Genomic DNA, 57,671 nt, shown 5'->3' on the forward strand with positions numbered 1-57,671 from the left:
GGCATGGCGCTTTTCCCGCGCAAATTTGACGGGCGATACGCGATGATCGGAAGGCAGGATAACGAAAACCTCTATCTTCTCTATTCTGACGATCTTCATGTGTGGAATGGGGGCGAGCCTATCCTGCGGCCGAGATACCCTTGGGAATTCGTGCAGATGGGAAATTGCGGCGTGCCCATCGAGCTGGATGAGGGATGGCTGCTGCTCACACATGGCGTGGGACCAGTGCGTCGATACGCCATCGGAGCGGCGCTGCTCGACAAAAATGACCCTTCCAGAGTGATCGCTCGCTCGCGCGAGCCGCTGGTGCGGCCTGAACCATCAGAACGCGAAGGATATGTTCCCAATGTGGTCTATACATGCGGTGGTATGCGGCACGGCAATCTGATCGTTCTGCCCTACGCCGTCTGTGATACGTTTTCCAGTTTCTCGACTATCCCTATCGCCGAGCTTCTGCTTACGCTTGATGGGTAGGTCGCGAGGTGGATCGGAGTATCGTCGCCTTACCGACATGGTAGGCAGCAATGTTGGCGGATGCCCGCGTGCGCCAGGGATATTTGGCGAGGCGGCGGCATGACGTCGCTGATCCGGATTGATTTTGCATTACGGTGGACTGTGCCGGTCTATGTTCGTGACCGGATGGAAGTTTTAGTGCCCGTAATAGGACCCTCCGCAGCGCTACGGTTCTTGCTTTCCGATTTCCTCATATGCCATGGGGAAAAATATCGGCCCGCGCTGACCGCATGTCGTCTTGCTGTCCGCAACAGGGCAGCTCCCTCTCATGCCCGATTGTGTTTCGTGGATGCATACGTAGAATACATGGAAATGAGAGCTAAACGGTAAGCGCGAAAACCAACCCAATACGCTCGCAGTGGCGACTCTCGATGGGCGGCGCCATAAGTGATAGTCATACGGTTGTCGGCAGCGTGCTTTTCGATCCTCCCGATGACTGGCGTGTGAAGCCCAATCTCCCCGATCCACGAATCGTCTGAAGCTAATGCCATCGAGATGCGTTCGGAGCGATGCTTGCTCGCTAAGCGGTCAATATTTCGAGCCATTGACGCGCCCGGATGTATGCATATAGCTGTTTGCAGGTGATTGCCTGCTCGACAACAAGGTTCCCCTTCACAATCGTTTCGTCAAAAGTCGCTTCTGATTCATTCAGACGGTCCAGGATGGACCTTCAGTTGTTGTTCACCTGCAAGCAAAGCGACCAGCGCTATTTCTTCAGAGGAACTGCCATCGCGATTTAGGAATTCCCGCATGCTGATCATCGTCTGATGCCCACCCGCTCGCTCAGTCTGTTTATGAAGCACAAAGGCTTCCGCCATTCCCGTTGCGTTGATTAGAAACCACCTATCGCCATTTACGCTTGTTGCAAATTGCCTAATTGGATGGGGACTGCAATCGATGATGCGTGTAGTTTGGTCGAATGAGAGAGCCCTGTGATTTTGCTCGCTGTTGTCATTGGCGTGACGGCGTGATGAGATGGGCACGATAATCTCCTGATGAGCATAGGCCGCGTGTTACCTGCTGTCACAAGCTAGAGACTCAGCCGCATATGCTGCGACGAAATGAGGGCGTGCCATTTCCGGATGCACCTCTCCGATGAGCGCGCCGAAGCAAAGAGATCTGGCACGCCAATACAATGGGCCGGATTGGCGCTTGAAATGCGAATTCATGAAACGCAAGGCGTCGCCGGGCCCAAGAATCCGTGCAGCATCCGCATGTGACACTACAACCGGTGAGGTCCAACGAGCTGAAAAGTGCGCTTGCGTAACTGATGGCATGGCTTTCCGACCTTTTCACAGAGACGTCACGTTTAGGCTGACGTCAGTCTCGTGGGCCGGATGACTATCCCTGAACCGCATTGGACTTGGCCGCATAACTTACGCAGTAGCCTTCGGCAACCCCGGCGCGGTTCAGTGCTGTGTTGGCCCTGAGCTCAATCCGGGAGCTTTGTTAAGGATGCAGGCGAGTTTTTCAGCGGTCTCTTGCTCGAGGCCAATCATTGCCAAGTCCAATATAAGAGCCGCTGCCTGGGTGAGGCTATCGAGAACCGACCATGAGTTGTCCGCATTTCTGGTCGCACTGAAACGCTGTTGGTGCCTCTCACCCACGCTGATCTTTCGCTTTCCATTTCCGATTTTGCCCGCTCCCAATCTTAAACTCCAGAGCGCTCAAATAGTGCCTACGAGCTAATCAATGCGATCAGTGTAGCGATCTTGTTCGAGAAACTGATTTGGCCAGCGGTAGGCCGAACGTGAGATGTCCCACAAGTCTTGAGGATATTTCCAGATCGCACGGGATACATCGGTGTAAAGCTTTTGCCAGATCTGCTGGAGAACGCATACCTGACTGGAACAATCTGATAATGAGAAGGGCGGAGACGTTTCGTCTTCCAGTTTCTAACGCTGCATCGTCCAAGACACGGCGCAGCATCTCTAGGTCGCTTTTTGTCAAATCTACAGTTGGGGTATCGGAAGACATCACGTCCTCCTTCAATTGGGGCCAAGCCTCGACTTGAGCAGCAGCGCCCTTGCAAAAGGCTGCCGAGAATTAAAGCATGCACGCTTAGTGAGGGGTGGTCAACACATCTCTCTTGAATGCCAAGCCAAGCTGTGCCTCCAGGCATCATGCCACAATGACCCTTACCCGAGAGTTGGATCATGAAACGCCATCAGCTTGAGGCAAACCTTAGTCCGCTCAGAAAGCGGTAGAGCTAATACGTCCACCGCACAAACGTGATCAACCTGTACCTGGCTACTATTCGCCAAGATGCACGTTTGCGTAGTGCGTGCCCTTGCAATATCATAAATTGTATCCATATAAGCTTTATCGACCATTGCTTGTGATTTTGGTCCGGAGCATCGCTCCCGTCGGATTTCCTCTCAAATAATCGACCTTAACCCGCAAGGCATCGCGGGAACCCCAACGATTGCTTTGAAAGGAAATCGTCATGAATACTGGTACCGTTAAATGGTTCAACTCCACCAAAGGCTTCGGATTTATTCAGCCTGACAATGGTAGCGCGGATGTCTTCGTGCATGCGTCTGCCGTTGAACGCGCCGGAATGCATTCGCTCTCGGACGGCCAGAAAATTTCGTACGAGGTTGTCGCGGACCTTAAGTCCGGCAAAAGCTCGGCCGAAAACCTTCAGGCAGCTTAAACTTCCCATTTGCTCCGCTGACCACGGATGTACTGGCAGCAGAGCTGAGAGACGTTGAAAGGTCGGGTTAGCGCCCGGCCTTTATGTTTTCGACCGAAGGCTTCTCCTTGGTGGCTATCACTAGAGGGCCGAATTGGTCGACCATCCTTTGAAGGAGGACATTCATGGCAGCCACAAAAGATGCATTCTTTAAACCCGAAAAGATCTCCGCTCAGGATAGGGCCAAAACCACAACGGATGTCGCACGGCAAATTACGGAAATGGAGACAGCGGCCCGCGTCAGCAAAACAGCCCGGCTGCGTCAGTTACGAGAAGCGCAGCCGATTGAGCCAAAAGCGATTCGCCCGGTTCGGGGCCGAAAGACAGCACCAGCGATTTGGTTGTGAGCGCGCTCAGCCGGTGCGTTCACGCTGGTCGGCTCATTCTAAGCCCATCAATGTTTGAATATGAGGAGGGGATATGTCTTCTGCCCAAGAAAAGATCTGGCGAAACTGTTTTAGTACAGCTCCAGCAGTCGTCAGTGTGATCAGCTTTACCTTCATCCTGTTCATGATTGCGGAGGGCTGGCTGTGGTGAACATGAGCGACCTGAAGCAGTCTCTTCTTCACAGGCTTCTCAAGCGAGCAGGCTATGCCACGCTCGACCTGAAGCCAGAAGCAGGTTCAAATCGCTTGGTGGAGGTTGCTCTTATTGCGCAAATCCGGTCCGGTATGATTGCACCGGACGAATATCCCCAGCCCGCAGCGACGAGGACGGCGCTCAACCAAAACAACGACGTCGAATTCTACACGAGTTCGAACGGGGATCGTTGGTTCCTTTGCGGGCATGAAAGGACGGATCAGGGTTTCGTCTTGCACCGTAGCAATCCTGCCTCAGGTGGACATGAAATGCGGACGTCAATTGGCTCCTTCCTTGCCATGGCACCGAAAGGGCCTGAACATGAAGCCCTCCTAGCCCTTTTTAAGGGTAGCTGAGTGCGTCAAGTTTGCGCCTATGAGTGTGGAAATGTCTGCTACCACTTGGCAGCAAATCAAGAGAATAGGCCTCCACCTCAAGCTTTCGAACGATAAATAGATAAATCAGCGCTTATTGGGCGACGAACGCAAATATCTGGAATCGTTCAGCTTTGATTTGCGGGGCGAAGGTTCAAATCCGTTCAAGACCTTAAGTAGAGATCAAAGAGGCCTTGCAGAAAAATGCACGGTTTCACAAATGACGACTATTGAGGGTGCGGCGTAAGTGACCCGCTCGGAATTGGTACCCAGCCAAGCCACACAGGTTTGGCTGGGTATTTCTTCTCAACCGAGGAATTCGATCAGGTCGCGGTTCAGCCGCTCAGGGGCCGTCGCGAACAGACCATGCGGCTCGCCGTCATACTCGATCAGCTTGGATCCAGAAATTCCATTCGCCGCGGCGCGGCCGGCCGGATCGATCGGCACAGTCTTGTCCGACGTGCCGTGGATGACAAGCGTCGGGATCGTGAATGCCTGAAGGTCAGGCCGGAAGTCGGTCCGGCCAAAAGCGTCGATGCAGTCGATCGTCGCCTTCGGGCTCGCCATCACGCCAAGCACGAACGACCAGTCCAGCACGCCCTGGCTGACGGGCTTGCTGACGAGACCGACGCCATAGAAGGTCTTGGCAAAACTCTGGAGGAAGGCGAAACGGTCTTCCCGCGCCTGAGACTTCATATCCGCAAAGACGCTGTAATCGACACCATCGGGATTGCTGTGATCCTTGAGCAGATATGGCACGACAGACGAGATCAACACCGCCTTTGAGACGCGCGACGCGCCGTGTCGCGAGAGGTATCGTGCAATCTCACCACCGCCCATCGAAAAGCCGACAAGATGCGCCTTTTCAACCTTGAGGCCTTCGAGCACCGACGCAAGGTCGTCAGCAAAGACGTCATAGGTGTAGCCGTCGGCGGGATGGCCCGACTGGCCGAACCCGCGGCGATCATAGGTGATCACCCTGTAGCCGGCTTCGAGAAGCGCGACTGTCTGATATTCGAACATGTCGCCAGTCAGGGGCCAGCCGTGGATTAGCACGACCGGATGGCCCTGACCCATATCCTTGACGTGGAGCTGAGTGCCGTCTTTTGCTTCGATAAATGCCATGATGGGTTTCCTTCCTCGTGAAGGAAGGTAACCAGATGCGACCGGCTTGGTTCCTTGGTGCCGAAGCAAGTTCCCGCAATCTGACGAACCATTCCGCTCCTGCATCGTTCTGACTAAGCGCGACGACATCCTTCGTCGCCCTGCAGCCGGAAATCAGGAAGGAACCGTTCATGGCACATTGCGATGCCGTCGGGACGGGGCATCCACTCCATCAGCTCCCAGTGGGAATCAACACTCAGCGACGATATGCAGGTCCTGACAAAGCCATTTCAAATGGACTTGATGGCAGAAAAGGTTCGTCAGATGCTTGGTTGAAAAGGACCCTAGTGGCGTTCTTTGATCGGCAATTACTTCCTCAGTCCTGCTTGTGCGGGGCGCGTATACGATAGGGACCTGATCGTTCGGTCATCAATGAGGACTTCCATGTCAGAACGATCTCTCCTCGCTCGATCAGGGCATCAACTGCATCGTGGACCATCGGCATGTATCTGCGCCAGTCGTGGGGAGTGTTGTTGTCCTTTGCGAGGCTGCGTGCGACTTCGCTCGGGCACGTCGTGCCCGTGGGTCGACTCGCGGCAAAGCTTAAGATCGTTGACACTGCTTGCTCGCTCATGGCTCTTTTTCAGTCTCAGGGTGCGGCCAACGGCCATCCGGCATCGTATCGATGTGAGTCATGCTACCTATGGCGACGAATGCGTCCGGCGTTACCTGCGGAGGAAATACACAGCTAGGCAAGTCTGAGATATTTGCAGACGAATTCGAACGGCCGTTCTTCCAGAGCTTTTGTCAACCGGATCGAGTATCCATAATGCTTTGCTTGTGCGCTGACGTCGATCGCCTTTTCCACCTCGAAGACGTTGTCCTTGTGAGGCAATTGCCAGTGACGCACTTCCGATAGTGCCTTCTTGGTGGCAGCTCGCGCGTCGGAAGCGATGAGAAGGACTTTCTTGTGAATCTCGCCGAACTCCTTGGCGTCATATCCTCCGAAATTGAGGAAGAACAACTTTTCCTCAGTCTCTGAGGGTGAGGCTGTCACCAGATCAATGTCAAATCCATCCGCTTGGGTGAGCTCGCCCCAGCAATCGAGGTGGAGACTTTTTGGATCGCCCCACCATTGCTGCCGCAAGTCGTCGTAGCAGTCTTCCGCGCTCTCTCCAATCGAAAACCGGATGTCATGCAACTCGATATTCGATCCACCGCAATCACCGCCGATATAGAACATGAAAAGTTTCATACGCTTGCCTTCTATTCCTGCGTCCAAGGCGTAAATGGCTTTTTCGTGCGTGTCGTCAATGAAAGACCAGCCAAGGCTGGAACAGGCTGTCGAAGTAATCGTTTGATAGCTGCGCAGTGCGTCCCGCGCTGCTGGAGTCCCAAATGCGTAAACGCGTCGCCATCGTCGGGTCCGGCCCGACGGCTCTGTATGCCCTGCAAGATCTTACAAAGTCCAAGTCATCTTTAGCAATCGTGATTTTCGAAGATTCGGCTATAGCCGGCAAGGGGACGCCCTATCAGCGCGGGATCAACGATCCTGCGATGCTGTCGAACATTCCGAGCATCGAAATTCCTGATCTTCCTGAGACCCTCGTTGCCTGGCTTGCCGAACAATCCGAAGAATATCTGTCGGAATTCGAGATCGAACGCATCGGCATATCTGATCGTGCCTTCTACCCACGTGTCGTTATCGGCGACTATTTCCGGGCGCAGTTCGAGAGGATCGTGGCTAAGGGTGAGCAGGCGAACCATACGATCTGTGTTTGCGAGCGCTCTCAGGTCGCGGACATCGCACCCAGTGGCAATCGCTTTGTCGTGAAGTACGGAGAAGAAGCGAGCCTCGAACTCTTCGACTATGTGATCGTAGCAACGGGGCACAGTTTCCCGTCCGCACCCGAAACGTCGCCGGGCTACTTTGCCGCCCCATGGCCCGCCACCGCGCTGCAGTCGATCCCGAGTGGTAAGATCGGTGTGCTCGGAACTTCGCTGAGTGCGATCGACGCGGTAATGACGGTTGCAACCATGTTTGGCCGGTTCGATCGAAACGCGGATGGTTGTCTCAACTACCAGGTTCAGGATGGTCACGAAGGGTTTGAGGTGTCGATGATGTCGCGCAAAGGGCTACTTCCCGAAGCCGACTTCTTCTTTCCCATCCCTTACGAAGATCCGTTGATCTGCACGACGCAAGCGGTGGCTGCCCGTATGGCGCTTGGCAGTAGCGGTCTGCTCGACGATGTGTTCGACCTTCTCCGTCAGGAACTGTTGGTAGCCGATCCGGAATATGCTCAGTTCATCGGGCTTAATGAGCTGACGGTCGACACGTTTGCAGCAGCCTATTACGGCGTGAGAGACAGCTTTGACCCTTTTGAATGGGCTGCGTCGAACCTCGACGAAGCCAAACGAAACTATGCAGCCAAGCGCACGGTGGCATGGCGGTATGCAATCCTGATCATCCACGAGATTATTGAGACCGCTGTCAGCTATTTTACCGCGGAGGACCTTGAGCGATTCAACCGATCGTTCAAGAGCATTTTTGCCGATGATTATGCCACCGTACCCCATCTATCGATCGAGCGCCTGATTGCGCTCCGTAAGGCCAATAGGCTTAATATTATAAAGCTCGGCGACCGATCGGAGATTTCATCGGACAATGTCGAACGCGGTGCTATCGTCACGTTCGAGGACGGCACGCTGCAGTTCGATACCTTTATCGACGCCACGGGACAGAAAACCCTATCGGCGGATGATTTGCCATTCCCGTCACTTCACGACGCTGGACTGATATCGCAAGCGCGAACTGTTACTCCGCGTGGAAACCTAAGGCGTACCGGTGGTATCGATGTCGACGAACAATGTCGGCCGCTTATTGCCGGGATCAAGCCGGTGCGGCGTCTGCATATCCCCGCCGTGTCTTATCTTCTCCACAAGCGGCCCTTTGTCCAAGGCATCACCAGTGCCGCCGAGCTTGGACAGATCGTCGCTCGATCTGTAATCGCTGACCTGATGCGGCCAGCTCGTAGCCGTCGTGCCGCGACAGCTACCAAATCACCGAAGGCCGGCGCTATCGAACTCGTGTGAACGCCATGCGTGACGGTTCAGCGCGGCTTCGAACCGGGCTACAGTCATAAAAGGGGCTAACCCGAACTGTCGAGCCAAATCCGATACTAACAGCAGCCTTTCACAGGTCGGGTAAGGTAATTGACCAATGCTGGAGCGAGAATCCGAGCACGCGGTCTAACCGCCAATGTATGACCCATCCGTCTTGACAGCGTTTTCGATTGCCTCAGGATCACCGACGAACGTAGCGTCCTTGAATCTAATCGCTTTGAAAGGGACCCAAGACTTGCCATTAGGATGTCCTGGGCGAGGGGAATTCTGTTCGGGAACGATCAGGTAAGGCGGATGCGATCCGGCGTGGTCAGTCGAAAACAAGTAAGCGTCCGTCATGTGACCTCGTGATACTGACTATAGGGCTGCGTGGGTTTTCACCTGAATCCGGACAGGCACTGCTTTCGACGCTGGCGTCTTCGACAACTCATCGTGATGGTCGATCGCAACCAGTACATTAGCTTCAGGATAGTACGCTCCAATCGTTCCTTGCGGAAGATTATGTTTGGTTACCGTGAGACCGGGAAGCTCACGCGTGATCCCGTCTTCGAAATCGCTCACAAGGGTAATGACCTGCCCCTCGTGCAGCCCCGCCGACTGGATATCATCGGCGCACATCAGCACCACGTCTCGGGTTCCTTCGATCCCGCGAAACCGATCTGAATACCCATAAACCGTCGTGTTGAACTGATCGTTCGACCGCATGGTCACGAGGCGGTGGCGCCCCTCGGCATCGCTGAACGCCAAGGCGTTAAGCTGCTTGGGTGTCGTGAAGACTGCTTTTTTCTCTTCGGTCTTCCAGACGCGCTCGTGTGCCGCATTGCCCCGGTAAAATCCGCCCGGCTTAAACATACGATCGTTATAGTGCTCGAATTGATCCGGGTAGGTCGCCTCGATGAGGTCACGGACGAGACCATAGTCACCCGTCCACTCATCCCATTTCAGCGTTGGGCTCGGGGCAACGGTCGCTCTCGCAATGCCGGTCACGATTGCAAGCTCGCTTCGAAGGTGTTTGGAGGCTGGCGTACGTTTGCCGACGGATCCCGAGATGTGAGAAAAGCTGTCTTCGGTGGTGACGGACTGCGCGCCCGTGGCTTGCTCGTCGCGCTCTAAGCGTGAAAGGCACGGAAGGATGTAGGACTTCGTGCCTGGAAAGAGGTGGCTTCGGTTCAGCTTCGTCGAAACGACGACGGTCAAATCCTGCTGGGCCCAGGCGTTTTCCATCGCCTTTTGATCGGGAACGGCGCGGACCAGGTTGCCGCCAAGCGATATAGTTACCTTGATCTTTCCCGCCATCATGCCCTTCACGGCATCAACGATCGTCACACCATCTTCGGTTGGCGGGTCAAAATCAAAGAGAGACTTCAGCTTGTCCATGGGGATAAGCTTGGCCTTCTCCGCAATACCGACAGTTCGTTGGCCTTGAACGTTCGAGTGGCCACGCACCGGACAGCATCCTGCACCCTCGCGCCCGATGTTGCCGCGCAGAAGAAGGAGGTTGACGACCATGGCAACGTTCAGAGCGCCCTGTGAATGCTGCGTCAGCCCCATCCCGTAGACACCGATCACGCGCTCCGCGTGAGCGTAAATCTCACCGGCACGCCTGATCGCGTCCTCAGTCAGGCCGCTTTCCGCCTCGATTGTGCTCCATTCTGTCGATCGGATAAGATCGATGAAGCTGTCAAAACCGACCGTGTGCTCATCGATGAAAGGGACGTCGAGAAAGCGCGGCGCTCCGCTCACCAGGGCGGCATCGTCCGCCTCGACGAGGACCTTACAGAGACCGAGAATGGCAGCGATGTCACCGCCAGCGCGAACCTGAAGATACTCATCGCTGATCTGGGTCTCGCGTCCCGTCAGCATATCGACAGGGCTCTGCGGGTTGACGAAGGAAACCAGGCCTTGCTCCATTACAGGATTAAACGTGACAATTTTTGCCCCGCGCTTTTTCGCCTCCTGGAGCGGGTGAAGGAAGCGCGGGCTGTTCGATCCTGGATTCTGGCCGAAGAAGAAAAAAGCGTCAGCTTTTTCCAGGTCATCCCAAACGATAGTTCCGACTGGAGAGCCAATCACCTTCTGCAGCCCAACCGATGTCGTCTCGTGGCACATGTTCGAGCTTTGTGGAAGATTGTTGTTGCCGTACGTTCGAGCCAGCAAAGCATAGAGGTAGGATGCTTCCAAGCCCGCATGACCAGACGAATAGAAAACAACGCTCTCGCGCGGGAGGGACTGTAACGTTTTGCCGATATCTTCGAAGGCGTCTTCCCAAGCGACTTCAACATACCGATCGGTTGCGCTATCGTAACGCAAGGGGTGTGTCAGTCGGCCAGTCTGTTCGAGGTTGTAGTCTTTCCAATCGCGAAGCGCGGTCACAGTATGATCGGTCCAGAACTCTGGGGTGCAGCGTGCGCTCGTCAGGTCCGAGATTGTCGCTTTCGCGCCGTTCTCGCAAAACTCAAATGGGTGATAATTTACCGCTTTGGGCCAGGCGCAGGAGACGCACATGACGCCTCCCGGCTTGTTCTGTCGGGCCAGTTCCTCAAGAACCATTGGGGACGGCCGCTCATCACCAATGATACGTGCGATCGATTTGACTGATCCCCAGCCGCCAGAAGGGCCGCCGGACTCAGGATTGTGCATCATCTCAGTCATGGAAGATTTCCGATCAAAAAGGACGAAGGCGCTCCGTTTACCGGAACGCCATGGGGAAGAAGCTCAGGAAGGGTTAGTGAGATGGCTCGTGGAACGGGCAGCCATTGAAGCGGGCTCGGAACTCTGCCGAATGTCGGTAGGGATCTCTACGCGCCCGATTGATGTTGCCGAGCGGCCGGTGCGCATCTAGACCGGTCCACACGCTGAACCGCATCTCTTCATCGACCTTTTGGACGTTCACGTCGCTCCAGCTATCCTGTGGCATCGCAGTGACCTTCGCTACAGTAACGAAAGGAGCGTCTTCCTCTTTCCACTCGACCGTCGGATCCTCGATGGGCTGGTCTTCCAAATTTCGACAGAGCTGGACCTGGAATTCCCAGACCCCGTTGGTTTCCTGCATTTCCGCCTGAACAGTTTCGCGAATGGCGTTTTCACGAACGGTTGCGTCAATGAGGGTGTCCGTCCGCTGTGTCAGGTCCGGTGAGATCGGCTTCAATTTGAACTTGGCTACGTAATCACCGTAGCGGAACGGTGTGACGCTGAAATATGTCTCGCCAAGTGGGTCAGAATTCGGCGCGCCACCGAGGGATTGAATGGTCGGGCTAGCAACACCGACCGCTTCAAGGCCCTTGTTCACCGTCTGGAGCACGCTCGACAGCACAGTCTTGGTGCCTTCCATCCGGTCTGTCGTCTTTGCGAGAAGCTTCAGACTGGATAAAAATTTCTTGGCATTCGGGGCTTGAAAGACAGGGCCGTTGACCATGATGAAATCTTGTGTCGAGCCTTCGGCGTCAGGAAGCCGCGGCCCTTCGACATCAAGCACCTTCATGGCAAGGCCTCGAGGCAAGGAGATTGCGTCGGGAAGAATATCGCCGGCATTCGTCGAGAGGCGGAGAAAAACCTTGTGAGCTCCGGGCGTCGCGAACATACCCTGGGCCAGCTCAGGCGGCAGGCCGGCTGCGACTGTCATCGCCGCTTCGATGATGCCATGCGCCTTCGCATGCACTGAGCGGACGGCATGACCATAATCTTCCGCCGTCTTCTGCATAATGACGTCGAACTGTTCATTCAGACCAGCAATCGTCTCTTTCTCGTCATCTCTGATGCTCTCCAGATCAGATGAATAGCGGATTGGCTGTGATATCGACATGAGGCGCTCCCCGAAAGATCGGGAAACGCTGCACTTCAAGCGAAGGTTCCGCTAGCAAAAGTGCTGATATATAGTCATAAAACAACGGGTTATGCGCTGCGTGTCTGCCCGCGATGTTTTCCTTCTTCGAACTCCTCGACGATCTTGTCGCAGAATGCCGGAAGGTCGTCAGGGGTTCTGCTAGTGACAAGGCCCTGATCGCAGACCACCTCCTCGTCGACCCATGTGCCGCCTGCGTTTTCGATGTCTTTGCGGACCGTCGGAAACGAGGTCACGGTCCGTCCTTGAAGAACGTCGGCTTCCACCAACAGCCATGGTCCGTGACAGATGACACCTACCGGTTTGCCCTGTTGGAAGAACGAATGTACGAGAGCGACCACGTCCTTATCGGCCCGGAGCTTGTCAGCACCGACACAACCGCCGGGAATGACAAGCCCATCGAATTCCGCAGCGGAAACTTCAGCAACCGCCTTGTCCACCACAAAACTGCCACCTGCATCGAGATCGTTATTGTTCGTCTTGGCCTCGCCCTTCTCGATACCGATTACGGTTACCGACGCACCAGCCGCCTCAACGGCGTCCTTCGGCTGCTTGAATTCGGGCTCTTCGGTACCGCGTGGTGCGATAAGGATCGCAATTTTTCTGCCGTTCAACGTCATTGAAGTTTCCTTTCGCGTTCACTGGAGGCGGCCAACGAAGAAGCAGCGATGATGTTCCGGATCGTCGGCTCATGGATTGTCCTGCAGCGCGGAACAGCCGCTCGATCTGTGAGTTATTGGCCAATGAACCAGATCATTACGAAAATCGACACAATCGCGGCTGAAGCGAAGCTTGCCTCAGGGCTTGTTTATGTTCCAGGTCTGGAGACCGGGATCACGCGTACGGTGGGGGCCAACGGCTTCTTGTATTACCGTCCAGACGGGCGGCGGATAAAAGAAGCCGATGAGATAAAACGTCTGAACGCCTTGGCGATCCCACCGGCATACACCGATGTGGTGATATCAACTAATCCTTTCTCGCATCTGCAAGCAATCGGCAAAGATGCGCGGGGCCGGAGGCAATATCGTTACCATCCTGACTGGCACGCAGAACGCGGCAAGGCGAAATTTGAACGGCTCGTCGATTTTGCGGACCGCTTGCCTGACTTGCGTGAAAGGGTCGAGCAGGACCTCCGTTCTCGCGGTCTTGGCATGGATAAGGCGCTGGCCACCGTAGTGTGGATGCTCGATAACCTCTACATCCGCGTCGGCAACGCGACCTATGCAGAGGCGAACAAGTCCTACGGTCTGACGACCTTGCGCAGCCGGCACGTGAAGGTCGAGGGCGGCAGCTTGAAGTTCCGCTTCAAAGGCAAGTCCGGCAAGGAATGGAACTTGGCGCACAGCGATCGGCGTATCGCCAACGTCGTTCGAAAACTGCAGGAACTTCCAGGTCAGCATCTCTTCCAATACGTTTGCGATGACGGTGGCCGCCGCGCGATTTCCTCCCATGACGTCAACGATTACATTCGCGAAGTGACCGGAGACGATTTCAGTTCGAAGCAGTTCCGAACCTGGGGCGCCACTTGTATGGCGGTCGAGGCACTGGCAGCGCTCGAGGCGGCCGCCACGAAACGAGAACTGAACCGTCAGTTGAACGAAGCGATCGACACGGTGGCTGCAAAGCTCGTCAACACACGTGCTGTGTGCCGCTCATCCTACATCCATCCAGCAGTGTTTGAGGATTTCCAGTCGGGGATGCTGCGAGACGTCCTGAAGCTCAAGAGCAAAAGCGAGCGGCTGCAGCAGTGGCTGGACGAGGAAGAAATTCGCGTGCTGAGATGGCTGAAGCGCCGAACCGCGGCGGCTGCATGACATCTACATCATATCATCCTCCCGAGCCTACGGTTCGAGAGACCGATAACCAGCTTTGCTAGATGACAGAAAACGGATGAGCACGATGAAGACATTTGGAATTGCCTATTTCTCGACGCTCGTCCTGTTCTTGGCTATCGATGCCATCTGGCTGGGCGTAGTTGCCCGCAAGTTCTACCAACAGCAACTCGGCGATCTGATGCTGCCGTCGCCAAATCTTGCCGTGGCCGCAGTGTTCTACCTGTTCTTCGCTGCAGCGATAGTTGTTCTGGCAGTCCGGCCCGGGCTTGAAGTGGGGTCGCTATGGACAGCGGCCGGCTATGGCGCCTTGCTTGGGCTCGCCGCCTACGGGACCTACGATATCACCAATCTGTCAACCCTGAAGAACTGGCCCGTAACCCTCAGCGTCGTCGATATGATCTGGGGCACTGTGCTGACAGGGCTCGCTAGCGCAGGTGGATATGCTGTAACTCGCTACTACGGATAGTCGCTTTTTCAAACGATTTGACACATTCAAAAGACTGGAGAATGACTTGCGCGTATCCGAGTATTCAAGTGTTACGATCCCGGTCTTGCCGTCTCCGGTACAGATTAACCCGTCACTCGTCGCAGCCAAGCTTGTTGAGATCATGCAGGTGAACCAGCAACCGCATGTCTTCATTGCTTCGACGGATGGGACAGCGGAACAAATCGCCAAAGCCGCCAGATGTCTCGGACCCGGTATCGATGTTCTTCTGCTTCCACCCTGGGACTGCCTTCCTTTCGGTCGGGTTGCACCTTCGAAACAGGCAATGGGAAGACGCATGGACGCGCTTCGTGTATGGCTGCAACCCTCATCGAAGCCCAGGCTACTTATCACATCATTAGGCGCGGCCCTGCAGCCGGTTCCACCCCTTTCCATTGTTCAGGACAGCGAGATTACTTTCAAGGTTGGACAGCCTTTCGATTGCGACGCGTTCAGGCACTTCGTTATTAGAACGGGCTATCTGGAAGAGGCGCTGGCTGACGAACCTGGGGAACTCGTCTTCCGTGACGACATCGTTGACGTTTTTCCCGCTGGCAGCTCGTTGCCGATGCGGATCGTGCTTGATGACAATGGCCGGATCGAGGAGCTGCGGTTCTACGATCCCGCGACTCAGCGGACGACCGAAACAGTCGATCAAATGACCTTCGGGCCAGCGTCCGAATTGATCCACGATGAAATTGCAGTCGCGGCCGACGGGCGTGCCATATCTGTCGAACGCCAGATGCTGCAGACATACGGCAGCGTGCAAACGCTTTTCGATGTCATTGCAGACAGCTCTGTCTGCTTACAGCAAGGTTGGGAAGGCAAGCTCGGCGAACTCGTTGCGATCATTCAAGACGCGACAGAGGCGCATGGGCAGTTGGGCGCGCTCCGCGAGTCACACGCTTTCTATCTTAGTGAAGAGCGGTTTCTTGAAGAGATCGCTCAGTTTGATCGCTGCGCCATCGATTATTCGGACGCACTTCCCTTGCATGAAATCGAAGGCCGCAATCGCCGGAAAGCCTTGGCCGAATTTACCCATCAGCAAATGCTGAAGGGCAAAACGATTGTCCTGGCTGGTTGCGGCGACGCCATGGACGGTCTGTTGCGGGCCGTGGCGCAAGTGTCAGAGGTAACGGCGGCGAATGGCTGGATGGCATGTCTCTCGGCTCCGTCCGGATCTTTGCTGACCCTCAAATGCGGATTGGATCGTGGCTTCGCGGTCGGCGACATCCACGTTGTGACTCCGACCGACGTCTTCGGCGAAAATATTGAAGAGGTCGATACGTCGAACTTCCTGAGGGAGCCGCAAATTCGACTCGGCGACGTCGTCGTTCACGAAGACCACGGCGTCGGGATCTTGAAGGCGCTCGAAACGGTACAGGTAGAGGGCATCGGTCAAGACGCGGCGCGGCTGGAATATCGAGACGGCGCGTCCATCCTCGTGCCGATGTCGGAGTTCGGTAAACTCTGGCGCTACGGATCGTCGCCCGATGCGGTATCACTGGATCGCCTTCATACAGAAGCGTGGTCAAAACGTCGCGCGGCGATCAACAAGGACATTGGAAAAGCTGCGCGCCATCTTCGGCGGCTCGCCAAGGTTCGGGGCGAAACCATTGCAGAGGAATTCGCTCCACCTCAGAAAGCCTTCGCAGAATTCGTGCGCCGGTTCCGTTACTCTGAGACAGCTCATCAGTCATCGGCGATCCGAGCAGTTCTCCAGGATTTGAGTTCTGGGACGCCAATGAACCGCCTCGTCTGCGGTGATGTCGGTTTTGGTAAAACTGAAATCGCGTTGAGGGCCGCGGCTGCGGTGGCCTTCTGTGGCGCGCAGGTAGTGGTGATAGCCCCGACGACCGTGCTGGCCCGTCAGCATTATCTCACGTTCCAGCGTCGATTTGCCAACATGGTCGTCAGAGTCGAGATGCTGTCGAGGGTCGTGGATCGAAAGGCGGCAGCCGAGGTTAAAGCCGGCTTGGCCTCTGGAGAGGTCGGCGTCGTCATCGCCACGCAGGCCGTTCTTGCCAAAGATGTCCGTTTCGCTCGCCTTGGCCTTTTGGTTATTGATGAGGAGCATAAGTTCGGAGCGCGTGACAAACAGGCAATGCGATCGCTTTCGCCTTCGCTACATGTCCTGGCCATGTCCGCTACTCCGATCCCGCGGACACTGCAATCGGCAATGATCGGTATCCAGGACGTGAGCCTCCTCGCAACGTCTCCTTCCAAGCGGCGCCCCGTCAGAACGACGCTCGGTCCGTACGATGGACCTTCCATGCGCGTTGCGTTGCTCCGCGAGTTTCGGCGCGGCGGACAGAGCTTCGTCGTCGTGCCGCAGATCGACGACATCGATGGCGTTCATCAAACTTTAAAAGACCTGGTACCCGAACTGTCGGTTCGCGTCGCACACGGCAAAATGAAAGCTGCCGATATGGACGAGGTCATGGTCGGCTTCGCCGATGGCGATGGGGACGTTCTTCTGTCCACCAATATTATCGAAAGTGGCCTCGATGTGCCGCGAGCCAATACGATCGTCATCTGGCGGGCCGATCGATTTGGCATCGCGCAGCTGCATCAATTGCGTGGCAGAGTGGGACGTGGCCGGACACAAGGTTCTGCCATGCTTCTCGCAGAAGACGTTATCGCGCAAGAGACCCGTTCCCGCCTGTCGACCATGGAGGCCAACGACCGCTTAGGCGCAGGCTTTGCTCTTAGCATGCAGGACCTCGAGATGCGGGGTGCCGGGGACATCGCCGGTGACGATCAGGCCGGTCACATGAGGCTCCTCGGCATCAGTTTTTATCAAAAGCTTCTGGAGCGCGCGGTGCTTTCAGGCGGCAAAGAGGTCTCTCGCGAACAGCAGGATGTCGCGGTAAATCTCGGCGTCACCCACACGATACCCGAGGACTACGTGTCGGACGGCACGGTGCGACTTAACCTCTATACACGATTGCTCCGGGCTGGCGATTTCAAAGCCTTGGACGATCTTCAGGACGAGTTCGACGACCGTTTCGGAGAACTCCCCGACGAGGTTTCGATACTTATCCGGCTTGCCCGACTTCGTATTGCTGCCGACCGATTTGGTGTTTGCAGGATCGATGCTGGACCGCGCGGCCTGGCGCTGAGTTTTGCGTCGAAGCCGAGCCGCAAACAGTTTGAGGCAATGTCGCAGGTCTGCCAAGGCGAATACCGCGACGAGCGGCTGGTTTTCAAACTTTCAACGGACGACGGGCTTGAGAGGTTGTCATTCCTTGAAAAGCTTTTGCGCCCCACCGTACCAACCTGACGCTTAAATTCGAGACGCACGAACCGCTTCGCTTAATGCCGTATGCTTCAAGAAACGGAGGAGAAATCATGTCAGACTCGAGTACCACCACCATCACTGCCCTGTTCCGGACGCGTGAAGAGGCCGACCTGGCGATCGAGCATCTGGTGCAGAAGAACGGCGTGCCTCGACCCGATATTTTCGTTCAGCCGACCGCGCACGAAAATTCAGGTGGCACAGCGCCATCTGGCGGCGATCGTTATCATGAGGACGGTCCGCGAGAAGACGGAAAGTTGACGGGGGAAATCGAAGTTTCAGTGGATGTGGCGGAGGGTGAAATAGCCGCGGTACAACGCACGCTAGGCGACACAGGCGCCATTCATGTGTCCGGGCGTCCGTTGACATGACCGACGACGCTCTAGGAGAGAAAAAAAGGATACTGATCACAGGTGGCAGCATAGCAGGTTGCTCGCTGGCGTGGTGGCTGTCTCGGAGAGATTTCGATGTTACCGTTTTGGAGAGACACGCGACTTTAGGGGATGGTGGCCAGAATATAGACGTGCGCGGCGCCGCACGCGAGGTCGTTCGAAAGATGGGCCTGGAAGAGGGAGTCAGCGCTTCCGGAACCGGAGAGGCGGGCATTCGATTTGTCGATGAACGCAACGAGACGCTCGCGGAATTCGGCGTGGAAGACACGGGCTCTGAAGGGCCGACAGCAGAGCTCGAAATCCTTCGCGGCGATCTGGCGCGACTGTTGTTCGACGCTTGTAGGGAGCGTGTCAAATTTCGATTTGGAGATAAGATCACATCCATCGATGATGGCGAGGGGAGTGCCGCCGTGTCGTTTGAAAGCGGCGGCACGGAGACGTTCGACCTGGTGATCGTGGCGGAAGGCGCGGGCTCTTCGACGCGCGAACTCGTGTTTCCGGGCGAAAATGAACCGCGAACGCTCGATGTCACCATGGGATATTTTACAATCCCGAAGGGGCCGAGCGATACCGACTTCTACCGGATCTACACGGCCGGTGAAGGCCGCAGCATTTGGCTTCGACCAGATAATAAAGGCACGACACGGGCGATCCTGACAGCTCAAAAAGCTCCGTCAGGTGAAGACGAGCTCAGTGTGGGCGAACAGAAGAACTTCCTGCGCGAGCGGTTCGCGGGCGCTGGTTGGGAGACACCACGTGTGCTCGCTGGCTTCGAACAAGCAGACGACTTCTATTTCGATGTTTTGAGGCAAGTGAAAATGCCCCGGTGGTCGAAGGGAACGGTTGTTCTCGCTGGCGACGCCGCATGGTGTGCAACTCCGATCTCTGGAATGGGAACGACACTCGCCATTGTCGGTGCCTACGTCCTCGCCGGCGAACTTGTCAACGGGGGCGACGTGAGCGAGGCGCTGGACCGCTATGAGGAAATCATGGGGCCGTTCGTGGAGAAGGCTCAGGATGTTCCGAAGTCGGCACCCAAATTCCTGCAGCCGCAATCTCGTTTTGGCGTGGCGTTGCAACATATCGTTCTGCGGGTAGCCGATCTGGCTTTGGTCAAAAAGAGTTTGTCGAAAGTTATGGGATCGCAAGCCGATGATTTTGAGCTACCCAACTATGAGCTCTGAACTTTGATGCGTTTGAATGAAGCGGCTACCAATCAATCGCTTCGCCATCGTATGAGAAGAACCCGCCCGACTGTGGCGGGCCGAGCTTTGCTAAAACCTCCAGGAGCCGCGCCGCCGCGTGATCCGGTTCGACAGTGTGATGATCCTTTGAAAACGGTCGTGACAATTGCGTTGCGACCGTTCCCGGGTGGAGGGCCACCACGATCGCGTCTGGATGCGTCCAGCCGATTTCAAGAGCTGCGGTCTTAATGATTTGGTTTTGCGCCGCCTTGGCGGCGCGGTAGGAAATCCATCCGCCCAGGCGATTGTCGCCGATCGAGCCAACGCGCGCCGACAGGGAGGCGAATACGCTTCGTGACTTTCGAGGCAGCAGCGGATGAAAGTGTTTCAGCAGAAGCGCCGGCCCGATGGCGTTGACGCGGAACTGCGACATCATCGCGTCCGCGCTGATGGCCTTGATCGTCTTCTCAGGTGAAGGGCTGTCGATCATCAGCGCTCCCGTCGCGTTGATGATCAGATTGAACGCGCCATATCTGTCACCCAGATCGCGGGCTGCCTGTGTGATCGACGCCTCATCACCAAGGTCGAAGCCGTCTTCGCTCCGAGAAAGTGTTGCGACGGCATCGGAACCAAGGTCGACGCGCAGACGCGCCGCCAGTGCTTGGCCAATGCCGCCAGACGATCCGATCACAAGAGCTTTCACTGTCCTCTCCTAATTTAAGAGGAAGATCGCGGCGTTCAGTGACGTCGCATAGACGAGCCAGAGCGCATAGGGCGCGAAACACCATCGTGCAAATCTGTCCTGGACCTTGATCATGAAAGCGACAACGATTGCCAAGAGGCAGACGATCACGGCGAGGCCGAGTTCGATCTGGTGAAACCCGAAGAACACAGGCGTCCATGTCCAGTTTGAAAGCATCTGTGCCATCCACAGCCGGAAGGCTATCGAATTGAACCCTTCAACGGTTGTGACCCGCCAGCCTGCAATAGCGATCAAGATGTAAACCAGTGTCCAGGCCGGCGCGAACAGCCAATTCGGGGGCGTAAACCATGGCTTCGTCAGCGACTGATACCATTCGCCCGGCCGGATTATGAGGCCGATGGTGAAGCCAACAGCCACTACCAGCACAAGAAAGAGGAACAGGGCGGTATAGCTCCCGCGCGATACACTCATTTCAAATCTCACTCCTATTTGATGACCCGAACCAGATTTGTCATAGTTTCCGGCATTCGTCGTGGGTCATAACCGTGACGCTTTTCCCTAACTAAGGTTAGCCAAGAAGTTCTCGGCCTGCTTCTGTATCTCGTGGCGTGTTTCTTCACTCATTCTTGCCCAGGTGGCATAGGGCTTGGCGAGCCGGCGATTCGATTTCAGCTTTGTCTGATTGCGCGCCAGGAAATCCCAGTACAAGGCGTTGAAGGGACAGGCATTCTCGCCGATGCGCAGTTTCGGATCATACCGGCACGAAGTGCAGTAGTCTGACATGCGGTTGATGTAATTGCCGCTCGCGGCATACGGCTTGGTACCGAGAAAGCCACCATCGGCGAACTGGCTCATGCCAATGACGTTTGGAAGCTCGACCCATTCATAAGCGTCGGCATAGACCTCGAGATACCATCGGTGCACCGCCTTAGGATCGATGCCGGCAAGCAGCGCAAAGTTGCCGGTGATCATTAGCCGCTGGATGTGGTGTGCGTATGCGTTGTCTATCGTTTCGGTGATGACGGTCGCCAGACAGTTCATTCCAGTTTTGCCCGACCAGTAGAACGACGGAAGCGGCCGCGTGTTTTCGAAAAAGTTGCTATCGACGTAGTCGGGCCCAGCGAGCCAATAAATCCCCCGCATATACTCTCGCCAGCCGATGATCTGGCGAACGAAGCCTTCGACTGCATTGAGCGGTGCATTGCCGTCGAGATAGGCGCGCTCAGCGGCACGACAGACCGTGAGCGCATCGAGAAGTCCGATGTTTATGTAAAATGACAGGAGAGAATGGTTGAGGTAGGGATCGTCCTGCAACATCGCGTCCTGCGTCGCACCGAAGTTGGGTAGAAACTCGGCTATAAATTCTTGCAAGACCCGGTCAGCGTCGGGTCGGCGGACTGCAAAGCTGAAGTGTTCGAGCGTTCCAAAATTATCTGGAAACAGGCGGGCGATAGTTTCGATCACCTCAGTGGTAGTATCGTCCGGCGTGAACCTCACGTGCGTCGGGCGAAACAGGTCCGGTTTGGCAGGTTGGCGGTTCTCAACGTCGAAATTCCATCGTCCGCCGACTGGCTCTTCTCCGTTCATCAGCAAACCAGTCATGCGGCGCACGTTGCGATAGAAATACTCCATCGTCAGCGCCTTTCGCCCCTCTGCCCACGATTCGAATTCGTCGTGAGACATCAGGAACCGTCGATCCGGTCGGATTTCAACATGGATATCGAAACAGGCAGCCCATTTCTCCATCTCCAAGCGGACGCGCCACTCACCGGCCTCCGTAACGCAGATCGCCGAGGGTGTGAGATCGTCGACAGCTCGTTTCACCTCAGCTCTGAAGGAGCCAGTGTTGTCGTGATCGTCAATGCGTGTGTAACGAACACGATAGCCGTCAGTGCGTAGCTCATCGGCGAAGTGACGCATGGCCGAGAAGATGAAGGCAATTTTTTTCTTATGATGCCCGACGTACGTTGCCTCGGCCATCACCTCGCACATGAGAATAGTGTCGCGTTCCTTATCGATATCCCGCATCGACGAAATATCCAGAGCTAGCTGGTCGCCAAGAATAAGAATGAGCCTCGACATCGCCACCTTAAAATATGTTGTAAGCTTCAGCGCTGATCCAAGAAAATTCGCTCTGGTATCATCTGGTGCGTCCAGATTCGGCCTCCCCTGCGCAGGGGAGGCCTGCTCTTGAACCAGACCACGCTAGGTCTCGATCGTTCGTTCCGACTAAGCAAGCAGCCTGATCTTTGCCTCTCGATCCCAGAACCGCTTTGCCGCGGCTGCGAGGAAATCGTCGCCAAGACCCGCCACGCCATCGTCGGGTTCTACCCCAGCCTTCTGTAGCAGCGGCTGTGCTTCGTCTGTATGGCCGATCGCCTTCAAGTGGCCAAAGGCGTCCATGACCCACTGAATTGCGGCCGCCTCGCGCAACAGCATCTCGGTGCCTTCCTTGGACAGAACAATCGCAACGGCGTCGAAGAGCTGTGAGGGAGACCCGGCGAGCTGACCGTCGGCCTTGACTGTCTTCCCATCCGAAAGCGTCGCCTTCCCGACTTTCGGCGCGACGACGAAGGGCGTGGCGCCCGACTTGATGATCGCGTCTTTGAGCTTTGCCAGCGCTTTTGCGTCAGTCCCATCAGCAATCAATATGCCGATCTTACGCCCTTCGATCGTCTCGACCATATTCTTCTGGATCGACAGAGCCGGCGATGGCTCAAGATCAATTGGGTCCTTTGCGGCTGGGTTGGCTTTCGGCAAATCGATACCGAGGCCATCGGCGACGCGCGTCGCCAAGTCCTTGTCGACATTCATGAGGTTGGCGATCACCCGCGGCGGCACATGGTCGAACTCGACCTTGGAAAGCTCAAACACGAACGATGACGCGATATGCGCCTGCTCCGATTCGGTCTGAGACTTCCAGAACAGTCTTGCTTGGCTGTAGTGGTCGGCGAATAGCTCGGCGCGGACACGCAGCTTGTCACCCTGTTCGTGTTCCCCGGACGCGCGCTCGAACGAGCGGAAGCCAGTCGCGGGACATTCGCGTGGGCCACCCTCTTCGCCGGCCATCGACAAACTATTCGGCTCGTAATTGGCGCGACCTTTGGGGACCGTCATCTGCATCATGCCGTCGCGCTGGAAATTGTGCATCGGACACTTCGGCGCATTGATCGGCAGCTGATGGAAATTCGCCGTCCCGAGGCGAGACTTCTGGGTGTCGAGATAGGAGAACAACCGTCCCTGCAACAGCGGATCGTTGGTAAAGTCGATACCCGGGACGATATTGGCGGGACAGTAGGCGACTTGTTCGGTCTCGGCGAAGAAGTTGTCAGGGTTGCGGTCGAGAACGAGTCGGCCGACGATCTTCAGCGGCAGCACTTCCTCCGGAATGATTTTCGTAGCGTCGAGCACATCATACGGAAGCTTGCTGGCAAACTCGTCGTCGAACAGCTGAACGCCAAGCTCCCATTCCGGGAAGTTGCCGCTAGCGATGGCTTCCCATAGATCCCGACGATGATAATCATTGTCGGCCGCCTGCAACTTCAGCGCCTCATCCCAGACGGTCGACTGTACACCGAGCTTCGGCTTCCAGTGGAACTTGACGAAGGTCGACTTGCCGTCCTTGTTGACGAAGCGGAAGGTGTGGATGCCAAAACCCTGCATCATCCTGAGCGAACGGGGAATGGCACGGTCCGACATCGCCCACATCAACATATGGGTGGTCTCCGGCAATAGCGACGCGAAATCCCAGAAGGTGCCATGGGCACTCCCCGCCTGCGGATAGGCCCGGTCAGCTTCCATCTTCACCGAGTGGATCAGATCCGGAAACTTGATAGCGTCTTGGATAAAGAACACGGGGATGTTATTGCCGACAAGGTCCCAATTGCCCTGCTGCGTGTAGAATTTGACGGCAAAACCCCGCACGTCGCGCGGGGTGTCGACGGACCCTGCGCCACCAGCGACAGTCGAGAAGCGCACGAACACCGGCACCTTGTCGCCGGGACGCTGGAAGAGATCCGCAGACGTCACGTCGCTCAGCGATTCCGTCAGTTCGAAATAACCATGTGCCGCCGATCCCCGCGCGTGAACGATACGTTCAGGGATACGCTCATGATCGAAATGGAAAATCTTTTCCCGGAGCACGAAGTCCTCGAGCAGGGTCGGACCGCGGCTGCCGGATTTCAGGCTGTTCTGGTTGTCGGAAACCGGAATGCCCTGGTTTGTGGTCAGGTAGGTCTCCGCAGATTGCGGGCCTGTGGACGGTACCCGCTGGTGGGTCTCACCACCTTGTCCGCGTTCTGTTTCAAATTCCTTCGTATCAGCCATCGCAGTGGTCCCTATTTCGAAAATATCTTCACAGGAGATATGCTCGCCTTTCCTTCTGGCAAGCATGACGATGGTTGCTCGACTTCGTTTGTTCAGAGATTTTGGCAGGCGGTCTGACATGGCCGCTCACCGACGCAAGGGTGCCTATTGATCGTCAATTGAGTTTGCATGTGCTCCATGGCAAGAAGGCCGCCTTGGTTCTTGATGGAATATCCCTTGATCGATATGCGTGAAGTCTCTCTGTTTCGGCGTTGTCTCAGCCTCGTTATGCTGACCGCCCTGTGTGCGGAACTCGGTGCTTGCGCTGGACGACCCGACGCGGCAGTGCTCGACCCCGTGCCGTTGAGCGGATCGAGCGACCGTCAGCTTACTGTCTTGACTGCCACAAACCGTTCGCCTGATGCGCGCGGCTATTCTTCGAAACGCAATGCTACGCTGTCATTTGAAGAATTCACGGTTGCGATACCGCCTTCGCACCGTCCATCCAACATCGAATGGCCGGTCGGGAAACCCGATGCTGACAAAGACATGGTCGTTGTAAAAAGACATGCTCTCGACGAGAAGCAGTTTGTCGCCATGGCGCAAGCCCCTAATAGAGAAGAAGCAGTCGGCATTTTTGTGCACGGATATAATTATACATTTCAGGAGGCGCTATATCGGCTTGCTCAAGTCGCCGCTGACTCAAAAACGGACGGCACGCCGATATTGTTTTCCTGGCCGTCCCAGGGTGCTCTCGCAGGTTATCTTGCCGATCGTGACGCCGCGTTGGCTTCTAGGGATCGTCTCGTCTGGTTGGTGAGAACCGCAGCTGCCAAAACCGACGTCAAGCGCGTGATTTTGTTTGGTCACAGCGTCGGCGGCTTTTTGATCATGGAAACGTTGCGTCAGTTGAAGCTCGAAGGCAAAGACGATGTGCTTGGCAAAATAGTCGTGGTCCTTGCGGCACCCGACATTGACGACGATCTTTTCAAATCCCAGCTTGAAGTCGTTGGCCGTATGCGTACTCCGATAACATTATTCGTGTCGAAGGATGACAAGGCACTCGCTGTCTCCAGCTTCCTGAGTGGGGAGAGGCCGCGCGCCGGCTCGCTTAACGTGGACAGTCCCTCTGTTCGCGACGCTGCCTTGCGATATGGCCTTCGAATTGTTGACATCTCGTCTGTTAAGGCCGCTGACGGCGTCGGTCATGATCGATATGCAAATCTCGCACAACTAGGGCCACAACTCGCGAAGCTGAATGGAGGGGCAGCTTCGGCACCAGAGGCCGGTTCGTTTGTTTTCGACGTGGCTGCTTCAGTTGTATCGAGCCCATTCAGATTGGCAGGAGCCGTAGTCGGACAGCGGTGAGAGGCGTGTGTCTCGAACTGTTGCGAGATCGATACGCCCATCAGTTGTCTCAGCTCTCCTCGCGACCTGTCGAGCACGTGGGAAGACGTGGCGCGAATCTGCTCTATTTTCCCAGCTTGCTCTCGAGCCACGTAATCGCCTTAAGGGTCGGACGCTGTAGCCATCTGCTGTCCTGCGCAAGAATGATCAGACCGAGCGGGACCATCCAGAAGCCAAGGATCGGCAAAAAACCGACGAAGCCGCAAATGACCAACATGATGCCGGCAATCAGGCGGAGCCATTGCAGCTCCGGTCTTCTCATCCACCTAATAAAGCGTCCGAGGGGTCTTGGTATCTTGTCGGCATATTTCTCGACAATCGCATCGAGCTGCTGGGCATCTGTCTTGCCGGTTTCTTCACTATCATTCTTTGACGCGTCGAATGTTTCCGGGGCATGTCGATCGCCCGGCTTGTCACCATTCGGTTGGTGGTCGGATCCGCTTGCCCGCCGACCTTTGTTTACGGCGTCCGCTATCGCAATGAGGAGAGGCAGCTTCGAAAGTTCTTCAACCGTTACCGAAAGTTTCGGTTGCCAGTTCGGGTAGCTGTCGCTCGTACCGGGCACGTTGGTCGGTTGCTTTTCATCTGTCAGATCCGCCAAACGGACAGCGACCAGCATGCTCGGCGTCCCGGCCACAAAACGATGTGCCCGGATAGTCATGTCGTGGAGCATGGGTGCTGCAGGGGTTCCGGTCGGACCGCCAGCCCCTGGATTATCGATCGCCCGGAGCAGTTGCTGCCGTTCCTTCTCGCGGGCCGCCTCGTGCTGTCGCGTCAGGTCCGGCGAGACGATGCCGTGCTCGGCCCGAAGGGCGATATCCGCACCTCGCCACCATCCAGCCAAGGTCTGATGATCATGCGTCGATATACAAGCCAGCGCGAGGGCAGGATAATCGGCTGCAGCTCTGAAACCGTCGTCATCACGCTCATAGGAGAAAATACGATAGGAGAGAATCCTTGCTGCCGTCAGATCGTCTTGAAGTCCATCGGGAAGCAATCCGAGATCCTCGCCAATGACAAGGCAGCGGTGTCGCGCGGACGATTCTGCCAGAATCCTGATTAAGTCTTCCTGGGGATAGCTGACATAGGCGCCATCGGATGGCGTACCGTCGATCGGGACAAGGAACAGCCGACGCAGGGCGGCCGCGTGGTCGATCCGGATTGCCCCGGCGTACTGCATGGCGGTTGTTACCATCCGCTCGAACGGTGGGTTTCCACCGGACGCGATCCGCGAAGGCTGAAATCCTGCGAGGTGCCAGTCTTGCCCATCCGGCGCGAACGGATCGGGCGGGCTGCCAATGGTTGCGTCCGTGAGGTAAATCGCACGTTCGCTCCATGTCGCCGAACCGTCGATCGCCTCTCCGACAGCAAGGTCGAGGTAAAGGCCGATCCGCAATCCTGATGCCCTGGCGTAGCTGGCGGCTTCCTGAAGCTGTCGATGGGTGACCCACTGGAGCCAGAGATGAAATCGAACGTCTTCATCCCGCTCCGTAGCAAACGAAAGAACAGCTGCTGAGCTGGGATCCCTAAATTCCTCCGGCCATGCGTGCCAACCGGCCGAGAATCCTCTTTCCACCATATGTGCCGACAACGCTTCGAAAATGGCGTGACGTCGAAGTGGCTCGCTGCCTGCAAGGACGAAGGTTTGAAATTCGGAAAGATCGTCTACGTTACCTTGAAACCCCGAGCGGCCCCATATCGAACGCAGGGCTGCAAGCTTGGCGGCTGCGACGCCGCGATAGGCGACCAGATCGGTATCACGCAGAGCAGCAACCATCTGCTGCTGATTGTTATCTGGCGCGAAGCCCGGCACTCTCTCGACCGCGATGTAAAGCGGGTTGAGGAACAGCCGACTGGACGGCTCATAGGGACTGCAACGGCCAGCATCGGCAAGGAATGGAGCGTGGAGCGGATTTAACCCGATAAAATCGCCTCCAAGCGATGCTACCAGATCAATCATGACCCTGAGATCTTCGAAATCGCCGATCCCCCAGTTTCGCTCCGAACGCAGCTCGTACAGCTGGAGACTGACGCCCCACACCCGCTCTGTTGACAGGAATTCCGGGACAAAGCACGCAGTCGGGGTCCATAAGGGTGGCGTATCCGGTTCGGGTCTTGGTTCCACACTGCCGGAAATGTCCACATTCAAGGCACTCAGGAGTTTGGTCTTAGTCTCGTGCGAGACCTCAACGGTCGTCCCGTCCGCCGCTGGACGCTTCGGGTCAATACCATACATGTCGGCCAGTCGATCGACACCATTCTCATCGCGACCGGTCGAGGACGGTTCATGTGTGCTGTTTGTCCGCGTCATGGCGATTGTCCAATGAGTTCGGCACCCTAACGGTCGTGCGGGACTTTCGTTTCCGGGCAGCGGTTTCGGCGGACTATGCCCGCACGCTGCCCGTCAAGTGGCATCGGCGTTTCAAAGGGCGCCGTTCTGGACCCAGACACTGACACTGCCGCCGTTTGTCAGGAACGTCGCCTTGCCGTCGTCACTGACCACGATCTCGGCCTGGTGGTGGCCAAGCACATCGACGTAAGTTTTGCCGGCGTGATCCGTTCCGAGCTCTGCGAGCTTCTCCCCGCCTTCGCCATTCGACATGACGACGACGCAGCCGGGCGCGTCTCCGGTTCCATGACGGATGAAGCCGATGCAATGTGGGTCATCGAACAGGTCCGTTTGCGGGCCGTTGGCGAACCGCTTTCTGGCGTCGATGAGTGCCGGCAGGCATCCGATAGCCGGCATCTCGACGGCGCGATGTTCGCCGTCCTTATCGTCCGTGTAGCTTGCGCCGTAAAGGTCCGGATAGAAGACACACGGCACGCCCTGTTCGCGTAACAGGATCAGCGCGTAAGCCAGCGGCTTGAACCAGGGATCGACGGCCGCCTCGAGTGATTGAAGCGGCTGGGTGTCGTGATTGTCGACGATGGTCACCGCATGAAAGGGGTGCACGGAGACGAGCGATCCGTCGAAGATCGTCCGCATATCGAAATCGCCGCCCGCCTTCGATGCCTCATGGAAACGGTGGTGCAGCGCCACGTCGAACACGGTCAACTGGTGGTCGACGAGATCGAGGTATCTTTTGAGCGTTCCCATGTCCGGGTGCCAGTATTCGGCAACAACGAACAAGTCCTCTTTGACAGTCTGGCGCATATGGCCGACCCAGTCGCGGAAGAACCAGGCCGGGATGTGCTTTGCCGCGTCAAGGCGGAAGCCGTCGACGCGCACCTGCTCGGACAGCCAGCGGCCCCAATATTTCAATTCTTCGTAGACAGCCTTGTTGCGAAACTCGACATCGGCGCCCATTAGATAGTCGAAATTGCCGAGCTCGTCATCGACCTCGTCGTTCCATTCGCCTTCGCCATATTCGTTGACCAACCGGAAGACGCCGGCCTCATCCGGGTTTTCGATGACGTCGACACCGCTAAAACACTTCTGGTCCCAGACAAATTTGGAATGCGCGCCAGCGCGGCCCGGAAAGGTGAAGCGGGTATAAGCCAGCGCCTCGAACGCTTCGTCCTCGATCTGGGTGCGATCGGCCGGATTAACCCTGCGAACGTGGACGCTTTCCTTATCGTCGGCGCCCATCTTATGATTGAACACGACGTCGTGGATCACGCCGATACTGTTCTCGTTCAGTAACCGGCAGGCATACTCAAGGGTAGCTTTATCGCCATACTTGGTCGCGACAGTGCCCTTCTGCTCGAATTCGCCGAGATCAAAGAGATCGTAAGTGTCGTAGCCGACCGAAAACCCGCCAGCAGAACCTTTGTAAGCCGGGGGCATCCAGACATCCGTGATGCCGATGCCCGCCAAGGCTTCCGCCTTCTCCGCTACTTCCTTCCAGAGCCCGCCTCCATCTTGCGTATACCAATGGAAGAACTGCAGGAGCGTGCGTTGTGTCATGGCGAACCTCGTTGATGTGGCGGCGATTAACGGACTGAAAGGTGATTGGTTTCGTGGCGCCATCCACTAGATGTTTTTATTTGCTGCGCGTTCGTTCCTTTCCTCATGTCGTGCGTTTGACAGCTGATGTCTTTCAGCTGGAGATTAGAATCAGTCTGCCTCCTTAGGACATCAGCCAAACCCAGCTCACTTTGAACCAAGTTAGGAACGCCCGGTGCATCGCTCTGGCCGTCTGCTCCCGTAGATGAGGAAAGTCCACAATGAACGCGCATATTATCAACCTACTTGCGGAGCCAACGGATCTTGCGCTTCCGCTCAGTCAGCTCGGCGAGGGAGCGTATTTCGATCTGGCGAGCCACCGTCTCTTCTGGGTCGATATCGAGGGTAAAACGATCCAGGTTCTCAATTTAGTTTCAAAAGCGCATTCAGGCTGGACGCTGACGAAGAAAGTCACATTCGCCGTGCCGAATGACGGCAGGATGCTGGTCTGCCTCGAAGACGGTGTTTACGACTATGACCCCCAGACGGGGGAGGAGACAGCGATTGCAACGCTCAGCTTGCCCCGCGATCACCGCCTAAACGATGGCAAGGTTTCGCCAGAGGGCCGACTGTGGGTTGGCACGATCGATACGTCCGACCACCCGTCAGAGACTGCCGGGCTGTATAAACTCGACGACAACAACCTGGAACTGGTCGAGAGGGGCTACGAGAACGCAAACGGTAAGGCCTGGAGCGCTGACGGGACAATCATGTACCATGCCGACACTGCGCGCTCGACGATTTGGCAATATGACTACGAGCCTCAATCGGGGAAACTGTCAGGTAAGCGCGAGTTCGTAGTAGTCGATAATCGCAACCCTGACGGTCTCTGCGCTGACGACCATGGGCGTGTGTATGCCGCTATCTACGGAGGCGCACGCATTGACGTGTTCGAGCCGGATGGTAGGCGGATCGCTGTGGTTGCTGTACCGGTACCGAACCCTACAAGCTGCACATTTGCGACAGGCGAGCCGAACATGCTCTACATCACCACTGCATATGACGGGATGGACGATGATGAACGCGCAATATATCCGCTAGCCGGCGCAATGTTCAGTGCGGACCTTTCACCTTACGCGATACCGTCGCCGCCGGTGGCACCGAACACTTCGCCGGTCAGATAGCTGCCTTCCTGACTGGCAAGGAGAACATAAAGCGGAGCGATCTCTACCGGCTGGCCCGGTCGCCCAAACAGGGTCTGCTCGCCGAACTTGGTAACCTTTTCCTGCGGTTGGCCGCCAGACGACTGCAGCGCAGTCCAGAACGGACCCGGCGCAACGACGTTGGCGCGAACGCCTTTTTCCATCAGTTGTGCGGCTAGCGCCTTTGTATAGGCAACGATGCCGGCTTTCGTTGTCGCGTAGTCGAGCAAGATCGCCGAAGGATCATACGCCTGAATGGATGCAGTCGTGATGATTGCGGCGCCAGCAGGAAGGTGTTCGACCGCCTCCTGAGAAATCCAGTGCATCGCGTAGAGGTTGGTCTTCAGCGTCTTATCAAAATCCTCGGAGGTAACCTTCGAGATGTCGTCGCGATGTTGCTGACGGCCAGCATTGATGACCAGGATATCGAGACCGCCGAGAGCATCGACCGCCTTGCGAACGAGTTCGCGGCTCCATGTCTCATCCGTGATATCGCCAGGGAGGGCAACCGCTTTTCGGCCTTCCGCTTCGATCAGAGCGATGACTTCTTTAGCATCGCTCCCCTCGCTACCCAGATAGGAAATGGCGACGTCGGCGCCTTCACGAGCGTACGCGATAGCCGCCGCCCGGCCGATGCCGCTGTCGCCACCCGTAATGAGCGCCTTGCGACCGGTCAGTTTGCTGGCACCCTTGTAGCTCGTCTCACCATGGTCTGGTTTCGGATCCATGTCCGCGGCAAGACCCGGTACTGGCTGCGGCTGTTCAGGGAATGGCGGCTTTGGATACTGGTGGCGCGGGTCTTGCATCGTCAGTCGATCAGTCATTTTTTTCTCCTTGGTGATCTTTTTGTGGTCGGTTCTCCAGGTCCGGCGCATATTCCTTGTGCAGGACCGAAAGCGTCATCAGATGAGCAAGATGGGTCAGACCTTGAGGAAGGTTGCCCAAAAAGCTGCCGGTATTCGGATCAATCATTTCCGAAAAAATTCCCACGCCAGAGTTCAGCGCGTCGCTTAGCGCGTCGAACCTTTGCAACGCCTCTTGTCGGTTTCCGAGAATGGCATGTGCCTCGATCATCCAGAACGAACAGGCGAGGAAACATCCTTCTTCCGTCTCGGCCCCACTGTATCGGTAATGGAACTGACCCTTGCCAAGTTCCCGGTCGATCGCGTCTATCGTCGCTTTCAGCCGCTCGAAGCCGTCGAACCCGAAGCGCACGGCCAAGGCCATGGAGGCATCCAGCTTCTGGGAGCCAGGGTACATGACGAAAGCTTGTTTTTCTTCTGACCAGCAGTTCGTCCCGATCCAGTCCTTGATCCGGTTCCGCTCGCGTTCCCAACGCTCGCGGCAGGTTGTCGGAAGTTGCCCTTGGTCGGCAAGCTCGACTGCACGGGCCAGCGCCTGCCAGCAGCTAACCTTGGACATGGTGTAATGTTGATCTTCCTCAAGCTCCCATATACCGGCGTCACGCATGCGCCACCTGTCAGCGCACTCATCCGCGAGGTGCGCCAAAAGCTCTGCACTCGAGGCATCCAGAATGTTGCCGCTACCGACAAATCGAGATGCCGTTTCGAAGATATCGCCGTAGATGCCATGTTGGTGCTGGCTGGTCGCCAAATTGCCGACGGCAACGGGGGACGACTGGCGGTAGCCTGGCGCTTCGATCTCTTTTACATCGTCGACCAGGTCGCCTTCGAGTGTGTAACAGACCTTTGGGCCGTGTCGCTTCAGCTGGGATAAAAGCCAAGAGAACGCGGCCTTGGCTTCTGCTTCGGCGCCCGCTGCCAGGAAGGCTTTGATCGTGTAACCGGCGTCCCTGATCCAGGCATATCGATAGTCGTAATTCTTCTCTCCACCGATGCGTTCGGGAAGCGATGTGGTCGCAGCGGCTGCAATCGCACCCGACGGCGAATAAAGAAGCAGCTTGAGTGCAAGCGCGCTGCGCACGAAAGACGTCCTATCGGGGCCATCATAATCGATGCTCTTGGCCCATGTCCGCCACTCGTCATCGGATATATCGATACGGTGGTCTACGTCCTCGATCTTCGGAACGACAAGAGGCTCGTCTCGGCCAGCGACAATCGCGAAAGTCTTGCGTTCACCGGTAGATACAGCGAAGCGACCGCTAACGCCTTCGTCTTCCCATTGGCATTCGACACCGTCGCTGTGCAACAAGAGGCCAAGCACGGTCTCGACGTGGAAAACGACATGTTTCCCGATCGTCGAATGGTAGGGGTTTGCCGTGTTGCCGCGGCGCCCGAGCTTCATCTCGACTTTAAATTGGACCGAGCCGCTGCGCCCCTCAACCCGACGCGCAAGCTCGGCCCAAGGCAACCGGCCAGCTGTCCCACTATTCATAGATTCCGTCAGCACCGCAACACCACTGGACGTGCGGAAAGTCGTCTCAAGCACGTTGCTGTGTGTGCGATACGCTCGCGTTACCGTGTAAGGTTCATCCGGCTCGATCAGGAAATATCCGCCATCCTTGGCATCCAGCAATCGATCGAACAGAGGTGGCGAGTCCATGTTTGGAGCGCACCACCAGTCGATCGATCCATCTTTTCCCGACAGCGCGACAGACCGTCCCTCCCCAACAGCAGCATAGTCCTCAAGAGGCAGATAGCCGTTCGAGCGAGCATCCATGCTGGACCCCATTTCGGAGTTTGCGCCTGAGCTTGGAATTAGTCTCGACGAGACCCGTCATCGCGGAAGTCTCCGGACCAGTGCCGTCACGATTGGTCTCGCCAACAGTCCGGCAAGCAGTAAACTTCCTGCAAGCGCGGTCTTGACGACGCGGACATCTCGGCTGGTGATGTACTCTCTTGCAAAGCCTGTAACCCTATCACTGCTGGGACCGTCGATCAGTGCAGGTCCGTCACTCGGCTTATCGACGTCTCCAGGTCGATATTGCATAGGCTCGCCTTGTTGAGCTCTCAACATTTCTGCCGCCTTGCGATCCGCGAAACTCGGGGCTACAGCCTGGCCGATCGCCATCATCATGGTTGAGCGGCCGACCCAAACTTCGCGCTGAGGATCTTTCACAGTCGAATAAACGGCGTCGGCGCACAGGCGCGGATCATACAGGGGGTCAGGGATGAGTTGTTCGTGACCCGATCTGTTGCGAGACCATCCAGGTTGGGGCGTGTTGACGCGAGGGAGGTATACAACCGAAAGATTGATCCTAGACCCCTCAGCGATAAGCTCTGCACGCAACGAGTCGGTGAACCCGCCTACTGCAGCCTTCGCGCCGCAGTAGGCAGCTTGTAAAGGTGCAGCGCGGATCGCGAGACCGGAAGAAACCTGGACGATCGTACCGCGACCGCGTTCCCTCATATGGTTGAATGCGGCAAGCGTACCATATACCTGCGAGAGGTAGGTTGTGGCAGTAATCCGCGCGTATTCCTCGGGCTTTATCTCTGCCGCAGGTGCCACGATCGTCGACATCGCGTTGTTTACCCAAACGTCGATCCGACCGAATAACGCGGCGACCTGACGAGCATCGATGGCCTCGTTGTCGGAGGCATCTGCGGAAATCGCAAGAACATCAGCGCCTGACGGTTCGAGTGACTTACGCGCTTGTTCAAGGCGGTCTGGATCACGCGCGATGATGGCGACATTCCAGCCGGCATTTGCGAAACGCTGGGCAATCGCAAGTCCGATGCCCGAGCTTGCTCCAGTAACAACCATGGTGTTTGGCAAATCCATGCTCCGCAGTGCCGCAAGCCTGTGAAAGGCAAGCGGACGATGAACCGGTGCGGTTCAACGTGAAGCCGCAGCGCACAACGGCACTCGGATCAAAAGGTTCAGAATGGGATAAATACTTATGTTTTACCCGGTGAGATCTTTCGCTCGTTGATCGTTCTACTCTCGCCAAATGTTTGTAGCGTAGGAGAGAACGCAATGGACCACGATAAAGCAGCCTGCAACGAATGCGCATTTTTCGAAGACCATGGCCGAGCGTCAGCACACCGATGACGGCGGTCTCTGTCGTTTCAATCCGCCGGTAACGCAGCCCGACGCCAATGAGCGCGGCTTATGGCCGGTGGTCGCCACCAATGACTGGTGCGGGCATTTCGCGCCTGAGCACCGGGCATGAAGAGAAAGGGCGGCCGCAAAGCCGCCCGTTTCTTTAGCGTGTCAGGACGAAGATGAACACAAAGCCGGTGAGGCCGATTATGGAACACAACTCAGAAACAGATATCCCCGCAACTTAGTCATCAGTACACCTACCAAAAAAAGGCCCGCCTAAGACGGGCCCGGTTTGTGCTCGCGCACGGGGATTACCTAGGTTATGTCGATGACCTTTTTCACGGCATCCTTGGCCTCGCCCTTGCCTGCTGGGCATCGCCCTTAGCTTCCTGAGCGGCACCTTTGGCCAGTATGCTGCGATTGTCGGTCAACACGTCCCCACGGCCTGTTTTGCCTTGCCGGTGAACTCGTTGGCCTTGCCGAACAGTCTATCAGAGGTGGAACCCATTATCGGATCTCCTGATATCGAGCGGTGACGCACGGTTCGTCCAAATCGCCATCCGGTCATTGCCGGGGAGGTCCATCAGTGGCCGTTTCACGATCCGCTCGATGTCCAAACCCATCGAACCTTCATTCGTTCTGTTCTCTGACAATCTGTCGAAACGATTATCGGGCGACCCCTGCCATTTGCGGCCCGGCGCCCTAATCTACATCACGCAACAACAGGGAAGAGAATATGACGCGAACCTTTGCAATCATTGCAGCACTTACAGTGGCAGCGGCCGGCCTCGCATCGTGTGGCAACACCATTCGTGGTGTGGGGAAAGATGCTGCGAACACTGTCGACGCTACTCAAAATGCCGGTAAGCGCGTCGATCGCGCCGCCCGATATTAACTAAAATGAAGGGCTGGTCACGACCAGCCCTATCCGGCCGTACTCGTGACTAGGTTTGCGAGCGTCAGCGTCAAAACCGAATTTGCATAGAAACCGGCGGAAACAATGATCGCGAAAGCCGCGATCGCCGGACCTAGGTCGGTTACGACAACAGACCCTAGACGTTTCGATCCTGCATACGCAGTGTTGATTGCCGCTCTCATCTGCGCCCTACTCAATTATGACTGGAAATTCGCCTCAGTAAGTCCCTGACAGCTGATCAGTTCCCAATGTTGGGAACTTTTTTTGCGGAAAAGAATTGGAAGGCAACTTTTCAGGAGGGCGAAGATGACCATTAGCGCAGAGGAATTTGTCAAACCGGAGCGGGTTTCGATGGAGGCTATGATGGCGGCGACCACCCTTACAGTGGAAGCTGCAGACAGAGCCGTCAAGAATGAGCGGCTGCGTGCATTGCGTCTTGCCCAGCCGGCATGAAAAAAGCGCCACAAGGGCGCTTTTAATCGGTCAACGTTAAGCTATGCGGCAAGCCGCGGATCGTGACTGACCCGGAAAATCACCCTGTCGGCGCCGGCGATATCGGTTGCGACATTGAGGGCGCGATAGAGGTCGATCTGATTATCGACACTGCCGGTCAGAACGACACATCCGCCATCGATTTCAACGGCGATGTCGTTGCCAGAGAAATTCGGGAGGTGGCGCAACTCCGCCTCGATTGCCGCCCGGCGGGCTGAAAGGTTGCTGCCGAGGCCAAAGCTGAAGGCATTGCTGTCGTGAAAGCTGCTCAAAAACATCGCGGGTGGCTCCATTCCCAAACATGAACGTCAGATGAATAAACTGTTGTCTGACGTTCATGTTCCAATTAAGGCGCTGTTTTCTGGAAATTATTTTGGGTCGCTCATTTTAGCGTGAGCTTTTGGAAATGATATAATCTCAGCTTCGGTAAAGGCGCTCTCTGTCTTAGTAACGTCGTTCCACGAGATCACGCGGTTGCGCCCCTGATTTTTAGCGAGGTAGAGCGCAGCATCCGCTGCTGAGAGAAGATCTCTTCCGTCTGCCGTGGCAAAGCTGGAGACAACGCCTGCGCTGATTGTGACGGCCGGCAGATTTGCCGTCGGGTGCAGGTGCAGTGCTGCGATCGAGCCACGAACATTTTCCGCCAAGCTGACAGCGTCGGCAATGCCGACGTCGTACGCAATGATGCCGAACTCCTCACCGCCAAGGCGGTAGGGCATACTTCGGAACCGGCAGGCAGATGTCATCGCCTTGGCGGCTGCCATGATGACTTCGTCGCCTGTCACATGTCCGTAGGTATCGTTCACACGCTTGAAGTGATCGATATCCAGAATGATTAAAGAGAAAGGTTCGTTGCGCTCAAGGGCGCGAGTGTAGTCGCTCTCGAATGCGCGCTTATTCGACAGTAAACTCAACGCGTCTGTGGAGGCGTTCTCCTTCCAGCGCTGCTCTGTTCTGATGTGTCGCATCTCGCGTTCAATCAGTCGGCCGAGTATGATTGCCGAGAGGAGGCTAACGGCAAGTGCCGCTGGGTAGGTCTTAAGAAATATCGACAATCCGTGCCCCGAAGACACCTTCAGAAGCAGGAGCGACACAAGAGATATGCTGAAGCCAAGCATTAGGAGGCTGACGTAGCTCTTGCCCATGCGCTTGTAGATGAAGTGCCGCCAGGCCAAGCCTATGGCCGCTGCAGCCAAGGTGGATTCCATAATTTTGGTGAATGGTACTGCGCCCGCGAACTCATGAACGATTGACGTCATGCCAGTCGCCGCAACGAAAGAAATTGGGCCGCCGAACGCCGCTGAGAAAGCGAGGAAAACGGATCGGCCATTCACGGATGTGCCGTCCGAAAACACAACCGGAAACATCATGCAGATGCAGGCGGCCGCACCGAACGCGAAGCCGATCGCGGTCTTGCGGACCATAGCGGGCATGCCGCTTCTTTCTATAGCGCCGAAGATCGCAGCCAAGAGCGCCATCAGTCCAACAATACGAGAGGCAAGATCGAGAAGTTCCACACGAGGTCTCCGGCAGTCCATGTGCTGCAAGTAGTGCCGGCAACCACCGACGTATGATGCGGCTATACGCAAATTGCGACTGGCGAGTTTCCAGGATTCTCACAACTTCGCTTCATGGTGAACAAGGTATCACTAAAACGTCAAAGCTTTGTAACGGCTGGAAAAATTAATCCGCCACGCCATTGTGGCCCGGGCGATATCAAAGAATTGAAAATGCGCGCACTTAACCTCCTTACCCTGCTTCTAATCATTGTCGGCGGCATCAACTGGCTGCTCGTTGGCATTACTGACTTCGACCTCGTCTCTGCTCTCTTTGGCGGTCAGCAGGCCCTGCTGTCGAAAATCGTCTACGTCCTGGTTGGCCTGTCGGCCCTTTACCAGCTCGTACCGTTCTCCAAGGCCCTTTCTATCGGTGAGCCGATGGCTGAAGGCCGTGTCGTTCGCTAACGGCGCAACCGCTTCGCTTCCGCCTGGTCGTGGATGACAAGCAGAGGTTGGCAGAAAGGGTTGAGGCAATGTCTCGGCTCTTTTCGATTCAAAGTTGAGGAATAAACGATGACACAGAAAACGCTTGTGGAGGTTTCCGTGCCTCAAGCAGACGGCACCACACTCCCATATGGCATCATGAATGCCGACCAGGCGGCAGGGCTGTGCGACGAGACGTTCCAGAAGGATGTGGCCCACGAGCCTGAGGCGTTGGGCGTGTCTATCATCTCACAGGAACTGACAGCACAGTTTATAGGTTAGGACAGGTAAACTCTGGAGGCCGCACCATGCAAGTCAATGCAAATTCCCGCGTAAAGACACTGATGGTCTCCATCCTAGTGCTGGTAGCAACACTAGCCTTTGCTGCGCTTTATCTGTCAAATCGACCCGAGACAGCAGTCTCTGGGCCGTCCGCCCCTCACGAAGCCGATACGAACACGAGGCGATGACGTTCGGCGTAATGGATATCTTGCCGTGTCGCGGGAACGATTGGGGATCTCGCAGCTTCTAGCGACATGAAAAATCTGAAGCCGTGTCAAAAAGTCCTCATCGTTGAAGATCAGTACCTCATCGCCATGATGATCGAGGACGCCGTGATCGCAGCTGGCTTCGATGTTTGCGGTATGGCTGCCTGCCGGCAGGACGCGATCGATTTGCTCGATGAGACCGACATTGCCTTGGTCGACGTGAACCTGCATGACGGCAAGACCGGGCCTTCGATCGGCGCCGAACTGGCGGCCGCCGGAAAGACAGTGATTTTCATGACTGGCAACCCGGAAGAGGTCGCTTCCGGCGTCTCCGGCGCTCTCGGCGTAACCTCCAAGCCGGTCCTCGACGCCGAACTTGCTGAACTTGTTTCTTACGCCGCAGCGCGTTGTGCTGTTAGCGATGACACTTACCTACCTCCCCGTAATCTCCATCTGTTTGCATAACGTAAACCAAGGATGTCAGCATGACCGACGGCACTACGCCACACGCTCTTGTCGTCGATGACGATGCACTGATCCGTATGGATGCCGCCGACATTATCGAGGAGGCTGGTTTCCGGCCACTCGAGGCGTATGATGTCGATAGCGCCCTCGTCGTGCTCGAGAGGTCCGCGGACGATATCCAGCTGCTGTTCACGGACGTTCAAATGCCAGGGAGCCGAGATGGGTTCGCGCTTGCGCGTGAATGCGCTAAGCGCTGGCCGCACATCAAGATCCTCGTTGCATCGGGCCAGGCAAAGCCCGGTCGTGACGATCTGCCGGAGGATGCAGTCTTCATCGGTAAGCCATTCAGCGCCGAGGTTGTGCATACGCGGTTGATCGAGCTGTTACCTGACGGCCAAAAGCCTGAGCCTTTAAAACGCAAGGCTCGTTAACCTCATAAATAATATGGTTCTTGCCAATACCGGCAAGCGCGGTAAATGCGCCTCGCTTTTCCATGGGGTATGCATGCGCACCGATTATCGCTTTAAGGAAACCCGCTCATCTGGTGGAGGGCTCGGTTTCATCATCTTCCTGATGATCATCGGGCTGTTGGCCGCATTTGTAGCCATCCAGCCAAAGGCGGTTGCTGCGTCTCGAGTTTATGTTACGGAAACTGTACCCATGGCAAAAATCATCAGAAAGGATCGGGACTACCTCGCTGGTGGCAAGTAGGTACGCCATGCCTCAGTCACAGAGGATCCACTGATTTTTCCCGGCGGCTTTGGCCTCGTAGAGGTTTGTATCTGCTCGACGTTGTGCTTCGCTCAGGTCGCTCAGCACTCCATACGCCGCCGACCGATGCGCTAACTGACGCGCCCTGCGGGACAGAATTGATCGGAGCCTCCAGGCATCCAACGATACGGCCAGCAACGTCTTGCGCCTGATCGCGAGCTGCGGCGATGATAACGACAAATTCGTCGCCGCCTGTTCGACACACGAGATCTGTCTCACGCACTGTGGCCAGCAATCTTGCGGCAGTTTCTACGAGAACAGCATCTCCGGTAGCATGGCCCAGTGTATCGTTGATCTGCTTGAAGCCATCGAGATCAATCGTGAAAAGAGCATAACCTGAGTACGAGGACATACTCGGGTAGCGAGCCTGAAGACCTCTACGGTTTAGGAGGCCGGTCAAGGTGTCCGTCTGTGATGAGCGCTCGAGTTCGTCCAGCCGTCTGTGTTCCTCGGTAAAATCCATGGCAACGCCTACGATGCGCATTGGCTTTCCCTGATCGTCGCGCAGCAACCTTCGGTCACACCGGATCCAGCGTTCACCGTCGATTGTGTCGAGGCGGTACTGTGCGACGGATTTATAGATGTCGCCACGAAGCAAAGCTGAAAGGTCGGCCTGATCCTCATCGCCGACATGAACACGTTTAAGGTAGGCCTCGAGATTGAGCGGCATGGCGCCTTCACCGGCGATAAACTCGGCCAATCGCTTAGATGTCTGGAAGTTGGAAGCTCTGACGTCCATGTGCCAGAAGCCGCCGTTGATCGCATGCATGGCAAGCTCGAGCTGAGCAGCGCGTTCTTTGAGCTGGCGATCGGCTTCCTTCTCGTTCGAGATATCTTCTATCTGGGAAACGTACTGGTATCCACGGCCGTCGCCTTCCAGCATCGCTATCACAGTCGTGCGCGCATGGAGCGTTGTCTCGTTGAGTCTGATGTAGCGTTTCTCGACGGTGTAGCTTTCCCGCGCCCCGCTCAGGATTTCGTCACGCAGTTCAAAATCACGTTGGACGTCCTCGCCATGAGTGAGGTGTCGGATGGAGACACCATGTACCTGGTCCTCCGGAAGGCCGAACATCTCGGCAAACTTTCGATTGGCTCGCTCGACTATGCCGTCGCTGTTGACGATCGCAATGCCGATGGGCGCATGCGCAAAGCGTGCTCCAGCAGTCGGATGAGCGATTTGCCACTGACCGGCTGTTGCGAAGACAAGTTATCCATGTGTTTATATTAGCCGCAATCATATAGAAGTTTTTGCGGGTGAGATTGCAAACCACGCGACATGCCGAAAAGTTCAATCCGCGATCAGTAGCGCCGGCGGGAAGGTGCGAGTAGTTAATCAAAAGAAGGTGGCGGCCTTTAAATAAGGCTTAAAAGCCGCATATGGTGCGCTAACAAAACTTCTTATCGGAAATTAAATGCCAGAAATTGAAATCGAGCCAGCGCTGAAGGAATTCTTCGCAAATTCTTCTATCGCCCTGGCCTTGGCCAGCACAGAACGTGACAACCCCTTGGTTTTAGCCAGTCAGCAATTCTATACGCTCACTGGATACGACAGCAGTGATGTCATTGGTCGCAATTGCCGCTTTCTTCAACAACGGCCAGACGGAGAGTATGCGTCGAATGATGACGCGAAGCGCAAGCTGCACGCATTCATTCACGGTAATGATGCGAACGTTAGAGCGCCGATCGTCAACTTTCGCAAGGACGGGCGTCCGTTCGTCAACCTGCTGTTCATGTCAAAGTTGAAAGCTGCGAACGGCAAGGTTCGCTATATCATCGCCTCGCAATTCGATGTGAGCCGAACGCATCCGGATCTCCTGCAGGCTTATGACGAGGCACTCGGTGACGCGCTGGCGCGACTAAAGCCGCTTCTGGATGGCCACAACGTGATGGTTGAGGGCACGCTCGCGACGATTGCGAACTCGACGACGACGATTGCGCAGGCAAAACTGACATTGGCTGAATTGGAAACCAATTCGCCGTATTAAACAGACGGGCTTCGCTGTAGAGGCCGAGGAAACAACGTATTTGACCGATAATCGCGAATCCGAGCAGTCTATTCCTGTCGTGGGCATAGGCTCGTCAGCTGGTGGTCTTGAAGCCCTTCGCGAGATGTTCGCTGCAGCCGAGGTGCCGACCGGCCTTGCATTCGTGGTTGTACAGCACCTTGCGCCCGACCACGAGAGTATGCTCGCGGAGCTGGTAGGTCGGCACACGCAGTTATCCGTTCGTCAATGCGAGGGCGGGGAAGCGATTGAAGCCGATACCGTCTTCATTATTCCGCCGGGCAAGAGCCTGAGCATCGAGGGTGGCCGGCTTGGTTTGAAGAGTTTCGAAGAGCCGCGTGGCCTGCGTCGGCCGATCGACGACTTTTTTATCTCGCTGGCCAACGACCAGAACGCCAACGCTGCCTGCGTCATCCTGTCGGGAACAGGTGCTGATGGGTCGACGGGCCTTCGAGCGATCAAGGAGAACGGCGGCCTCTGCGTCGTGCAGGAGCCGTCGACTGCCAAGTACGATGGCATGCCTGTTGCTGCGACCGGGACAGGACTGGTCGACTTTGTTCAGCCGCCAGAACAGATCCTAAGCTGCATCGGCGGATTCTTTTTCCGCAAGAGCCAGGGCGCTGACAAAAAAGAAGCCTCGAAAGTCGCCGACCATGTCGACGATCTCTGCACATCACTGCAGAGCGTCGTTGGCCATGACTTCGCTGGCTACAAACGCACGACGTTCGTTCGTCGGGTCGAGCGCCGCATGCATGTCCTGGGTATCGACAGGGGCGCCGACTATCTGGAGCGCGTCCAGAACGATCATAACGAGTGCGAAGCGCTGTTTCGTGACTTGCTGATCAACGTCACCCGCTTTTTCCGTGATAAGCCATCGTTTGACGTGCTTGCGGAACAGGCCATCGAGCCGCTTTTGCGCGAAGGCGCGCAGTCCGAGGATGGGGTCCGCGTCTGGATTCCTGGCTGCTCAAGTGGTGAAGAAGCTTACACGATCGCCATCCTTTTTGCCGAAGCAGCCCGCACGCTCAACCTGCCGTGCAATGTGCAGATTTTTGCGACCGATATCGACGAGAGCATGCTGAAGATCGCTCGGGAGGGATCCTACCCGATCGCATCGCTTGCCGACATCCCGCACGACCTGCAGGAACACTACGTCATACCGCATAAGGAGCGGTTCAATTTTGTCGGCCAGATCCGCGATATGATCCGGTTTTCCGGCCACAGCTTGATCAAAGACCCACCGTTCTCGAAGGTCGATCTGGTCTCCTGTCGCAACCTGCTCATCTACTTCGATGACAAGCTGCAGAAGCGGGTCATGCCTCTGATGCACTACGCCATTCGGCCGGGCGGCTTCCTGTTCCTGGGATCGTCGGAGAGTGTGGGCCGGTTCGATAACGTCTTCTCGGTCATCGACCAGAAAGCCCGGCTATTCGAACGTTTGCCTGGCTCTCCGACGTATCCTATTCCGTTGCCCGGGGAACGGAAGGATGTTCGACGACCGCAGGAGGCGTCTTCTACACCGGCGTCGAGCGAGACCATCGAGCAACTGGCGACAGCAAGGTTGATAGAAAAGTACGTGCCTGCCAGCGTCGTCCTCGACAATGATGGCCAGATCGTCGCGGCTTATGGACGGCTGGGCCGTTTTTTTGAATTCCCGGTGACCGGCATCAACGAATCCAGTGCCGCCAGTTTGGCTCGACCAGGTGTCCGTGAGCAGCTTGGGCCATTGGTTCGGCAGGTGGCGTCAGTCAAGAAGCGAGTGGTCGCGCGGGGCATCGACGTCGTTACCGATTTCGGCACGCTCAAAACCGACATTATTTGCGATCCTCTCGAAAGAAACTCGTTCCTCGTCGTGTTCCAGGAGGTCGCCCAGTTCACGCAACTTGATGCTGGCGATCTGATCGATCTCGAGCCCAATAATGGCCACGTCGAAGGCCTTGAGCGTGAGCTACGCTCCGCAAAACATCGTCTACGAGCGGCGACCGAGGAGCTGGAGACGGCGAACGAGGAGTTAAAAAGCTCCAACGAAGAAATGATGTCGATGAACGAGGAGCTTCAGTCGACCAATGAGGAATTGACGACCGTCAACGACGAACTCAAGACCAAAGTCGATGAAGTCACTGTTGCCAATACTGACCTCAGGAATTTCTTCGAATCCACCAGCTTGGCGGTGATCGTTCTCGATAAGGACCGTCGCCTTCGGTCCTACACGAAAGCTGCGACCACAATCTTTCCGCTGCAGCCATCCGATCGCGGCCGGCCACTGTCGGACGTCGCAAGCCGGCTGCTTAGCTTTGACCTGACAGCACGCGTCGAGAGTGTCATGGAGGACGGGGCCGAATATCAGGATATGGTGTCGGATCGCGACAGCGAACGGACATTCTCGCTCAGAATCCTGCCTTACCGCACGATCGATGGCACCATTGATGGTGTGACGATCGTCCTGACCGATATTAGCCACGCAATCAGCATCGAAGAAAAACTTGCCGCCGAGCAGGATCGTCACGAGCTGGCGGTCGAGGCGTCCGGCATTGGCGTCTGGGAGTATGTGCCGAGCAAGCAGCAATTCGTATTCGGTGGTGCTGCAATGGCACTCCTACAGACCGATGACGAGCGCCCGTCACTAGACGGCTTTCTAGCCAGATTATCCGAGGCTGACAGGAACCACATGCGATCTGCTTTGGCGAACGCCGAAGCCGACGGACACGAAGCGTTCGAGATTACGACGCGGTTGGAAGGCAATGGCCGCTTCAGCTGGATAAAGACATTCGGCCGATTTGTCGAAGATAGCGACCCGTCGCGCATAATCGGTGTCAGCGTTGACGTAACAGCCGAGAATGAGCTCGCCGAAGCGCGCGAACTGATGCTGAGCGAGATGAACCATCGTGTAAAGAACCTGTTCGCCATGATCGGAGGGATCTTACGAATTGCTGCTCGCAAACACGAAACAACAAAGGCCCTTGTCGACGATGTCGAAGGCCGCGTTCTGGCGCTAGGAAATGCCCACACGCTTGCTTCCAATCAGCTGCGGTCAAAACCTGTAGAGATGCATGAGCTGGTCGAGACCATGGTAGCCCCACATTCTCGGGCCGCCAAAATAGAGGTTTCCCATGCTCCATTTCCGGTTTCTGCTAGCTGCATTACCCCGCTGACACTCATTCTGCATGAGTGGGCGACAAACGCCGTCAAGCATGGCGTGCTGGGCAGAGAAGCTGGAAGTCTCACCGTAGAATGGGAAAAAACTGACAAAAGTATGATTTTAATTTGGAACGAGATCGGCGATTCGGACGTTAGGGCGGCCGGGGATGCGGGTTTCGGGACTGTTTTGCTTTCGACCTCTGCACGGCAGCTGGGTGCCAGGATCGAGACCCATATCGACGGGCCGATCCTCTCGCATGTGTTGATAATGCCAAGCTCGGTGAGACATGACGCATAAAACTGTTCTGCTGGTTGAAGACGAAATGTTCGTCGCTCTCGATATCCAGATGACACTGGAGGATGAAGGGTGGGAGGTATTGGGACCGTTTGCCAGCACGCATGAAGCGCTTGAGTTTCTGGAATCCAATACCGTTGATTGCGCGATCCTAGATGTCCGCCTAACAGACGGAGAGGTCTTTCCTGTCGCGGATCGGCTGACGAGCTCGGGAACACCATTCGTGTTCCATTCTGGTCACGCGAACCCAGCCAAACTTGAACAGGACTACCCGCAGTCTTTGGTCTGTCAGAAGCCCTGTCACCCAACAGCACTGGTCGAAAAACTGACAGGCTTCACCGCTCAAGGTCGGGCTGCTTAATGATCAGCGACCGGACTGAAGTTCTTTTGTCGCTGTCTTAACTTCAAACACCACACCTTCCGGTCGGTAGTCGATGTTCGCTTCGCCTCTAAGGCTTGAACCCAGCATTCGGATCAGTCGGCTACCGAAGCCGGATCGTTCCGGCTGGTTGACTTGCGGGCCGCCGCTCTCCTTCCAAAGGAACTGAAAGTCGCTGCCTTCGACGCTCCACTCTACCCGTATCCTGCCAGTTTCGTTAGAGAGAGCACCGTACTTGACGGCGTTCGTCGCCAGCTCATGTAGCGCGAGCGCGAGGCTCGTGCCGCCCTGATGCGAGACGTTTACGTCCGGTCCGAAACAATGGATGCGCTTAGTGATGTTAAACGGCTCAATCGCCTTCTCAACAGTCTCCCGCACGTTCGCGGTGTCGAAGTCGGTGCCACGGAGCACATCGTGTGAGCGGCCTAATGCTTCCAGGCGTTCCCCGATCGTTTGGCGCATGACAGCAGTTGGTTGATCGCCCTTCATCGACTGCTGAATGATGGCTTGGACCGTCGCCAGCATGTTTTTCATGCGATGGCTCATCTCTTGGGCCATCATCGCACGGTAGCCCTCGGCCTCTTTCCGTTCGGTGATGTCGATCGAAACACCGCTCATGAGAAGCGGACGGCCTTCAGCATCAAAGCGGGTCTCGGCGCGAACTTCCATCCAAGCGATTTCGCCATCCGGGCGGATTGCACGATACTCGACCTGCAGCTGACCGTCTGACTGCAGCGCAGCGATCACAGCCTCCTGCCATCTGGCAAAATCGTCAGGGTGGACAGCTGCCTTTAGGTCTTCATACGAGAAATTGTCGGCTGGGTTACGGCCGAAGTTGATTTTGCAAAGTGCGGAGCAAACGAGCCGCTCTGTCGGGATGTCGAGCGTCCAGGTACCGAGGCCGCCCGCCTTGAGCGTGAAGTGTAACCGAGCCTCACTTGCCGTCAGGTCAGCGATGCGCCTCTGCATCTCGGCCTCGAGTTCTTCCTGGTCCTCGACCGCCTTGATGGTGCGTTCGCGTGTCACGTCGAACTGCGAGGCGAAGAAGTAGGTCAGCTCGCCACCGTCGAAGACCGGCGAGACGAGAAGCCTGTTCCAGAACAGCGAACCGTCCTTTTTGTAATTCAAAAGATCGATCTCGATCGGCTTTCGCGCTGCGATAGCATCTCGAACCTTGTTCACATCTTCGGTGTTGGTTCCAGGACCTTGCAGGAAGCGGCAATTACGACCCATGCACTCTTCGCGGCTGTAGCCGGTCAGCTTGGCGAAGGCATCATTGACAAAAACGATTGGATTGTCGCGCTGCCGGGGGTCCGTGATGATCATCGGCATTCGCGTTGCGCGCATCGCCGCTGCGAACGGATCGGACCCAGATGTCGTTTTGTGGATCTCGCGATCGATCCGGCGCTCTTCGGGTGATGTCATAGACAGGTGTTTATCCACCTTTTGTTCTTCTGTCGCGTGATGATTTCGTGATTGTATAACGCGGTACTAATAAAGGTGATCAGGAGGGCTCTCCACATTGTACTAGGGGGACGGGGTGGAGCTGACGGAGAGGGCTCTTCATGGCCCTCCTGATGCTGAAAGAATTCCCGAAACGAATACTTGTTCCATGCCCGTCTTGCCCTAATTGCCGGCGCATCACGGCCGCTAGCTAGTTCCGCTTCACGCTACACGAAAGAGCACCGTTCCTGCTCTCTCGCCCTATGGTTAGCGAATGCGCCCACGCCTGCCTGCTCAGTGCTGCAAAATCTGCAAAAATACGGGTTCTGTCTGAGAAACCCATCCCAGCCGCCCGCATCAAGGCTGGTTCGCCTGTGGTTGCGGCAGCTTCGGACTTCCTTGCCCGAAATGCAGTGAAGACGGATGGGATAGCCCGCCGAAGGGTACGCCGGGCTACCGTTGCATTGCCGCGCGATAGATTATCGGTCACGGAGCGCTCTGCGCCGTTCTTCAAGATCTTTGGCGTTCATGGTTGCAGCCATGCTTTCCGCCTCGCCACCGCTCATGCAGTCGTTCACTAAGGGACCAATCTTGCCTGGAAGTCCTGAAAAGATGTCAACGACGGATTTCATGCCGGGAAACGTTCGGCTCGTTTCTACCCGGTAGCGAAGGATTGGTGCACTGTTAGGCATCTTCAGCCTCCACGAGGACGACCGATCTAAGCGGGATGGTCTTGATCACAACACCGTCGGCGCCGGTTAGTTCGAAACATTCTGAGCGTATAGGTTCGCCCGATCGCACTTTCTGGCTTGCCACCTCGCGTGCTCCGAGTTTGGCTTCACGGATGGCAGCCTCGTCCGAAGGCAGTTCGCTTCCCTCGGGATCTTTCTCCAGCACACCGTTGGCGCGGTAGTTGAAAAAATATCGCGGCATCTTTTACCTCCATTGCATCGCGGTATCTGAACAAAGAGCGATAGAGGTTGTTCCGGGAGAATGACGATGTGCGGTCGCTTCACCAACGGAATGGCTTGGGGCGAGAAGCCCACTACGAAATGTCTTTTGCGCTCGCGGTCGATGGTTTCGATGTGGTGATGGCATTACAGTCGCATGCTCGCATGTCAGCTAAATGCCTATACCTGGCTATCGGGGAGCACAGCTACACTGGCAGCTGTCGATGCTCTTTTTTGGCGGTCCGACTAGCTTTAACCTCAATAATTTCAAGGCTATGCTTGACAATCCAGGATCTGCGCCAATAACGGTCGCAGGTTCGATTCCCTTCAATGCGAAAGCACGATATCAGAGCCCGAGCGGAAACTACGCCTTCTCCATGACCCTGTCATTGGCGCCGCTCCGTTGGAAGCGAGTTTTTCAGGGTGATTTTAGCGCGCGTTGCCTTTCCTACGATTGCGGCCTAGTCAGGTGGCGGATGCAATGCTCGTAGCATCAAGATTGATCAGCAGCGCAATTGCCAGTGCTGCTGTGATTGCGAGTAGGAAAGCCCCGATGAAGATGGCCGTCGCCCTGATTGCGCCGATGCCCAAATCTTGCATGAACCACCGAACTTCGGCTTGAGCGTACCATACCACCGCGATAGTTACCGTGATGGCTCCTGCGACATCGCCTTGACCACTTGGCATGCTGTAAAAATCGAGGCCGAGCACCAAAACGAAAGCGAACAGGGCTGCGACGTAACACTGGCTGAAGAATGGAGGCCGGAGAGAATCTCGCGTAAGGCGCACCTTTTTCCGTCGCAGGAGAATGGCCGCCATGCAGAGTGGAAAGATCCCGAAAATGACACCCCTCGCGATCAGAAGGTTCGAACCGGATCCGAGTCTCCTAACTGCCTCTGATGGATCGTAGATTGAGGGTAACGCACCAGCGACTCCCTGGGAGAGCATGAGCGTGATTAGCAGGAACAACGGCGGGCTGAGAGTATCCTCGTACTGGTCCTCTGGTCGATCCGCCAGTTCAGTATCGGCATAGCGCATCATCTTGAGGGGGGTGACTGCTGTGCGCCACACGGTGAGTGGGTAAAACAAGAGCCAAGACACCAGCTCGTACAGCAGTTCTTCGAGTGACTTCAGCAGCTTCATAAAGTCCAATGGACGCCCCCGTGCCGATCAACTGAAGAGCTTCCTCATATCAGTGAATCTAAAAGCCGTCACCTTCGCTTCAAACGACCATCTAAATGGGACTTATCAAACGACGCGTCGCTTGCTCCTTTCTGTTCCCACCGTCGCCAAGATCGAAAGGAATGTTTGCCAGCTCCAGACGAGGGCGTGAGTTATCACTACAGAAAAATTGTACCACTTGAGGGACTTACCTTCCCGATAGCGGAACGCTCGTTCCAGTCCAATCAATGCGAAGTGCCAGACATCAGCCCCCTCTGACCTAACTTGCTCGCTGGAAGTTCGAGCGCGTGCCGAGATTCAGCCGTTAGTTTATGCAGAAAGGCGACCCAGAGCAGACCGCGTGTCAGGTTCCGCATCATAACCTCGTGTAAGAATGCTAGATCAAATCTCCCGTGAGATGGACGTTTGAGAAGCTCCGCTCTAGTATGCCGCCAGTCGAAGAATTTTAGAGTAAACTGACGGCATCGAGCTATGGAAAATGGCGAGCGAGCGGGCGGTGGCACGACAGTGCATGTTGCGAAAATACGACCAGACGCCACGGTTGATATTCCCCAGAGATCAGTTTCTGAGGTGAAGATCATTTCCGCCTATTGCGAAGGAGTCGATGCAGCTCTGAGCGGGGCCCATGCTTTCAGCTGTCCGTACCTTGATGACCTAGAAAATGCTGCAAAATACGCAGCGTGGATGGAAGGCTTCGGCGACGTTAGGAGCAAATGATGCGCCCCTTGCCCTTCCGGCGCCCGAATTCGACATTAAACAAGTTATCTGTGTTGATAGCAGGTACTGGCGGCTCTTTGGCGCCTGCCCAATCCATCTCGCCCGAGAGGGGTTGGTCGAAACGCAAGTCGTCGCCATTTTTCACCGCTACGACCGGCAACAATCACGGGTCGATGGTCCGATTCCATTCAAGCCTAGGGTCGAAACCCAATCAAACGATTGATCATGTTTCCTATCCGTGATTCACTGCGTGGAGGGGCAGGAGTGTTTGATCATGGCAGGCGAATTCTGGCTTGATGACGATCAGTGGGCGGTGATTTCGCCGCTGCTTCCGACCAACCAACCCGGCGCTCATCGCACCGACGACCGCCGGGTTATCAGCGGGATCATCCACGTCTTGCGATCCGGTTGCCGATGGCAGGATTGCCCCTCCTGCTACGGGCCTTCGACAACAGTCTATAATCGCTTCCATCGCTGGTCAGCTAAAGGGATATGGCGGCGACTGTTTGAAACTTTGGTGCAAACCACTGATCGGAACATCCATATGATCGATAGCACCACCGCAAAAGCACACCGCTCTGCTGCTGGCGGAAAAGGGGGGCAGATGCCGAAGCAATCGGTCGCTCGAGAGGCGGCAGATCGACAAAAATCCATGCTGTTGTCGATGGTTGCGGCCGTCCAGTTGCGTTGCGAATAACCCCTGGGCAACGTGGTGACGCACCCGTTGCCATCCCGCTCCTTGAACCCTTGCCGCCCACACGTCTGTGCGCCGCAGATACGGCTTACGACAGCGACGCCTTGCGCGATTTCCTGACAACACGCGGCACGCAACCAGTCATTCCCAACAATCCAACCCGAAAGAGGATCAGACCCTTCGACCCGGTCGCCTACCGAAGACGCAATATCATCGAACGCACATTCTGCCGTCTCAAGGACTGGAGGCGTGTCGCCACACGATACGACAAGCTCATGATAAACTTCGCCGCAACATGCTACATCGCCGCTATCGTCACATGGTGGATCGATTGAGTCTGGAGCCTAAGCCTCTACGGGCTTGCGTGATCTAACAATTTCGCTTGCTTTGGCGCGGCGCCCGATGATCGCCGCTCGACAAAGGTCGACGCGATAAGAATGCGTTTCGCGTGAACCGGCTGGCCCCGCGTTTCTATACGTTCGAGTAAAAGCCGCATTGCTGCCGCACCCATTTCTATGCCTTGGACCTTGATCGTAGTAAGGTGGGGAGAGATCTGCGTAGCAGCGGAGAAGTCGCCGAAGCCGACGACCGACATGTCCTCCGGGATGCGGTAGCCCCGTGCCAGGAGTTCGGAAACGGCCGTGAGCGCCAGTCCGTCATGGGCGCAGAACAACGCCGTCGGAGCAATGCCGGCATTGTGAAGCTTTCGCAGCGCCGGGATGAAGCCTCCATCCTCCTCAAACTGCAGATGATGCAGCCGTGCTTCGGGATGCTGCTCAAGACCTTCCCGCAAACCGTGAAAGCGCTCCATCCGGCCGCGATACCCTTCCTCGCCCTGCAGGAAAGCAATGTCCCGATGCCCTAGCCCGATCAAATAGTCGCCAACAGCGATGCCCGCTTCATGATCCGTTCCGCCGACGTGATCTGCCTGTTCGAGAGGGGCGACCCAACCGAGCCGCACGACCGGGACGCCGGATGACTTCAGCATATCGAGGGTCCTTTGCTCATGGGGACCGACGAGAATGATACCCGCGCTGTCCTTCGCCATCGTTTCCACCCTATTGGCGTCGTGCGTCCATTGCAGGCGAACAGGCTGACCGAGACGATGCGCTTCCCGTTGCATACCGTCCTGCAGCATCGTGCGTAGTTCGTAGCTGACGTTGTCGACCCGATCGTGGAAAATCAACGTGATCTCGCGCTGTTCTTCTACAGGACGCGCACGGAGATATCCCAATTTTTCAGCAGCATCTTCGACGCGTTTCCGGGTTGCGTCGCTAACGCCGGGCTTTCCCGAGAGAGAACACGACACCGCGAATTTGGACAGGCCTGTGTGGTTGGCGATGTCCTGCAATGTAACCCGGCCCATGATCAACCTCGTGGAAACAAATTTCAACATAACGCTTTACCTAACAAATCACATAATACAAGCTACAAAAAATAGGAGATAAAAGCTGTTTTAGTGAAGAGTAGTTTTTGTGGAAACGTGGCGGGACCGATCCTGAGGAGGGGAGGCCATCCTTGCTGCGACGTGAATGGAGGAGGAAAGTTATGCAAGGATTTAGTCGCCGCGCGTTTCTGGCTGCGAGTACTGCCGCTGTTATTCTGCCTGCAATGTCCGCGCTCGCGCAGGTAGCTCCTGCAAGGGAGCCGACCATGCTGGATGCCTTGGTCAAGGCAGGGAACCTTCCCGCAGTCGCAGATCGCCTGCCGATCAACCCACTCGTCGTAACGCCTCTTGATCGCGTCGGCACCCATGGGGGTGACTGGAACAGCGCGATTGTCGGTGGTGGATCCCTATCAATGCTGTTTCGCTACCAGGCCTACGAGCCTCTTGTTCGTTATGCACCGGATTGGTCAGGTGTGGTGCCGAACGTCGCAGAGCATTTCGAAAGCAATGCCGATGCGACCGAATTCACTTTCAGGCTTCGCAAGGGCATGAAGTGGTCGGATGGAGAGCCTTTCACCACCGAGGACATCCTGTTCTGGTACGAGGATATCTTCGATTATGATGGCCTGAACGACGTTGGCCAAAACCATCTGCGGGCCGGCGGCAAAAAGGCGCGGTTCGAGGCTGTCGACGACGTCACGTTCAAGGTGATATTCGCCGCTCCCAACGGACTTTTCCCACTTCGACTGGCTTGGGCGAACGACGACCAGACGACGCGCGCACCCAAGCATTATCTCAAGCAGTTCCACATAAAATATAATCCAGACGCCGAACAGCAGGCCAAGGCCAAGGGGGCATCAGGCTGGATCCAGCTGTTCCAGCGTGAAGCGGGTCTCGTGGTCGACAACGAGTTCTTCCAGAACTCGCAGCGCCCGGTCATCCATGCCTGGAAAATGGCAATCGCGCCGGGGCAGAGCACCGACCGCGCGGTCGCCGAACGCAACCCCTATTATTGGAAGGTCGATACCGAGGGCAACCAATTGCCTTACCTCGATCGCATCGTTTACCAAATGGTGGCCGACGCACAGGTCCTGCTGTTGAAGGCCATGCAGGGCGAGATCGACCTGATGGACCAGTACATAGCCACCCCAGCCAACCGCGCAGTGCTTTACGATTCTCAAGAGCAGGGCAAGTTCGGCCTTTATACGCTGACCTCGACCGAGACCAACGAGATGGTCTTCCAGCTCAACCTCAACCATCCTAATGAGGCCAAGCGAAAACTCTACAACAACAAGGATTTCAGAGCGGCATTGTCGATGGCGCTGGACCGTCAGGCGATCATCGACACTGTGTTCATCGGCCAGGGGACGATCTCTCAGCCCGCCGTTCGAGCGGATGACCCGCTCTATAACGAACGCCTGGCCACACAGTTCACCCAGTACGATCCCGATGCTGCAAATGCTCTGCTGGACAAGATCCTTCCGAACAAGGACGGTGAGGGTTTCCGACAGGATGAAAGCGGCAAACGGGTCACGATCATCTTCGAGATCGATCAGGCGCGCGCGACCTTCCTCGATATCTTTCAGCTTGCACTGCCGATGTTCCAAGCGGTCGGCGTCGATGTGCAGATGCGCGGTATGGACCGGTCACTCTGGGAGGTGCGGGTTCGTCAAGGCATTGAGTTCGATGGCACGGCGCATCGCTTCGGTGGCAATGGCGGCATAGCAGCTATCCTCGACCCACGCTATTTTATCCCCAACACAACCGAAGCCCTCTACGCCAAGGGGTGGCAGTTATGGTACCGCGATCCCGCATCCAAGGGAGCGGTCGAACCACCCCAGCCGGTCAAGGACGCGCTTGCACGATATGACCGCGTGCTCGGCTCGCCGGATCCCGAGGTGCAACGTAAGTTGATGGCGGAAATTCTCGAGATCGCCGCCGACCAATTCTATGTCTTCGGCGTCTGCCTGCCGAGCGACAGTTACGGCGTGGTGCGAAACGACATGCAGAACGTCCCCAAGACGATGCCGAACTCCTGGGGTTATCCGACGCCGGGACCTGCGAACCCCGAGACCTTCTTCAAGGCCTGATCACACCGTCTCGTCCCTGTCCTGAAAAGGTCCGGGACGCGTACTTCAACCTGTTGCACGTGCCCCACAGCGCGAAGGCACCCTATTGCCATGGAAAGCCCATATGCTGCATCGACCAAGCGAAGCCGTTGTTTCCACCGATCGTTCTCCTGAATGGTACAAGTCCGCCACCCGCTGGACACAGCTGACATTCGCGGAAGATGATCCCGACAAATACGATCCGGAATTCTGGATCGACGTGTTTCGGCGCACCAAGTCGAACGCAGTGTGCCTCTCGGCCGGCGGCTACATTGCCTACTATCCCAGCGAAATCCCGCTGCATTACGTGTCGAAATTCATCGGCGGCACAGACCCATTCGGCACCATCGTCGAGGGAGCTCGCAAGCTTGGCATGCATGTCATGGCGCGTGTCGACCCGCATGCCATACACGCGGACGCGGCGGCGGCCCATCCGGAGTGGGTAGCGATCAACCGGGACGGGACGCAACGCGAACACTGGGCCTTCCCCGGCATCTACGTGACCGACGCGCTGGGAAGCTACAACCGCGACTTTACCACCGAGGTCATCCGGGAGATCGTCACCAAATACGATATCGATGCGGTGTTCGCCAACCGCTGGCAGGGGCACGGCGTTTCATACAGCGAAGATAACCAAAGACGGTTTAAAAGCGAAACCGGGTTTGACCTTCCGGCGAAAGCGGACGCCAGCGATCCCGCATGGCAGGCATGGGCCGCATGGCGCCGGCGGATACTCACGGACCTCGTGGTGTACTGGGACGAGACGGTGAAGGCCATCCGCCCCCACGCGAGCTTCATCCCCAACATGAGCGGTTCATCGCTCATGGAGTTCGACCTGTCACTCATCCAGAAGCATTGCCCGATCCTGTTCGTTGACCACCAAGCGCGCCAAGGCGTCGAGGTCGGCTGGTCTGCCGGCCGCAACGGCAAGCGCATCCGCGGGACGTTCCGCGACCGTCCGGTCGGGCTGATCACCTCCATCGGGCCGGAGGAAGAATATCGCTGGAAGGACAGCGTCCAGAGCGGCGAAGAGATCAAACTGTGGATCCATGATGGCGTGGCGCAGGGACTGTTTCCCTGGTTCACAAAATTCAACGCCTGCGTTCCGGATGATCGCTGGGTGCGGCCGGTCGTCGAGGCATTTAACCTGCACGCGGACATCGAGCCGCAAATCGAGGGAATGCAGGCGACAGCCGAGATCGCCATCATCGATCCGTCGACGACGCTCAGGCACTGGGCACCAGAAGAGCGGCACATCGCCGAACACAACGATCTCGGTTTCTATCACGCTCTTGTCGAGGCGCGCATTCCGTTCGAGTTTCTCTCCGACCAAGTGATGACCCCGGAAGCACTCGACCGCTTCAAGCTGATCGTACTGGCCAACGCTACCTATCTGTCGGACGAACAGTGCTTGGCGATTGAGCAATATGTCCAGCGCGGCGGTTCAGTCGTCGCGGCAAGCGAGACCTCGCTCTACGACGAAGTTGGCACTCAACGGGATGATTTCGGCCTATCGCGGGTATTCGGCGCATCTCTGACATCGGCTCCACGCGGTCCGGTCAAGAACACCTATGTGGCACTGTCCGGCTCGCACCCCTTGATCGAGGGCTATGAAGGCGCTTCCCGTATCATCGGCGGAACGCGTCTGATCGCGGTCGATGCAGATGCGACGGCCGACACCCCGTTCCTTTACGTGCCTGACTTTCCCGATCTGCCGATGGAGGAGGTCTACCCCCGTGAGGCGCCGACCGGAGCCGCCGTCATTGCACGCGACACCGGCCACGGAGGACGTGTCGTCTACATCCCGTGGAATATCGGCGAGGTCTTCTGGAAGGTACTTGCTCCCGATCACGGCCGATTGATCGCCAATGCGGTAAACTGGGCGATCGGCAAGGATCATCGCGTCCGGGTCGAGGGCAAAGGGATCATCGATATCGCCGTTTACGAGAGTGAGGACGCTATGGCGATCTTCCTGGTCAACCTCACCAACCCGATGATGATGAAGGGTCCGTTGAGGGAGGTCTATCCGATCGGTCAGCAAAGCCTGTCGATCGAACTGCCGAAGGGACGCAAGCCGGGGGCAATAAAGCTGCTCGTAGGCAACGAAGCGGTTTCAAGCCGTGTCGTAGGAGACCGTGTCGAAATCCTGGTGCCCTCCATTGAGGCTCTGGAGACGGTTCATCTCACCTGGCAGTCGTGAGCCAAGCAATAGCAGCGGGAGGAGACCATGCTTGCTTATGTGGCGAAGCGCGTTCTGTACATGATACCGACATTGTTCGGCATGTCGCTGATCGCCTTCATGATCATTCAGTTGCCGCCCGGCGACTATCTGACGTCGCTTCTGTCTACCATGGCTGATGGGGGACAGAATTTGGACGAGGCCACGATCGCGCGGTTGCGCGCCCAATACGGCCTCGACCAGCCGGTCTACGTTCAGTACTTTGTCTGGATCGGCGGAATACTGACCCGTGGCGATTTCGGCTACTCATTCGAATGGAACCAGCCGGTCTCCACGCTGATCTGGGACCGGATGGGATCAACTTTGCTGATCTCGCTGGCAAGCCTTTTAATGGTATGGGCGATCTCGCTCCCAATCGGCATTTATTCGGCGGTGAGGCGGCATTCGTTCGGCGACCACGCCTTCACGTTGCTGGGATTCATCGGGCTTGCCGTGCCGAACTTCATCATGGCGCTTACCTTGATGTATGCCAGCTATCGGTTCTTAGGGCAAAGCGTCGGCGGCATCTTCTCTCCCGCCTTCGTTGATGCTCCCTGGAGCCTTGCCAAGCTCACGGATATGCTGAGCCACATGTGGATCCCGGTGATCGTCATCGCGATGTCGGGCACCGCCGCCATGATCCGGATTCTAAGGGCAAACCTCTCCGATGAACTGAGCAAGCCCTATGTGATCACGGCTCGCGCCAAGGGACTGCCCGAGCACAAGGTTATCCTGAAATATCCCGTGCGCATCGCGCTCAACCCGTTTGTCAGCTCTATTGGCTGGGTGCTGCCGGACCTCGTCTCCGGTGTCACCATCACAGCGATCGTTCTGAACTTGCCGACCGCCGGTCCTTTGCTCCTGCGTGCGCTGGTTGGCCAGGACATGTATCTGGCGGGCAGCTTCATTCTCCTGATGGGTGTGCTGACGTTGGTCGGGATGCTGATCTCCGACATTCTTCTGGCGGTGCTTGATCCGCGAATTCGGTTCAACTGAGGGGGCGCCATGTTGATCGACAGAAATTCTATCGCCGTACTCGAGACTGGTCCCGCCGTCAGCCCGCTGAAGTCGGGAGGGAAGGTCAAACCTCTGGAAGCTGCCGGACAGTGGACCCTCATCCGCCAGCGCTTCTTCCGCCACAAGGTCGCGGCC

Annotated in this window: 52 protein-coding genes and 3 pseudogenes (2 of these 55 cut by a window edge); 30 read left to right on the forward strand and 25 right to left on the reverse strand. The window is 56.4% G+C overall.

The features are described 5' to 3' along the window. Together J2T09_RS17080 and J2T09_RS27615 are read left to right on the forward strand one after the other, a co-directional pair. Nucleotides 1-474 carry the 3' portion of a glycoside hydrolase family 130 protein gene (locus J2T09_RS17080; protein ID WP_306836829.1) on the forward strand. It extends 825 nt beyond the left edge of the window, so the window shows 474 of its 1,299 coding nt (coding positions 826-1,299); its start codon lies beyond the left edge, outside the window; it ends in the stop codon at nt 472-474. 165 nt (nt 475-639) lie between these two features. Then, nucleotides 640-843 (forward strand): DUF982 domain-containing protein, encoded by a 204-nt coding sequence (locus J2T09_RS27615; protein WP_373458505.1) that lies wholly within the window; start codon nt 640-642, stop codon nt 841-843. A gap of 314 nt (nt 844-1,157) precedes the next feature. On the opposite strand, the gene J2T09_RS17085 is transcribed toward J2T09_RS27615, so the two are convergent. After that, nucleotides 1,158-1,496 carry a hypothetical protein gene (locus tag J2T09_RS17085; protein WP_306836831.1) on the reverse strand — a complete coding sequence of 113 codons (339 nt, stop codon included), beginning with the start codon at nt 1,494-1,496 and terminating at the stop codon, nt 1,158-1,160. 30 nt (nt 1,497-1,526) lie between these two features. After that, nucleotides 1,527-1,790, reverse strand: a complete 264-nt coding sequence (locus tag J2T09_RS27620) for a DUF982 domain-containing protein (protein ID WP_373458496.1) — start codon at nt 1,788-1,790, stop codon at nt 1,527-1,529. Nucleotides 1,791-2,959: 1,169 nt separating this feature from the next. Between J2T09_RS27620 and J2T09_RS17090 the strand changes: the two genes are divergently transcribed. The 3 genes from J2T09_RS17090 (at nt 2,960) to J2T09_RS17100 (ending at nt 4,143) form a co-directional block, all read left to right on the forward strand. Continuing rightward, nucleotides 2,960-3,169 (forward strand): cold-shock protein, encoded by a 210-nt coding sequence (locus tag J2T09_RS17090; RefSeq protein WP_306836833.1) that lies wholly within the window; start codon nt 2,960-2,962, stop codon nt 3,167-3,169. A gap of 164 nt (nt 3,170-3,333) precedes the next feature. Then, a complete protein-coding gene (locus J2T09_RS17095; protein ID WP_306836835.1) occupies nt 3,334-3,555 on the forward strand; it encodes a hypothetical protein in 222 nt (73 codons plus the stop codon). 192 nt (nt 3,556-3,747) lie between these two features. Then, nucleotides 3,748-4,143 carry a hypothetical protein gene (locus J2T09_RS17100; protein WP_306836837.1) on the forward strand — a complete coding sequence of 132 codons (396 nt, stop codon included), beginning with the start codon at nt 3,748-3,750 and terminating at the stop codon, nt 4,141-4,143. A gap of 324 nt (nt 4,144-4,467) precedes the next feature. On the opposite strand, the gene J2T09_RS17105 is transcribed toward J2T09_RS17100, so the two are convergent. The 3 genes from J2T09_RS17105 to J2T09_RS17110 all read right to left on the reverse strand — a co-directional run bounded on the left by J2T09_RS17105 (nt 4,468) and on the right by J2T09_RS17110 (nt 6,508). After that, nucleotides 4,468-5,286 (reverse strand): alpha/beta fold hydrolase, encoded by an 819-nt coding sequence (locus J2T09_RS17105; protein WP_306836839.1) that lies wholly within the window; start codon nt 5,284-5,286, stop codon nt 4,468-4,470. Between the two features lie 355 nt (nt 5,287-5,641). Then, a complete protein-coding gene (locus tag J2T09_RS27625) occupies nt 5,642-5,899 on the reverse strand; it encodes a DUF3253 domain-containing protein (protein WP_373458498.1) in 258 nt (85 codons plus the stop codon). Between the two features lie 114 nt (nt 5,900-6,013). Next, complete coding sequence (locus J2T09_RS17110; protein WP_306836842.1) at nt 6,014-6,508, reverse strand: DUF1543 domain-containing protein; 495 nt, start codon at nt 6,506-6,508, stop codon at nt 6,014-6,016. Between the two features lie 155 nt (nt 6,509-6,663). Here J2T09_RS17110 and J2T09_RS17115 point away from each other — a divergent pair, with 155 nt between their 5' ends. Then, complete coding sequence (locus J2T09_RS17115; RefSeq protein ID WP_306836844.1) at nt 6,664-8,358, forward strand: FAD/NAD(P)-binding protein; 1,695 nt, start codon at nt 6,664-6,666, stop codon at nt 8,356-8,358. Nucleotides 8,359-8,745: 387 nt separating this feature from the next. On the opposite strand, the gene J2T09_RS17120 is transcribed toward J2T09_RS17115, so the two are convergent. From J2T09_RS17120 to J2T09_RS17130, 3 genes are all read right to left on the reverse strand, one after another. Then, on the reverse strand, nt 8,746-11,040 hold the full coding sequence (locus tag J2T09_RS17120) for an FdhF/YdeP family oxidoreductase (protein ID WP_306836847.1): 2,295 nt from the start codon (nt 11,038-11,040) through the stop codon (nt 8,746-8,748). Between the two features lie 73 nt (nt 11,041-11,113). Continuing rightward, the gene (locus J2T09_RS17125) at nt 11,114-12,190 is read right to left on the reverse strand and encodes a catalase family protein (RefSeq protein WP_306836849.1); all 1,077 of its coding nucleotides are present in this window, start codon (nt 12,188-12,190) and stop codon (nt 11,114-11,116) included. An 89-nt stretch (nt 12,191-12,279) separates the two neighbouring features. After that, nucleotides 12,280-12,849: a type 1 glutamine amidotransferase domain-containing protein gene (locus tag J2T09_RS17130; RefSeq protein ID WP_306836851.1), complete on the reverse strand. Its 570-nt coding sequence runs from the start codon at nt 12,847-12,849 to the stop codon at nt 12,280-12,282. Between the two features lie 123 nt (nt 12,850-12,972). On the opposite strand from J2T09_RS17130, the gene J2T09_RS17135 reads away from it, so the two are divergent. The 5 genes from J2T09_RS17135 to J2T09_RS17155 all read left to right on the forward strand — a co-directional run bounded on the left by J2T09_RS17135 (nt 12,973) and on the right by J2T09_RS17155 (nt 19,422). Then, complete coding sequence (locus tag J2T09_RS17135; protein ID WP_306836853.1) at nt 12,973-14,043, forward strand: DNA topoisomerase IB; 1,071 nt, start codon at nt 12,973-12,975, stop codon at nt 14,041-14,043. Between the two features lie 85 nt (nt 14,044-14,128). Then, nucleotides 14,129-14,530, forward strand: a complete 402-nt coding sequence (locus J2T09_RS17140) for a DUF2177 family protein (protein ID WP_306836987.1) — start codon at nt 14,129-14,131, stop codon at nt 14,528-14,530. Between the two features lie 46 nt (nt 14,531-14,576). Continuing rightward, nucleotides 14,577-17,831: a DEAD/DEAH box helicase gene (locus J2T09_RS17145; protein WP_306836855.1), complete on the forward strand. Its 3,255-nt coding sequence runs from the start codon at nt 14,577-14,579 to the stop codon at nt 17,829-17,831. Nucleotides 17,832-17,899: 68 nt separating this feature from the next. Continuing rightward, a complete protein-coding gene (locus tag J2T09_RS17150) occupies nt 17,900-18,217 on the forward strand; it encodes a hypothetical protein (RefSeq protein WP_306836857.1) in 318 nt (105 codons plus the stop codon). After that, on the forward strand, nt 18,214-19,422 hold the full coding sequence (locus J2T09_RS17155; protein WP_306836858.1) for an FAD-dependent oxidoreductase: 1,209 nt from the start codon (nt 18,214-18,216) through the stop codon (nt 19,420-19,422). The genes J2T09_RS17150 and J2T09_RS17155 overlap by 4 nt, the downstream gene beginning before the upstream one ends. A 25-nt stretch (nt 19,423-19,447) precedes the next feature. Here J2T09_RS17155 and J2T09_RS17160 read toward each other — a convergent pair whose 3' ends face one another. The 4 genes from J2T09_RS17160 to J2T09_RS17175 form a co-directional block, all read right to left on the reverse strand. Further along, nucleotides 19,448-20,125: an SDR family NAD(P)-dependent oxidoreductase gene (locus tag J2T09_RS17160; protein WP_306836860.1), complete on the reverse strand. Its 678-nt coding sequence runs from the start codon at nt 20,123-20,125 to the stop codon at nt 19,448-19,450. Nucleotides 20,126-20,134: 9 nt separating this feature from the next. Next, nucleotides 20,135-20,596: a TspO/MBR family protein gene (locus J2T09_RS17165; protein ID WP_306836862.1), complete on the reverse strand. Its 462-nt coding sequence runs from the start codon at nt 20,594-20,596 to the stop codon at nt 20,135-20,137. An 87-nt stretch (nt 20,597-20,683) separates the two neighbouring features. After that, nucleotides 20,684-22,207 carry a (6-4)DNA photolyase gene (gene phrB, locus J2T09_RS17170; protein WP_306836865.1) on the reverse strand — a complete coding sequence of 508 codons (1,524 nt, stop codon included), beginning with the start codon at nt 22,205-22,207 and terminating at the stop codon, nt 20,684-20,686. Nucleotides 22,208-22,354: 147 nt separating this feature from the next. Then, nucleotides 22,355-24,451: a catalase gene (locus tag J2T09_RS17175; RefSeq protein WP_306836989.1), complete on the reverse strand. Its 2,097-nt coding sequence runs from the start codon at nt 24,449-24,451 to the stop codon at nt 22,355-22,357. Between the two features lie 225 nt (nt 24,452-24,676). On the opposite strand from J2T09_RS17175, the gene J2T09_RS17180 reads away from it, so the two are divergent. Next, complete coding sequence (locus tag J2T09_RS17180) at nt 24,677-25,798, forward strand: alpha/beta hydrolase (protein ID WP_306836991.1); 1,122 nt, start codon at nt 24,677-24,679, stop codon at nt 25,796-25,798. A gap of 487 nt (nt 25,799-26,285) precedes the next feature. Here the strand turns inward: J2T09_RS17180 and malQ are convergent. Together malQ and amyA are read right to left on the reverse strand one after the other, a co-directional pair. Next, nucleotides 26,286-28,148: pseudogene (malQ, locus tag J2T09_RS17185) on the reverse strand (4-alpha-glucanotransferase); the annotation flags it as partial. Between the two features lie 111 nt (nt 28,149-28,259). Further along, nucleotides 28,260-29,744 (reverse strand): alpha-amylase, encoded by a 1,485-nt coding sequence (gene amyA / locus J2T09_RS17190; protein ID WP_306836867.1) that lies wholly within the window; start codon nt 29,742-29,744, stop codon nt 28,260-28,262. A gap of 260 nt (nt 29,745-30,004) precedes the next feature. Between amyA and J2T09_RS17195 the strand changes: the two genes are divergently transcribed. Further along, on the forward strand, nt 30,005-30,907 hold the full coding sequence (locus J2T09_RS17195; RefSeq protein ID WP_306836869.1) for an SMP-30/gluconolactonase/LRE family protein: 903 nt from the start codon (nt 30,005-30,007) through the stop codon (nt 30,905-30,907). On the opposite strand, the gene J2T09_RS17200 is transcribed toward J2T09_RS17195, so the two are convergent. The 3 genes from J2T09_RS17200 to J2T09_RS17210 are packed head-to-tail and all read right to left on the reverse strand — an operon-like array spanning nt 30,856 to nt 34,627. Continuing rightward, the gene (locus tag J2T09_RS17200; RefSeq protein ID WP_306836871.1) at nt 30,856-31,749 is read right to left on the reverse strand and encodes an SDR family oxidoreductase; all 894 of its coding nucleotides are present in this window, start codon (nt 31,747-31,749) and stop codon (nt 30,856-30,858) included. The genes J2T09_RS17195 and J2T09_RS17200 overlap by 52 nt on opposite strands. Further along, nucleotides 31,742-33,565, reverse strand: a complete 1,824-nt coding sequence (locus J2T09_RS17205) for a glycoside hydrolase family 15 protein (protein ID WP_306836873.1) — start codon at nt 33,563-33,565, stop codon at nt 31,742-31,744. The genes J2T09_RS17200 and J2T09_RS17205 overlap by 8 nt, the downstream gene beginning before the upstream one ends. 57 nt (nt 33,566-33,622) lie before the next feature. Then, nucleotides 33,623-34,627 (reverse strand): SDR family oxidoreductase, encoded by a 1,005-nt coding sequence (locus tag J2T09_RS17210; protein ID WP_306836875.1) that lies wholly within the window; start codon nt 34,625-34,627, stop codon nt 33,623-33,625. Between the two features lie 195 nt (nt 34,628-34,822). On the opposite strand from J2T09_RS17210, the pseudogene J2T09_RS17215 reads away from it, so the two are divergent. Beyond that, nucleotides 34,823-35,018 (forward strand): annotated as a pseudogene (locus J2T09_RS17215) (hypothetical protein). A 188-nt stretch (nt 35,019-35,206) separates the two neighbouring features. Here the strand turns inward: J2T09_RS17215 and J2T09_RS17220 are convergent. After that, a pseudogene (locus J2T09_RS17220) lies at nt 35,207-35,399 on the reverse strand (CsbD family protein). Nucleotides 35,400-35,627: 228 nt separating this feature from the next. On the opposite strand from J2T09_RS17220, the gene J2T09_RS17225 reads away from it, so the two are divergent. Further along, the gene (locus J2T09_RS17225) at nt 35,628-35,786 is read left to right on the forward strand and encodes an entericidin (protein WP_306836877.1); all 159 of its coding nucleotides are present in this window, start codon (nt 35,628-35,630) and stop codon (nt 35,784-35,786) included. Between the two features lie 327 nt (nt 35,787-36,113). Next, complete coding sequence (locus J2T09_RS17230) at nt 36,114-36,260, forward strand: hypothetical protein (RefSeq protein WP_306836880.1); 147 nt, start codon at nt 36,114-36,116, stop codon at nt 36,258-36,260. Nucleotides 36,261-36,301: 41 nt separating this feature from the next. On the opposite strand, the gene J2T09_RS17235 is transcribed toward J2T09_RS17230, so the two are convergent. Further along, entirely contained in the window at nt 36,302-36,577 is a 276-nt protein-coding gene (locus J2T09_RS17235) for a BON domain-containing protein (RefSeq protein WP_306836882.1), read from the reverse strand. A 90-nt stretch (nt 36,578-36,667) separates the two neighbouring features. Next, complete coding sequence (locus J2T09_RS17240; RefSeq protein WP_306836884.1) at nt 36,668-37,816, reverse strand: GGDEF domain-containing protein; 1,149 nt, start codon at nt 37,814-37,816, stop codon at nt 36,668-36,670. Between the two features lie 114 nt (nt 37,817-37,930). Here J2T09_RS17240 and J2T09_RS17245 point away from each other — a divergent pair, with 114 nt between their 5' ends. The 5 genes from J2T09_RS17245 (at nt 37,931) to J2T09_RS17265 (ending at nt 39,945) form a co-directional block, all read left to right on the forward strand. Then, nucleotides 37,931-38,263: a DUF378 domain-containing protein gene (locus J2T09_RS17245; RefSeq protein WP_306836886.1), complete on the forward strand. Its 333-nt coding sequence runs from the start codon at nt 37,931-37,933 to the stop codon at nt 38,261-38,263. A gap of 108 nt (nt 38,264-38,371) precedes the next feature. Further along, a complete protein-coding gene (locus tag J2T09_RS17250) occupies nt 38,372-38,563 on the forward strand; it encodes a hypothetical protein (RefSeq protein ID WP_306836888.1) in 192 nt (63 codons plus the stop codon). Nucleotides 38,564-38,817: 254 nt separating this feature from the next. Then, entirely contained in the window at nt 38,818-39,234 is a 417-nt protein-coding gene (locus tag J2T09_RS17255) for a response regulator (RefSeq protein ID WP_306836890.1), read from the forward strand. 20 nt (nt 39,235-39,254) lie between these two features. Next, the gene (locus tag J2T09_RS17260; RefSeq protein ID WP_306836893.1) at nt 39,255-39,665 is read left to right on the forward strand and encodes a response regulator; all 411 of its coding nucleotides are present in this window, start codon (nt 39,255-39,257) and stop codon (nt 39,663-39,665) included. A gap of 73 nt (nt 39,666-39,738) precedes the next feature. Next, on the forward strand, nt 39,739-39,945 hold the full coding sequence (locus tag J2T09_RS17265) for a hypothetical protein (RefSeq protein ID WP_306836895.1): 207 nt from the start codon (nt 39,739-39,741) through the stop codon (nt 39,943-39,945). A 16-nt stretch (nt 39,946-39,961) separates the two neighbouring features. Here J2T09_RS17265 and J2T09_RS17270 read toward each other — a convergent pair whose 3' ends face one another. Next, nucleotides 39,962-41,182 carry a diguanylate cyclase gene (locus tag J2T09_RS17270; RefSeq protein ID WP_306836993.1) on the reverse strand — a complete coding sequence of 407 codons (1,221 nt, stop codon included), beginning with the start codon at nt 41,180-41,182 and terminating at the stop codon, nt 39,962-39,964. Between the two features lie 235 nt (nt 41,183-41,417). Here J2T09_RS17270 and J2T09_RS17275 point away from each other — a divergent pair, with 235 nt between their 5' ends. The 3 genes from J2T09_RS17275 to J2T09_RS17285 are packed head-to-tail and all read left to right on the forward strand — an operon-like array spanning nt 41,418 to nt 45,802. After that, nucleotides 41,418-41,990, forward strand: a complete 573-nt coding sequence (locus tag J2T09_RS17275; RefSeq protein ID WP_306836898.1) for a PAS domain-containing protein — start codon at nt 41,418-41,420, stop codon at nt 41,988-41,990. A 40-nt stretch (nt 41,991-42,030) separates the two neighbouring features. After that, nucleotides 42,031-45,444 carry a CheR family methyltransferase gene (locus tag J2T09_RS17280; RefSeq protein WP_306836900.1) on the forward strand — a complete coding sequence of 1,138 codons (3,414 nt, stop codon included), beginning with the start codon at nt 42,031-42,033 and terminating at the stop codon, nt 45,442-45,444. Then, a complete protein-coding gene (locus J2T09_RS17285) occupies nt 45,434-45,802 on the forward strand; it encodes a response regulator (protein ID WP_306836902.1) in 369 nt (122 codons plus the stop codon). Before J2T09_RS17280 ends, J2T09_RS17285 begins: the two co-directional genes overlap by 11 nt. 3 nt (nt 45,803-45,805) lie before the next feature. Here the strand turns inward: J2T09_RS17285 and J2T09_RS17290 are convergent, their stop codons facing one another. The 3 genes from J2T09_RS17290 to J2T09_RS17300 form a co-directional block, all read right to left on the reverse strand. After that, entirely contained in the window at nt 45,806-47,263 is a 1,458-nt protein-coding gene (locus J2T09_RS17290) for a PAS domain-containing protein (RefSeq protein ID WP_306836904.1), read from the reverse strand. A gap of 684 nt (nt 47,264-47,947) precedes the next feature. Then, complete coding sequence (locus J2T09_RS17295; protein ID WP_306836906.1) at nt 47,948-48,196, reverse strand: DUF6894 family protein; 249 nt, start codon at nt 48,194-48,196, stop codon at nt 47,948-47,950. A 482-nt stretch (nt 48,197-48,678) separates the two neighbouring features. After that, the gene (locus J2T09_RS17300; protein WP_306836908.1) at nt 48,679-49,356 is read right to left on the reverse strand and encodes a permease; all 678 of its coding nucleotides are present in this window, start codon (nt 49,354-49,356) and stop codon (nt 48,679-48,681) included. A 700-nt stretch (nt 49,357-50,056) separates the two neighbouring features. Between J2T09_RS17300 and J2T09_RS17305 the strand changes: the two genes are divergently transcribed. Together J2T09_RS17305 and J2T09_RS17310 are read left to right on the forward strand one after the other, a co-directional pair. Further along, entirely contained in the window at nt 50,057-50,335 is a 279-nt protein-coding gene (locus J2T09_RS17305; RefSeq protein WP_306836910.1) for a hypothetical protein, read from the forward strand. A 51-nt stretch (nt 50,336-50,386) separates the two neighbouring features. Further along, a protein-coding gene (locus J2T09_RS17310; RefSeq protein WP_306836912.1) for an IS5 family transposase occupies nt 50,387-51,141 on the forward strand; the annotation gives its coding sequence in 2 pieces (ribosomal slippage) (nt 50,387-50,717 and nt 50,717-51,141; 756 coding nt in all). Nucleotides 51,142-51,158: 17 nt separating this feature from the next. Here J2T09_RS17310 and J2T09_RS17315 read toward each other — a convergent pair. After that, on the reverse strand, nt 51,159-52,172 hold the full coding sequence (locus J2T09_RS17315) for a LacI family DNA-binding transcriptional regulator (protein ID WP_306836995.1): 1,014 nt from the start codon (nt 52,170-52,172) through the stop codon (nt 51,159-51,161). A 182-nt stretch (nt 52,173-52,354) separates the two neighbouring features. Between J2T09_RS17315 and J2T09_RS17320 the strand changes: the two genes are divergently transcribed. From J2T09_RS17320 to J2T09_RS17335, 4 genes are all read left to right on the forward strand, one after another. Continuing rightward, nucleotides 52,355-54,283 carry an ABC transporter substrate-binding protein gene (locus tag J2T09_RS17320; RefSeq protein ID WP_306836997.1) on the forward strand — a complete coding sequence of 643 codons (1,929 nt, stop codon included), beginning with the start codon at nt 52,355-52,357 and terminating at the stop codon, nt 54,281-54,283. Between the two features lie 103 nt (nt 54,284-54,386). After that, entirely contained in the window at nt 54,387-56,501 is a 2,115-nt protein-coding gene (locus tag J2T09_RS17325; protein WP_306836913.1) for a family 10 glycosylhydrolase, read from the forward strand. 27 nt (nt 56,502-56,528) lie between these two features. After that, nucleotides 56,529-57,515 carry an ABC transporter permease gene (locus tag J2T09_RS17330; protein WP_306836915.1) on the forward strand — a complete coding sequence of 329 codons (987 nt, stop codon included), beginning with the start codon at nt 56,529-56,531 and terminating at the stop codon, nt 57,513-57,515. A gap of 9 nt (nt 57,516-57,524) precedes the next feature. Next, on the forward strand, nt 57,525-57,671 hold the beginning of the coding sequence (locus tag J2T09_RS17335) for an ABC transporter permease (RefSeq protein ID WP_306836917.1). 1,029 nt of this gene lie beyond the right edge of the window; only the first 147 of its 1,176 coding nucleotides appear in the window; it begins with the start codon at nt 57,525-57,527; its stop codon lies beyond the right edge, outside the window.

This window comes from Neorhizobium huautlense (assembly GCF_030811685.1).
Lineage (GTDB): Bacteria > Pseudomonadota > Alphaproteobacteria > Rhizobiales > Rhizobiaceae > Neorhizobium > Neorhizobium huautlense_A.

Coding starts and splice junctions, on each gene's coding strand:
- J2T09_RS27615 (WP_373458505.1), top strand. CDS start 640: ATGGAAGTTTTAGTGCCCGTAATAGGACCCTCCGCAGCGCTACGGTTC.
- J2T09_RS27620 (WP_373458496.1), bottom strand. CDS start 1,790: ATGCCATCAGTTACGCAAGCGCACTTTTCAGCTCGTTGGACCTCACCG.
- J2T09_RS17090 (WP_306836833.1), top strand. CDS start 2,960: ATGAATACTGGTACCGTTAAATGGTTCAACTCCACCAAAGGCTTCGGA.
- J2T09_RS17095 (WP_306836835.1), top strand. CDS start 3,334: ATGGCAGCCACAAAAGATGCATTCTTTAAACCCGAAAAGATCTCCGCT.
- J2T09_RS17100 (WP_306836837.1), top strand. CDS start 3,748: ATGAGCGACCTGAAGCAGTCTCTTCTTCACAGGCTTCTCAAGCGAGCA.
- J2T09_RS17105 (WP_306836839.1), bottom strand. CDS start 5,286: ATGGCATTTATCGAAGCAAAAGACGGCACTCAGCTCCACGTCAAGGAT.
- J2T09_RS27625 (WP_373458498.1), bottom strand. CDS start 5,899: ATGAGCGAGCAAGCAGTGTCAACGATCTTAAGCTTTGCCGCGAGTCGA.
- J2T09_RS17110 (WP_306836842.1), bottom strand. CDS start 6,508: ATGTTCTATATCGGCGGTGATTGCGGTGGATCGAATATCGAGTTGCAT.
- J2T09_RS17115 (WP_306836844.1), top strand. CDS start 6,664: ATGCGTAAACGCGTCGCCATCGTCGGGTCCGGCCCGACGGCTCTGTAT.
- J2T09_RS17120 (WP_306836847.1), bottom strand. CDS start 11,040: ATGACTGAGATGATGCACAATCCTGAGTCCGGCGGCCCTTCTGGCGGC.
- J2T09_RS17125 (WP_306836849.1), bottom strand. CDS start 12,190: ATGTCGATATCACAGCCAATCCGCTATTCATCTGATCTGGAGAGCATC.
- J2T09_RS17130 (WP_306836851.1), bottom strand. CDS start 12,849: ATGACGTTGAACGGCAGAAAAATTGCGATCCTTATCGCACCACGCGGT.
- J2T09_RS17135 (WP_306836853.1), top strand. CDS start 12,973: ATGAACCAGATCATTACGAAAATCGACACAATCGCGGCTGAAGCGAAG.
- J2T09_RS17140 (WP_306836987.1), top strand. CDS start 14,129: ATGAAGACATTTGGAATTGCCTATTTCTCGACGCTCGTCCTGTTCTTG.
- J2T09_RS17150 (WP_306836857.1), top strand. CDS start 17,900: ATGTCAGACTCGAGTACCACCACCATCACTGCCCTGTTCCGGACGCGT.
- J2T09_RS17155 (WP_306836858.1), top strand. CDS start 18,214: ATGACCGACGACGCTCTAGGAGAGAAAAAAAGGATACTGATCACAGGT.
- J2T09_RS17165 (WP_306836862.1), bottom strand. CDS start 20,596: ATGAGTGTATCGCGCGGGAGCTATACCGCCCTGTTCCTCTTTCTTGTG.
- phrB (WP_306836865.1), bottom strand. CDS start 22,207: ATGTCGAGGCTCATTCTTATTCTTGGCGACCAGCTAGCTCTGGATATT.
- J2T09_RS17175 (WP_306836989.1), bottom strand. CDS start 24,451: ATGGCTGATACGAAGGAATTTGAAACAGAACGCGGACAAGGTGGTGAG.
- J2T09_RS17180 (WP_306836991.1), top strand. CDS start 24,677: ATGCGTGAAGTCTCTCTGTTTCGGCGTTGTCTCAGCCTCGTTATGCTG.
- amyA (WP_306836867.1), bottom strand. CDS start 29,744: ATGACACAACGCACGCTCCTGCAGTTCTTCCATTGGTATACGCAAGAT.
- J2T09_RS17195 (WP_306836869.1), top strand. CDS start 30,005: ATGAACGCGCATATTATCAACCTACTTGCGGAGCCAACGGATCTTGCG.
- J2T09_RS17200 (WP_306836871.1), bottom strand. CDS start 31,749: ATGACTGATCGACTGACGATGCAAGACCCGCGCCACCAGTATCCAAAG.
- J2T09_RS17205 (WP_306836873.1), bottom strand. CDS start 33,565: ATGGATGCTCGCTCGAACGGCTATCTGCCTCTTGAGGACTATGCTGCT.
- J2T09_RS17210 (WP_306836875.1), bottom strand. CDS start 34,627: ATGGATTTGCCAAACACCATGGTTGTTACTGGAGCAAGCTCGGGCATC.
- J2T09_RS17225 (WP_306836877.1), top strand. CDS start 35,628: ATGACGCGAACCTTTGCAATCATTGCAGCACTTACAGTGGCAGCGGCC.
- J2T09_RS17230 (WP_306836880.1), top strand. CDS start 36,114: ATGACCATTAGCGCAGAGGAATTTGTCAAACCGGAGCGGGTTTCGATG.
- J2T09_RS17235 (WP_306836882.1), bottom strand. CDS start 36,577: ATGTTTTTGAGCAGCTTTCACGACAGCAATGCCTTCAGCTTTGGCCTC.
- J2T09_RS17245 (WP_306836886.1), top strand. CDS start 37,931: ATGGTGAACAAGGTATCACTAAAACGTCAAAGCTTTGTAACGGCTGGA.
- J2T09_RS17250 (WP_306836888.1), top strand. CDS start 38,372: ATGACACAGAAAACGCTTGTGGAGGTTTCCGTGCCTCAAGCAGACGGC.
- J2T09_RS17255 (WP_306836890.1), top strand. CDS start 38,818: ATGAAAAATCTGAAGCCGTGTCAAAAAGTCCTCATCGTTGAAGATCAG.
- J2T09_RS17260 (WP_306836893.1), top strand. CDS start 39,255: ATGACCGACGGCACTACGCCACACGCTCTTGTCGTCGATGACGATGCA.
- J2T09_RS17265 (WP_306836895.1), top strand. CDS start 39,739: ATGCGCACCGATTATCGCTTTAAGGAAACCCGCTCATCTGGTGGAGGG.
- J2T09_RS17275 (WP_306836898.1), top strand. CDS start 41,418: ATGCCAGAAATTGAAATCGAGCCAGCGCTGAAGGAATTCTTCGCAAAT.
- J2T09_RS17285 (WP_306836902.1), top strand. CDS start 45,434: ATGACGCATAAAACTGTTCTGCTGGTTGAAGACGAAATGTTCGTCGCT.
- J2T09_RS17295 (WP_306836906.1), bottom strand. CDS start 48,196: ATGCCGCGATATTTTTTCAACTACCGCGCCAACGGTGTGCTGGAGAAA.
- J2T09_RS17300 (WP_306836908.1), bottom strand. CDS start 49,356: ATGAAGCTGCTGAAGTCACTCGAAGAACTGCTGTACGAGCTGGTGTCT.
- J2T09_RS17305 (WP_306836910.1), top strand. CDS start 50,057: ATGCTGCAAAATACGCAGCGTGGATGGAAGGCTTCGGCGACGTTAGGA.
- J2T09_RS17315 (WP_306836995.1), bottom strand. CDS start 52,172: ATGGGCCGGGTTACATTGCAGGACATCGCCAACCACACAGGCCTGTCC.
- J2T09_RS17320 (WP_306836997.1), top strand. CDS start 52,355: ATGCAAGGATTTAGTCGCCGCGCGTTTCTGGCTGCGAGTACTGCCGCT.
- J2T09_RS17325 (WP_306836913.1), top strand. CDS start 54,387: ATGCTGCATCGACCAAGCGAAGCCGTTGTTTCCACCGATCGTTCTCCT.
- J2T09_RS17330 (WP_306836915.1), top strand. CDS start 56,529: ATGCTTGCTTATGTGGCGAAGCGCGTTCTGTACATGATACCGACATTG.